The sequence below is a fragment of the uncultured Alcanivorax sp. genome (assembly GCF_947258575.1).
In the GTDB taxonomy this organism is placed as follows: domain Bacteria; phylum Pseudomonadota; class Gammaproteobacteria; order Pseudomonadales; family Alcanivoracaceae; genus Alcanivorax.
In genome coordinates, this window is record NZ_CAMYIV010000010.1 from 1 (window position 1) to 55,178 (window position 55,178).

Annotated in this window: 59 protein-coding genes (1 of these 59 running past the window's edge); 34 read left to right on the forward strand and 25 right to left on the reverse strand. The window is 60.1% G+C overall.

Features of this window, described 5'->3' with window-relative positions; all coding sequences use genetic code 11:
• Positions 1–94: 94 nt before the first annotated feature.
• Positions 95–961: a metal ABC transporter substrate-binding protein gene (locus tag Q0Y02_RS09755; RefSeq protein WP_297767355.1), complete on the reverse strand. Its 867-nt coding sequence runs from the start codon at positions 959–961 to the stop codon at positions 95–97.
• A gap of 262 nt (positions 962–1,223) precedes the next feature.
• Between Q0Y02_RS09755 and znuC the strand changes: the two genes are divergently transcribed.
• The 3 genes from znuC (at position 1,224) to Q0Y02_RS09770 (ending at position 4,261) form a co-directional block, all read left to right on the forward strand.
• Positions 1,224–1,997, forward strand: coding sequence for a zinc ABC transporter ATP-binding protein ZnuC (gene znuC, locus Q0Y02_RS09760; RefSeq protein ID WP_297767357.1), 774 nt, complete (start codon positions 1,224–1,226; stop codon positions 1,995–1,997).
• Positions 1,990–2,772, forward strand: coding sequence for a zinc ABC transporter permease subunit ZnuB (znuB, locus tag Q0Y02_RS09765; protein WP_297768082.1), 783 nt, complete (start codon positions 1,990–1,992; stop codon positions 2,770–2,772). Before znuC ends, znuB begins: the two co-directional genes overlap by 8 nt.
• Before the next feature lie 205 nt (positions 2,773–2,977).
• The gene (locus Q0Y02_RS09770) at positions 2,978–4,261 is read left to right on the forward strand and encodes an MATE family efflux transporter (RefSeq protein WP_297767358.1); all 1,284 of its coding nucleotides are present in this window, start codon (positions 2,978–2,980) and stop codon (positions 4,259–4,261) included.
• 100 nt (positions 4,262–4,361) lie between these two features.
• Here Q0Y02_RS09770 and Q0Y02_RS09775 read toward each other — a convergent pair whose 3' ends face one another.
• From Q0Y02_RS09775 to rd, 6 genes are all read right to left on the reverse strand, one after another.
• The gene (locus Q0Y02_RS09775; RefSeq protein ID WP_297767359.1) at positions 4,362–5,003 is read right to left on the reverse strand and encodes a hypothetical protein; all 642 of its coding nucleotides are present in this window, start codon (positions 5,001–5,003) and stop codon (positions 4,362–4,364) included.
• 109 nt (positions 5,004–5,112) lie between these two features.
• On the reverse strand, positions 5,113–5,349 hold the full coding sequence (locus Q0Y02_RS09780; RefSeq protein ID WP_297767363.1) for a DUF5062 family protein: 237 nt from the start codon (positions 5,347–5,349) through the stop codon (positions 5,113–5,115).
• Positions 5,349–6,428 (reverse strand): GGDEF domain-containing protein, encoded by a 1,080-nt coding sequence (locus Q0Y02_RS09785; protein WP_297767366.1) that lies wholly within the window; start codon positions 6,426–6,428, stop codon positions 5,349–5,351. Before Q0Y02_RS09785 ends, Q0Y02_RS09780 begins: the two co-directional genes overlap by 1 nt.
• A gap of 290 nt (positions 6,429–6,718) precedes the next feature.
• On the reverse strand, positions 6,719–7,099 hold the full coding sequence (locus Q0Y02_RS09790; RefSeq protein WP_297767369.1) for a hypothetical protein: 381 nt from the start codon (positions 7,097–7,099) through the stop codon (positions 6,719–6,721).
• Positions 7,100–7,184: 85 nt separating this feature from the next.
• A complete protein-coding gene (locus tag Q0Y02_RS09795; protein ID WP_297767372.1) occupies positions 7,185–8,333 on the reverse strand; it encodes an FAD-dependent oxidoreductase in 1,149 nt (382 codons plus the stop codon).
• A 61-nt stretch (positions 8,334–8,394) separates the two neighbouring features.
• Positions 8,395–8,559 carry a rubredoxin gene (gene rd, locus Q0Y02_RS09800; RefSeq protein WP_035245853.1) on the reverse strand — a complete coding sequence of 55 codons (165 nt, stop codon included), beginning with the start codon at positions 8,557–8,559 and terminating at the stop codon, positions 8,395–8,397.
• A 257-nt stretch (positions 8,560–8,816) separates the two neighbouring features.
• On the opposite strand from rd, the gene Q0Y02_RS09805 reads away from it, so the two are divergent.
• The 5 genes from Q0Y02_RS09805 (at position 8,817) to Q0Y02_RS09825 (ending at position 13,538) form a co-directional block, all read left to right on the forward strand.
• Positions 8,817–9,374, forward strand: coding sequence for a chorismate lyase (locus tag Q0Y02_RS09805; protein WP_297767377.1), 558 nt, complete (start codon positions 8,817–8,819; stop codon positions 9,372–9,374).
• A 152-nt stretch (positions 9,375–9,526) separates the two neighbouring features.
• On the forward strand, positions 9,527–10,399 hold the full coding sequence (ubiA, locus tag Q0Y02_RS09810) for a 4-hydroxybenzoate octaprenyltransferase (protein ID WP_297767380.1): 873 nt from the start codon (positions 9,527–9,529) through the stop codon (positions 10,397–10,399).
• 208 nt (positions 10,400–10,607) lie between these two features.
• Positions 10,608–11,312 carry a phosphate regulon transcriptional regulator PhoB gene (gene phoB / locus Q0Y02_RS09815; RefSeq protein WP_290511767.1) on the forward strand — a complete coding sequence of 235 codons (705 nt, stop codon included), beginning with the start codon at positions 10,608–10,610 and terminating at the stop codon, positions 11,310–11,312.
• Positions 11,313–11,423: 111 nt separating this feature from the next.
• A complete protein-coding gene (gene phoR, locus Q0Y02_RS09820) occupies positions 11,424–12,734 on the forward strand; it encodes a phosphate regulon sensor histidine kinase PhoR (RefSeq protein ID WP_297767387.1) in 1,311 nt (436 codons plus the stop codon).
• Between the two features lie 219 nt (positions 12,735–12,953).
• A complete protein-coding gene (locus tag Q0Y02_RS09825) occupies positions 12,954–13,538 on the forward strand; it encodes a TIGR00730 family Rossman fold protein (RefSeq protein WP_297767390.1) in 585 nt (194 codons plus the stop codon).
• A gap of 116 nt (positions 13,539–13,654) precedes the next feature.
• Here the strand turns inward: Q0Y02_RS09825 and Q0Y02_RS09830 are convergent, their stop codons facing one another.
• Positions 13,655–14,188: a transposase gene (locus Q0Y02_RS09830; RefSeq protein ID WP_297767392.1), complete on the reverse strand. Its 534-nt coding sequence runs from the start codon at positions 14,186–14,188 to the stop codon at positions 13,655–13,657.
• A gap of 97 nt (positions 14,189–14,285) precedes the next feature.
• Positions 14,286–14,828 carry an NADPH-dependent FMN reductase gene (locus Q0Y02_RS09835; protein WP_297767395.1) on the reverse strand — a complete coding sequence of 181 codons (543 nt, stop codon included), beginning with the start codon at positions 14,826–14,828 and terminating at the stop codon, positions 14,286–14,288.
• 152 nt (positions 14,829–14,980) lie between these two features.
• On the opposite strand from Q0Y02_RS09835, the gene Q0Y02_RS09840 reads away from it, so the two are divergent.
• Entirely contained in the window at positions 14,981–15,139 is a 159-nt protein-coding gene (locus Q0Y02_RS09840) for a YqaE/Pmp3 family membrane protein (RefSeq protein WP_035245841.1), read from the forward strand.
• A 68-nt stretch (positions 15,140–15,207) separates the two neighbouring features.
• Here Q0Y02_RS09840 and Q0Y02_RS09845 read toward each other — a convergent pair whose 3' ends face one another.
• From Q0Y02_RS09845 to Q0Y02_RS09855, 3 genes are all read right to left on the reverse strand, one after another.
• Positions 15,208–16,068 (reverse strand): pirin family protein, encoded by an 861-nt coding sequence (locus Q0Y02_RS09845; protein WP_297767398.1) that lies wholly within the window; start codon positions 16,066–16,068, stop codon positions 15,208–15,210.
• A 95-nt stretch (positions 16,069–16,163) separates the two neighbouring features.
• Positions 16,164–17,165, reverse strand: coding sequence for a glutathione S-transferase family protein (locus tag Q0Y02_RS09850; protein WP_297767401.1), 1,002 nt, complete (start codon positions 17,163–17,165; stop codon positions 16,164–16,166).
• A gap of 90 nt (positions 17,166–17,255) precedes the next feature.
• Entirely contained in the window at positions 17,256–17,843 is a 588-nt protein-coding gene (locus tag Q0Y02_RS09855) for an FMN-dependent NADH-azoreductase (RefSeq protein WP_297767406.1), read from the reverse strand.
• Positions 17,844–17,973: 130 nt separating this feature from the next.
• On the opposite strand from Q0Y02_RS09855, the gene Q0Y02_RS09860 reads away from it, so the two are divergent.
• On the forward strand, positions 17,974–18,876 hold the full coding sequence (locus Q0Y02_RS09860) for a LysR family transcriptional regulator (RefSeq protein ID WP_297767409.1): 903 nt from the start codon (positions 17,974–17,976) through the stop codon (positions 18,874–18,876).
• Positions 18,877–18,946: 70 nt separating this feature from the next.
• Here the strand turns inward: Q0Y02_RS09860 and Q0Y02_RS09865 are convergent, their stop codons facing one another.
• The 5 genes from Q0Y02_RS09865 to Q0Y02_RS09885 form a co-directional block, all read right to left on the reverse strand.
• On the reverse strand, positions 18,947–19,654 hold the full coding sequence (locus Q0Y02_RS09865) for a hypothetical protein (RefSeq protein WP_297767412.1): 708 nt from the start codon (positions 19,652–19,654) through the stop codon (positions 18,947–18,949).
• Positions 19,654–20,415, reverse strand: coding sequence for a hypothetical protein (locus Q0Y02_RS09870; RefSeq protein ID WP_297767415.1), 762 nt, complete (start codon positions 20,413–20,415; stop codon positions 19,654–19,656). Before Q0Y02_RS09870 ends, Q0Y02_RS09865 begins: the two co-directional genes overlap by 1 nt.
• 3 nt (positions 20,416–20,418) lie before the next feature.
• A complete protein-coding gene (locus Q0Y02_RS09875) occupies positions 20,419–20,625 on the reverse strand; it encodes a hypothetical protein (protein ID WP_297767417.1) in 207 nt (68 codons plus the stop codon).
• 19 nt (positions 20,626–20,644) lie between these two features.
• Positions 20,645–21,868, reverse strand: a complete 1,224-nt coding sequence (locus tag Q0Y02_RS09880; protein ID WP_297767419.1) for a DUF445 family protein — start codon at positions 21,866–21,868, stop codon at positions 20,645–20,647.
• 65 nt (positions 21,869–21,933) lie between these two features.
• Complete coding sequence (locus Q0Y02_RS09885; protein WP_297767422.1) at positions 21,934–22,578, reverse strand: Abi-alpha family protein; 645 nt, start codon at positions 22,576–22,578, stop codon at positions 21,934–21,936.
• 342 nt (positions 22,579–22,920) lie between these two features.
• Between Q0Y02_RS09885 and Q0Y02_RS09890 the strand changes: the two genes are divergently transcribed.
• The 5 genes from Q0Y02_RS09890 to dsbG all read left to right on the forward strand — a co-directional run bounded on the left by Q0Y02_RS09890 (position 22,921) and on the right by dsbG (position 26,637).
• The gene (locus Q0Y02_RS09890) at positions 22,921–23,124 is read left to right on the forward strand and encodes a hypothetical protein (protein ID WP_297767426.1); all 204 of its coding nucleotides are present in this window, start codon (positions 22,921–22,923) and stop codon (positions 23,122–23,124) included.
• Positions 23,125–23,146: 22 nt separating this feature from the next.
• Positions 23,147–24,595, forward strand: coding sequence for a hypothetical protein (locus Q0Y02_RS09895; protein ID WP_297767428.1), 1,449 nt, complete (start codon positions 23,147–23,149; stop codon positions 24,593–24,595).
• A 133-nt stretch (positions 24,596–24,728) separates the two neighbouring features.
• The gene (locus Q0Y02_RS09900; protein ID WP_297767430.1) at positions 24,729–25,241 is read left to right on the forward strand and encodes a DUF4136 domain-containing protein; all 513 of its coding nucleotides are present in this window, start codon (positions 24,729–24,731) and stop codon (positions 25,239–25,241) included.
• Positions 25,242–25,279: 38 nt separating this feature from the next.
• A complete protein-coding gene (locus tag Q0Y02_RS09905; RefSeq protein ID WP_297767433.1) occupies positions 25,280–26,089 on the forward strand; it encodes a TlpA disulfide reductase family protein in 810 nt (269 codons plus the stop codon).
• Positions 26,086–26,637 (forward strand): thiol:disulfide interchange protein DsbG, encoded by a 552-nt coding sequence (dsbG, locus tag Q0Y02_RS09910; RefSeq protein ID WP_297767435.1) that lies wholly within the window; start codon positions 26,086–26,088, stop codon positions 26,635–26,637. Before Q0Y02_RS09905 ends, dsbG begins: the two co-directional genes overlap by 4 nt.
• A 150-nt stretch (positions 26,638–26,787) precedes the next feature.
• Here dsbG and Q0Y02_RS09915 read toward each other — a convergent pair whose 3' ends face one another.
• The 3 genes from Q0Y02_RS09915 to pyrR are packed head-to-tail and all read right to left on the reverse strand — an operon-like array spanning position 26,788 to position 29,604.
• The gene (locus Q0Y02_RS09915; RefSeq protein WP_297767439.1) at positions 26,788–28,092 is read right to left on the reverse strand and encodes a dihydroorotase; all 1,305 of its coding nucleotides are present in this window, start codon (positions 28,090–28,092) and stop codon (positions 26,788–26,790) included.
• A complete protein-coding gene (locus tag Q0Y02_RS09920; RefSeq protein ID WP_297767442.1) occupies positions 28,061–29,074 on the reverse strand; it encodes an aspartate carbamoyltransferase catalytic subunit in 1,014 nt (337 codons plus the stop codon). The genes Q0Y02_RS09915 and Q0Y02_RS09920 overlap by 32 nt, the downstream gene beginning before the upstream one ends.
• Before the next feature lie 2 nt (positions 29,075–29,076).
• Entirely contained in the window at positions 29,077–29,604 is a 528-nt protein-coding gene (pyrR, locus tag Q0Y02_RS09925) for a bifunctional pyr operon transcriptional regulator/uracil phosphoribosyltransferase PyrR (RefSeq protein ID WP_297767446.1), read from the reverse strand.
• Positions 29,605–29,862: 258 nt separating this feature from the next.
• Between pyrR and Q0Y02_RS09930 the strand changes: the two genes are divergently transcribed.
• A complete protein-coding gene (locus Q0Y02_RS09930) occupies positions 29,863–30,435 on the forward strand; it encodes a cytochrome b (RefSeq protein ID WP_297767449.1) in 573 nt (190 codons plus the stop codon).
• A 31-nt stretch (positions 30,436–30,466) separates the two neighbouring features.
• Complete coding sequence (locus Q0Y02_RS09935) at positions 30,467–31,057, forward strand: YceI family protein (protein WP_297767452.1); 591 nt, start codon at positions 30,467–30,469, stop codon at positions 31,055–31,057.
• 42 nt (positions 31,058–31,099) lie between these two features.
• Here Q0Y02_RS09935 and ruvX read toward each other — a convergent pair whose 3' ends face one another.
• From ruvX to gshB, 4 genes are all read right to left on the reverse strand, one after another.
• On the reverse strand, positions 31,100–31,504 hold the full coding sequence (gene ruvX, locus Q0Y02_RS09940) for a Holliday junction resolvase RuvX (RefSeq protein WP_366516914.1): 405 nt from the start codon (positions 31,502–31,504) through the stop codon (positions 31,100–31,102).
• Between the two features lie 172 nt (positions 31,505–31,676).
• Positions 31,677–32,237 (reverse strand): YqgE/AlgH family protein, encoded by a 561-nt coding sequence (locus tag Q0Y02_RS09945; protein WP_297767455.1) that lies wholly within the window; start codon positions 32,235–32,237, stop codon positions 31,677–31,679.
• 178 nt (positions 32,238–32,415) lie between these two features.
• Positions 32,416–33,291 (reverse strand): TonB family protein, encoded by an 876-nt coding sequence (locus tag Q0Y02_RS09950; RefSeq protein WP_297767458.1) that lies wholly within the window; start codon positions 33,289–33,291, stop codon positions 32,416–32,418.
• 64 nt (positions 33,292–33,355) lie between these two features.
• Entirely contained in the window at positions 33,356–34,309 is a 954-nt protein-coding gene (gene gshB / locus Q0Y02_RS09955; protein WP_297767461.1) for a glutathione synthase, read from the reverse strand.
• Between the two features lie 244 nt (positions 34,310–34,553).
• Here gshB and pilG point away from each other — a divergent pair, with 244 nt between their 5' ends.
• The 17 genes from pilG (at position 34,554) to Q0Y02_RS10040 (ending at position 54,673) form a co-directional block, all read left to right on the forward strand.
• A complete protein-coding gene (gene pilG, locus Q0Y02_RS09960; RefSeq protein WP_007148837.1) occupies positions 34,554–34,937 on the forward strand; it encodes a twitching motility response regulator PilG in 384 nt (127 codons plus the stop codon).
• 32 nt (positions 34,938–34,969) lie between these two features.
• Positions 34,970–35,338: a twitching motility response regulator PilH gene (gene pilH / locus Q0Y02_RS09965; RefSeq protein ID WP_035245814.1), complete on the forward strand. Its 369-nt coding sequence runs from the start codon at positions 34,970–34,972 to the stop codon at positions 35,336–35,338.
• Positions 35,339–35,353: 15 nt separating this feature from the next.
• The gene (locus Q0Y02_RS09970; RefSeq protein ID WP_290511741.1) at positions 35,354–35,902 is read left to right on the forward strand and encodes a chemotaxis protein CheW; all 549 of its coding nucleotides are present in this window, start codon (positions 35,354–35,356) and stop codon (positions 35,900–35,902) included.
• A gap of 59 nt (positions 35,903–35,961) precedes the next feature.
• The gene (locus Q0Y02_RS09975) at positions 35,962–37,986 is read left to right on the forward strand and encodes a methyl-accepting chemotaxis protein (protein ID WP_297767468.1); all 2,025 of its coding nucleotides are present in this window, start codon (positions 35,962–35,964) and stop codon (positions 37,984–37,986) included.
• A 31-nt stretch (positions 37,987–38,017) separates the two neighbouring features.
• Positions 38,018–38,896 (forward strand): protein-glutamate O-methyltransferase CheR, encoded by an 879-nt coding sequence (locus tag Q0Y02_RS09980; protein ID WP_297767471.1) that lies wholly within the window; start codon positions 38,018–38,020, stop codon positions 38,894–38,896.
• Between the two features lie 63 nt (positions 38,897–38,959).
• Positions 38,960–46,042: an Hpt domain-containing protein gene (locus Q0Y02_RS09985; RefSeq protein ID WP_297767475.1), complete on the forward strand. Its 7,083-nt coding sequence runs from the start codon at positions 38,960–38,962 to the stop codon at positions 46,040–46,042.
• On the forward strand, positions 46,039–47,064 hold the full coding sequence (locus Q0Y02_RS09990) for a chemotaxis protein CheB (protein WP_297767476.1): 1,026 nt from the start codon (positions 46,039–46,041) through the stop codon (positions 47,062–47,064). The genes Q0Y02_RS09985 and Q0Y02_RS09990 overlap by 4 nt, the downstream gene beginning before the upstream one ends.
• A gap of 42 nt (positions 47,065–47,106) precedes the next feature.
• Complete coding sequence (locus Q0Y02_RS09995; RefSeq protein ID WP_297767479.1) at positions 47,107–47,562, forward strand: chemotaxis protein CheW; 456 nt, start codon at positions 47,107–47,109, stop codon at positions 47,560–47,562.
• Entirely contained in the window at positions 47,559–48,554 is a 996-nt protein-coding gene (locus Q0Y02_RS10000; protein ID WP_297767482.1) for an MBL fold metallo-hydrolase, read from the forward strand. The genes Q0Y02_RS09995 and Q0Y02_RS10000 overlap by 4 nt, the downstream gene beginning before the upstream one ends.
• Complete coding sequence (locus tag Q0Y02_RS10005; RefSeq protein ID WP_297767484.1) at positions 48,551–49,549, forward strand: lipid A biosynthesis acyltransferase; 999 nt, start codon at positions 48,551–48,553, stop codon at positions 49,547–49,549. Before Q0Y02_RS10000 ends, Q0Y02_RS10005 begins: the two co-directional genes overlap by 4 nt.
• A 63-nt stretch (positions 49,550–49,612) precedes the next feature.
• Positions 49,613–50,161 (forward strand): cytochrome b, encoded by a 549-nt coding sequence (locus Q0Y02_RS10010; protein ID WP_297767487.1) that lies wholly within the window; start codon positions 49,613–49,615, stop codon positions 50,159–50,161.
• Between the two features lie 71 nt (positions 50,162–50,232).
• Complete coding sequence (locus Q0Y02_RS10015) at positions 50,233–50,721, forward strand: peptidylprolyl isomerase (protein WP_297767490.1); 489 nt, start codon at positions 50,233–50,235, stop codon at positions 50,719–50,721.
• A gap of 241 nt (positions 50,722–50,962) precedes the next feature.
• Entirely contained in the window at positions 50,963–51,433 is a 471-nt protein-coding gene (locus Q0Y02_RS10020; RefSeq protein ID WP_297767492.1) for an NfeD family protein, read from the forward strand.
• Between the two features lie 58 nt (positions 51,434–51,491).
• Positions 51,492–52,451: a slipin family protein gene (locus tag Q0Y02_RS10025; protein ID WP_035245793.1), complete on the forward strand. Its 960-nt coding sequence runs from the start codon at positions 51,492–51,494 to the stop codon at positions 52,449–52,451.
• 330 nt (positions 52,452–52,781) lie between these two features.
• The gene (gloA, locus tag Q0Y02_RS10030; protein ID WP_297767499.1) at positions 52,782–53,330 is read left to right on the forward strand and encodes a lactoylglutathione lyase; all 549 of its coding nucleotides are present in this window, start codon (positions 52,782–52,784) and stop codon (positions 53,328–53,330) included.
• Positions 53,331–53,461: 131 nt separating this feature from the next.
• On the forward strand, positions 53,462–53,947 hold the full coding sequence (locus Q0Y02_RS10035) for a helix-turn-helix domain-containing protein (RefSeq protein ID WP_297768088.1): 486 nt from the start codon (positions 53,462–53,464) through the stop codon (positions 53,945–53,947).
• A gap of 66 nt (positions 53,948–54,013) precedes the next feature.
• Complete coding sequence (locus Q0Y02_RS10040) at positions 54,014–54,673, forward strand: YoaK family protein (RefSeq protein ID WP_297767502.1); 660 nt, start codon at positions 54,014–54,016, stop codon at positions 54,671–54,673.
• 2 nt (positions 54,674–54,675) lie between these two features.
• Here Q0Y02_RS10040 and Q0Y02_RS10045 read toward each other — a convergent pair whose 3' ends face one another.
• Positions 54,676–55,178, reverse strand: partial view of a DJ-1/PfpI family protein gene (locus Q0Y02_RS10045; RefSeq protein ID WP_297767505.1) — the 3' portion only. Its footprint extends 73 nt past the window's final position; 503 of the gene's 576 nt are visible here — the last part of the coding sequence; its start codon lies off the right edge, out of view; the stop codon is at positions 54,676–54,678.

The following is a 55,178-nucleotide window of genomic DNA, read 5'->3' on the forward strand; positions in this document are numbered from 1 at the left end:
GCTCGTAGCTCGTAGCTCGTAGCTCGTAGCTCGTAGCTCGTAGCTCGTAGCTCGTAGCTCGTAGCTCGTAGCTCGTAGCTCGTAGCTCGTAGCTTCAGCCCGCATCCGCCTTTTGCAGACACGCCTTGAACCCTTCCACCAGCCGGTCTCGCCAGGTCAGATAATCCAGTTCCGGATAGTCCCGGCCCAGCGGGTCCAGGGGCTGTATCTGGCAATCCGGGCACAGGCGAGTGATCAGGGTGGCGCGGGCTTCCGGTTCGCGGATGGCACAACGCACCTGCTGGTCGCGGATCTGGCTGGCCAACTGCACAAACCGACGACTGCCCGGCCCCGCGTCCAGTTGCCGGGACACCACCAGCGGCTCCGCCAGCCCCAGTGTCTCGGTGAGATAACCCCAGGGGTGGTGATAGCTGAGCCAGGGAATGTCGCTCAACCCCGCCAGTGCCTGGCGATGATCACCCTGACGGGCGGTGGCGGCCTGCTGCCAGCGGGCCGGCTCACCCTGATTCAGCCCCTGCGGGTAACGCTGTGCCAGCGCCCCGGCCAGCAGCAGCATGTTGTCCAGCGACAGCCACAGGTGCGGGTCCAGGGTGGCGTCGCCGTGGTCCGCATCATGGTGGGCGTGGTCATGATCATGCCCCCCTTCCCGACGATGGACACCTTCCAGCGCCAGCAGGGCGAGGGTGGGGCCCTGCCGACGCGCTACCAGCGGTGCCAGCGGCGCCTCCACCGTCTCGCCCAGCCATACCAGGAGATCCGCCTGCTGCACCAGCATGGCCTGCCGCGGCGACAGCGCCAGCTGATGAGGATTCTGGTTGGCCTGCAACAGGGTCTCCACCTGCACCTGGCCGCCATAAAGCCCGCGTAGCACCTTGGCCAAGGGCTCCACACTGGCGACCAGGGTCTGGCTCCAGGCAGGGGAGGAGAGAAGGAGCAGAATTGTCAGCCAGAGACGGCGCATGGAATTCCTCAAACTCGAATTACGTTGGGGGGGAAGCAAGCTACAAGCTTCAAGCTGCAAGGCGCGGGATTAATCCGGACCAACCGTCCAACTCTTCTGCCGCGCCGCAACACCTTGGGCCTGAAGCGCGGCGATAACCAGGTAGCCGGCACAGTCTTCCTCGCGCCTTGTAGCTTGCAGCTTGAAGCTTGTAGCTAACCCTCAGTGCAGGCGAAAGGCCGGCAGTATATCATTGCGCCTTTGTTCTTCGGGCCCTTTTGCTATGTCGGAACCTCTGGTCAATGTGCAGGCGGTATCAGTCACCCTGGGTGGCAACAGCGTGTTGTCCGAGGTCAGCCTGAATCTGGCCCCCGGGCGCATCACCACGCTGATCGGCCCCAATGGCGCCGGCAAAAGCACCCTGGCGCGGGTGGTGCTGGGTCTGGTCACGCCATCCTGCGGCTCGGTGGACCGCCGCAAGGGGCTGCGCGTGGGCTACATGCCCCAGCACATCAAGATCGACGACAGCCTGCCGCTCACCGTGGACCGGTTTCTGTGGCTTGCCGCGCCCGGCCCCACCTCCGCCCGGCGGGGAGCGCTGGAGCAGGCCGGCGTGGCCCACCTGCGCCGCCGCGCGGTGCAGCAGCTGTCCGGCGGCGAGATGCAACGGGTGCTGCTGGCGCGCGCGCTGCTGCGCAAGCCGGACCTGCTGGTGCTGGACGAACCGGCCCAGGGGGTGGACGTGGCCGGGCAGAATGCCCTGTACGGGTTGCTCAAGTCGGTCCGCGATGATCTGGGCTGCGCCATCCTGCTGATTTCCCACGACCTGCATCTGGTGATGGCGGCCACCGACGAGGTGATCTGCCTGCAGCGTCATGTGTGCTGTTCCGGCAGCCCGGAATCGGTGAGCCGGGACCCGGCCTACCACGAGCTGTTCGGCCCCGGTGCCGGCACCCCCAACCTGGCGCTCTACACCCACGATCATGACCACGACCATGATCTGCACGGCGATGCCCAGCCGGGCCATCAACACGACGGGAATTGCCACCATGATTGAGCTGTTGTTGCCGCCGCTGTTCGCCGGCCTGGCCGTGGCCCTGGTGTCCGGGCCCATGGGTGCCTTTGTGGTCTGGCGGCGCATGGCCTTTTTCGGTGACACCCTGGCCCACGGCGCCTTGCTGGGTGCGGCGCTTGGCCTGGCACTGGATATCAGCCTGTATCTGGCGGTGGTGGCTGTGTGCCTGGGCCTGGCTGGCGCCCTCACCGCGCTGCAACACCAGCAGCAACTGGCCAGCGACACCCTGCTCGGCATCGTCGCCCATACCACCCTGGCGCTCGGGGTGATCGCCATCAGCCTGCAAGAGGGCATTCAGGTGGACCTGTTTGCCTATCTGTTCGGTGACCTGCTTGCGGTGGGCTGGCAGGATGCCCTGGCTCTGTGGGCCGGTGCCATCCTGATTCTGCTGCTGATGCTGTGGCAATGGCGATCACTGCTGAGCATCACCGTCAGCGAGGAGCTGGCCCAGGTGGAAGGGGTGGCGGTGCAGCGCACCCGGCTGCTGCTGATGCTGTTGCTGGCACTGCTGATCGCCGGGGCCATCCGCACCGTGGGGGTGCTGCTGATCACCTCCCTGCTGGTGATCCCCGCTGCCAGTGCCCGCCGGCTGACCCATACCCCGGCGCAGATGGCGGCGGTGGCCAGCGTGCTGGGTACTCTGGCGGTTCTGGCCGGGCTGGCGGTGAGCTGGTTTGCCAATACCCCGGTGGGGCCGTCCATCGTGGTCGCCGCCAGTAGTTTGTTTGTGCTGACGTTGCTGCGGAAACCCGCCTGACGGCTTCTCTCTGTAGGAGCACCTCTTGAGGTGCGAACCGGCCGGCACGAAAGGAACGTGCCGTTAGGCCATTTGCCACTTTTCAGAAACCTGTCGAGTCGTGGGATTCCTGATTGCCCTGCGGGCAATTTCCGCGTTTGTACGCGGTTCGCGCCTCAAGAGGCGCTCCTACAGCGGCTTCGTAGAAAGGTTTTTCGGAGTTTGAATGAGTCTATCCCTCAACCAACGCATCTGGATGCTGGCCTGGCCGTTGCTGCTGTCCAACCTGACCGCGCCGTTGCTGGGGCTGGTGGACACTGCCGTGGTGGGGCATCTGGACCACCCGCGTTATCTGGCGGCGGTGGCGCTGGGTGGCAACTTTTTCATGTTCCTGTATTTCTCGTTCAATTTCCTGCGCATGGGCACCACCGGCTTTGCCTCCCAGGCGCGGGGCGGCGAGAAGGACACCCGGGTGGTATTACTGCGCGGCCTGTTGCTATCCACCGGGCTGGGGCTGGCGCTGATTGCCCTGTCACCACTGCTGCGGGAAACCGGCCTGTGGCTGCTGGGTGGTAGTGACGATGTGCAAGGCCTGGCCGCGGATTACATCAATATCCGTATCCTCGGTGCCCCGGCAGCGCTGGCCAATTTTGCCCTGATCGGTTTTGCCATCGGTACCCACAATACCCGGGTGCCGCTGAAGATGACGGTGCTGATGCACAGCACCAATGCCCTGCTGGACGTGCTGCTGGTACAAGTCTGGCATCTGGATGTGCGTGGGGTGGCCATTGCCAGTGCCACGGCAGAATACGTGGGGCTGGCCGGCGGCCTGTTCTGGCTGCGCGCCGCCCTGCGTCAACCGGCACGGCAGGAACGGCTGTGGCAGCCGCACGCCATCCTGGCATTGATGGCGGTAAACCGGGATATCTTTCTACGCAGCCTGGCCCTGCTAAGCTGCTTCTTTTTCTTCGCCGCCCAGGGCGCCCGGCTGGGTGACGCCGTGCTGGCCGCCAATGCAGTGCTGATCACCTTCCTGTTGCTGCTCAGCAACCTGCTGGACGGCTTTGCCAACGCGGCGGAAGCCCTGGTGGGCGAGGCGCACGGCAGGAACGATCGCCAAGCCCTGGGCCAGGCCATTGGCGCCACCGGGCGCTGGACCGTGGCCTGTGCGGCACTCGGTCTACTAGCCTTCAGTCTCGGCGGTGTGCCGCTGATTCATCTGCTCACCGACCTGCCTGATATCCGCGACACGGCCATTACCTATCTGCCGTGGATGCTGCTGTTACCGCTCACCGCCAGTGCCGGCTTCTGGCTGGACGGCATCTTCGTGGGCGCCACCTGGGGAGCCGCCATGCGTAACACCATGCTGGTGTCGGTGGGAATCTTCTTTGCGCTCTGGGCGCTGACACGAGGATGGGACAACCACGGCCTGTGGCTGGCCATGAACGGCTTTATGGCCGGGCGGGGAATCTTGATGGGCTGGGTGCTGAAACAGCGGCTGGCGGCCTGAAGACCGCCAGCGGGGTACAACGTCTCTTTTCAAAACGGCACAGAACGGGCGATGGCTGCGTAGGCTCTGCGCCTTCTGTGGTTATCAAAACGTCGGCCGGTTAGCGCTTCAGCGCCCCATCCTTGTCCAGCTGCGAGACGATGCTCTTGGCGAAGCCCTGGGCGCCATGCTTCAGGCTGTCCGGGTTCATGCTGCGCGACTGGGCCTGCCACACCGGGCGCTTGCGCTCCACGCTGTAGACCTGGGTCTGCAGGTAATAATCCTTGGCGTTGTGATAGTAACCGGGCTGATAGATCGCGCCGTAGCTGTGGCCCACATAGGGGCCGTAGCCCAGATACATGGGGGCAGAGGGCACGGGCACATAGTCCACCTGGGGCGGCACATACTCGGAGCGCTCTTCCACTTTCAGCAACGACACCACCATGACGCCGTCGGCACCGCTGGCCTTGACCGCAGCCTCGACCTGGGCACGGTACGCCTCTCGTTCGGCCTCTCGCTCACCCAGGGTATCGCTGGCCAGGGTGGCTTCCACAGCGCGATGATTCAGGCTTTTGCGCATCTGATTTTCGGCCGTGGCGGCAACCGCAGGGTCATCCGCCAGCACCAGCACATAAAGGTGCCGGAAGGTGGGATGAGATTCACCGGTTTTGGTCTGCCAGGTGGAATGGGTTTCGGTGGTGGTGGCGCAGGCGGTCAGCAGCAGGAGCATAGTGGCGATAGCCAACAGGGGATTGCGTCGCATGTCAGGTCCTTTTGAAGAGAGGCATTTCCATCGGGCGCACGAGTCCACGCCCACAGGATCAGGTTCAAGGATTTTTATAACAGACCAAAAACCAACAAGCGATACCCGGCTATTTTTGTTTTGACGCCCAGATGGCCAGTTTGTGCTGAATGGACGGCTGGGACACCTGATCCTCCGGCAACGGCTGAATCACCTTGTCGTGCACCAGAAGACGGTAGATGTACTCCAGCTTTTCCGACGCTGAGTCGGTGGCCTCGAACTCCACCACACCCCGCTTTTCGGCGTAGTCCATGCCTAGCGTAATGGCTTTCTTGACCAGTTCTTTTTCGTTTTTCAGTTTTTTCATCAGCTGCACACATCCGTCTTGTCGGGGACCTCGTCAGGGTCGCCATTTTTGTTGCTGTTTTTTTGAGAATACATACAGCTATCTGCATGCCTTAACAGACTATCAGCGTCTTCGTACTCATTGGGCCCTGTCTGCGTTACCCCCATACTGATGGTCACGTCAGGGCAGCACTCCGCCAGCAAGGTCTTCACCCGCATGCAGTAGGTACCTATCGTCTCGTCTTTCGTTGCGTTGGCTAGTACAACACAGAACTCGTCACCACCGAAACGCACACAGGAATCCTCCCCCCGGGCTGTTTCCAGCAGGATTCGGCCCAGCTCCTGCAGCACCTTGTCGCCGTGGGCGTGGCCTTTCCTGTCGTTGATCTCCTTGAAGTTGTCCACATCCACGAACACCATCGATACCGGTTCGTTACGACGCTGGGCTGACTGCAAGGTTCTGTACAGATCTTCATGAAGATAGCGCCGGGAGGTCAGCCCGGTCAGTGAATCCGTGCGTAATTCACCGGTGCGCCTGGCCACGGTATCCTCCAGGCTTCTGGCGTATTCTTCTGTGCGATTTCTGGCTGTCTCGATTTCCGACAACATGCTCTGGATGTAGGTCTCGAACACCAGGGTGACATCGAAATAGATCAGCTTGTCCAGCGCCCGGATCACTTCCGGCGTGGCCCCCTCTTCCTTGCCCTCGCGATCGATACATTCCAGCAGCAGAGAGCGCAGCAAGTGTACTGCGGACAGATACAGCTTGGGCTCCACGCCGATGCGCTTGTGGACCAGGCCGATGCGTAAACGATTGTTGATGTACTCCATGCCATACACCCCGGAAAAGAGATCCAGGATGTAACGCCGCTGGGCACACTGGAGCCGATCCAGGGTATCGGCGTCGCCGATCAGATTGGCGATATCCGGGTTGCTGGTCTGAATCCGGTAAAAATCATCCACGATGCGGTCAATGTGGGCGCAGATCAGCGGCCTGCAATCCACCAGAACCGCCGTATCCCTGCTGGTGAAATCCAGCAGTCGCTTGCGGTCGTCCACTTCCAGCTCGGTGATACGCATCTGCTCAAGCAGCGTTTTCATTGCAGTCTGCATGACTCACTTCCCCCTATCCTTGGCGTAGGGAAAGCGGACAAAACCAGGCCCCGTTAGCATTCAGAGACGTTGAACAACGTCCGCTTTGGACTTCTCCCCTCACTAATGGATATTACGCTCCTGCGCAGGACTCCCCCAGCAAAATGGGCATTACACGGATATATGGTAAAAGTTGGGCACAAGCGGTAGGCAAGAATTGGCAAATTCGCCGTGTTTGAGGGGAACAGACACAACAACGCCCCGACTGGCGGGGCGTTGTGCAATGGAGGCAGGGCCGCTTATTTTTTGGTCTTGCCCGGCATGATGAACTTCATCAAGGTCATGAACCACATCAGCTGGCCCGGGTCGCCTTCGATCTTGATATCGCCGGCCTGCATGCCTTCCATGAAGGCCATCTGGTTCTTGCCGGCCACCTGCAGGGTACGGAACGCGTAGTTGGCGTCCTTGAAATTCAGGGTGACGGTGGGCTGACCATGCAGACCACCCTTGGACACCACCTTGCCCGGCGTGAAGTGAAAGCTGCGCGCCGGCTTGCCGTTAAAGGTACGCCACTGCATCACCACATCGCGGTTTTCCAGCTGTTTGCGAAATCCCGCATCACGCCAGGCCAGCCAGCGCAGACGCCAGCCGAGGACCAGCAAAACCAGTGCAAATTTCATGGGCGTTCCTTTGTTTGGTTGCCGATTGTAGGAGCGCCACCCGGGCGGTTCGCCATGCAGGCATAGCTCCTACGGCGGGCCGCCGTTAGGGCATCAGTGGCGGCAGTTCCTTGTTGAGCTTCATTTTCTCTTTCACCGCATCACCGGTGAGCGCGTAGCCCTGCAGGCTGCCATCCTTGCCACGGAACAGGGCCTGGACGTTGTTGCCGTCTTCCTGGATCTCCCATTCGCCGTTGTCGTGGTCCGCCGGCGGACATACCACCACCGGGCAGGCCGGGGTCTTGATGGTGACCGGCATGACACCGTAGCTCACCGCAGTGGTTTCACCGGCCAGGGTCTTGGCCAGGGCACGGGCGGAGGCCATCAGCGGCAGCACGTAGGGCAGTACGTGGCCCTGCACTTCGGCGCAGTCGCCCAGGGCATAGATGTCGTCAGCGCTGGTCTGCAGGGTCTTGTCGGTGATAATGCCACGGTTGATGGCCAGGCCGGCTTCCTTGGCCAGGGCAATACGCGGACGCAAACCGATGGCGGATAGCACCACGTCGGATTCGATACGGGTACCGTCGGACAGCTCGGTGACCAGCTGGTTGTTATCACCGTGGTTCACCGCCTGGGCCAGAGGACCAAAGTGGAAGGTCACGCCCAGATCCGCCAGACCACGGCCGACCGCCGCAGACGCCGGCTCCGGCAGCAGCAGCGGCAGGCAGCGACCCTGAGGTTCCACCAGGGCCACCTCATAACCACCGTTGGACAGGTCGTTGGCGAATTCACAGCCGATCAGACCACCGCCCAGAATGGTGACTTTCTTGGCCCCCTTCAGGGCGGTGCGGAATTTGCCGTAGTCCATCAGATCGTTGACGGAGAACACATCACCCACGGCATCGCCTTCCAGCGGCGGGGTCCAGGTATCGGCACCCAGCGCCAGCACCAGCTTGCTGTAGTCCAGGTGGTCGTCCGGCAGCAGTACACGCTTGCCGGAGGGGTCGATTTCCGCCACATGCACATCGGTGCGCACTTCCACATTGAACTGCTCGGCAACCTTCTCCGGGGTGGCCATGCACAGGTCATCAGCGGTCTTTTCCTTGGTGAAACCGGCAGACAGCATGGGCTTGGAATAGTTACGGCCGTCGTCGCTGGTGAGCACAACGATGGGCGTTTCCTTGTCCAGCTTGCGGAATTCCTTGACGGTATTAAAGCCGGCAAGGCCGGAACCGATGATGACGATAGGTTGCATGAACAGTCCTTAATTAATCAGTAAACGGGCGGAATGACTGTGTGGATCAGAGCGTAACGGCTCAGATTTCCACCATCTCGAAGTCGTCCTTGCCCACGCCGCAATCCGGGCAGACCCAGTCTTCCGGCACATCATCCCAGGCCGTACCCGGGGCAATACCCTCATCGGGCAGACCTTCGGCTTCGTCATAGATGAAACCGCACACTACGCATTCCCACTTCTTCATCGTGAACCTCGTCGAATTGGAGTAAGTACTCGCTTACTCTGCTACATACAGGGTGTATCTCGGGGGGCGATAACCTATCGGCGCACGCCCGAAAAATCAATGACATTGGGCACTGGCACGCATTGGCGCCGGGGTCCATTGGCCTGGCCCAAGGCCATTCTTGCTTGCCGGCACGCGCTCGCAGACCGGCGCGCCGCTGACTTGCCCTGAGTCACCGCTTGCGCCATAGTCCTGCGGCCTGCGATGTTGAGAGACCCATGCTGCCTGCCGCCCTGCATCCTGACAGCCTTTGGCGCCCGCTGGAACAGCTGGTGCTGCCGCCCCGTATCCGCGACTGGATGGCGGATCCGGCGTCCCTGACCCTGCGCCTGAAGCGCCACGGCCAGTTCCGGGTAGAGCCCGGCTATCACGCCATCAGCTTTCCCCGAGCCGACGAACGGCAACTGCTTAACCTGGCGCCCCGCCGGGCCGCGCTGATCCGCGAGGTCACCCTGCTGCTGGACGACACCCCGGTGGTCGCCGCCCGCAGCGTTCTGCCCCTGGCCAGCCTCACCGGCGCCAATCGCTCCCTGGGCCATATGGGCAGCCGCTCTCTGGGCCTGGAACTTTATAAACGCCCCACCTGCCTGCGCGATCAGGTCTGGGCCCGTCTTGGAAGCCCTGCAGAAGCCATGCCAGTGTGCTGGGGTCGCCAGTCCCGTTTCATCAAACGCGGCGAACCCCTGCTGGTGGCGGAATACTTCCTGCCGGCGCTGTGGGAGAAGGTGCAAGCTTCAAGCTGCAAGCTACAAGGCGCGGGCAAGAGCCTTGGTTAAACGACAAGGTTATCGCCGCGCGTCCATTTTTGGAGCGTTGGAAGCGGCGGCGCGGCTCCGGCGATTTCGGTTGGCTACACGCCTGATTCGCGCCTTGAAACTTGCAGCTTGTAGCTTGAAACTCATCTCCGCCCCTGACAACCGGATGTCCCATGTTTGCCTTCGTTGAACAACGCTACCCCCAAGCCTGGCCCTATATTCAGCTGATGCGGCTGGATCGCCCCATCGGCACGCTGCTGCTGCTGTGGCCCACCCTGTGGGCGGTGTGGATTGCCGGAAATGGCACGCCGAGCCTGAAAACCGTGGTGATCTTCATTCTCGGGGTGATCATCATGCGTGCCGCCGGCTGCGTGATTAACGACTTTGCCGACCGGGATTTCGATGGTGACGTGGAACGCACCAAAGGTCGTCCGCTGGCCACCGGTGCCATCAGCGCCAAAAAAGCCCTGGCGCTGTTCTGCGGGCTCGGGCTGCTGGCCTTTGTGCTGGTGCTGTTCCTCAACGAGCTGACCTTCTGGTTGTCCTTCGGTGGCCTGGGGCTTGCTGTTCTCTATCCCTTCACCAAACGCTTCACCTTCATGCCGCAACTGTTCCTGGGCGCCGCCTTCAGCTGGGCCATCCCCATGGCCTTTGCCGCGGAAACCGGGGCCGTGCCGGAAATTGCCTGGCTGCTGTATGTGGCCAACCTGGTGTGGACCGTGGCCTACGACACCGAATACGCCATGTGCGACCGGGAAGACGACCTGAAACTGGGCATCAAGAGCACCGCCATCCTGTTCGGTGATGCGGACCGGTTGATGATCGCCATCCTCCAGGGCCTGACTCTGCTGGCTCTGATCATGGTGGGGCAGCGACTGGACTTTTCCTGGCCCTGGTACCTGGGCCTGGGCGGCATGACCTTGAGCTTCCTGTTCCAGCACAGCCTGATCCGCTACCGGGAACGCTGGCCCAGCTTCCACGCTTTCCTCAATAATCACTGGGCCGGGGCGTGTGTGTTTGTCGGGTTGTATTTCCAGTACTTCTGAGCGGCGAGCTTCTAGCTGCTAGCTACAACGCGAAGCTCCATATCTAGCCACCGGCACATGCCCTGGATTCGTGTTGCTGCTTGTCGCTTAAAGCTTGTAGCTCGCCCCCTTCTTGCTTTTCCTGCAAAATCCGACCAACTTGTCATACACATGTCACAAAAAAGCAATCTAATAGGGCATCACAACAGACAGGCAAGGAAGGAAAGCCATGTCCCGTAACCGTATTCTGATTGTTGACGACGAGCCCGCCATTCGGGAAATGGTGGCCGTTGCTCTGGAGCTGGCCGATTTTGATGTGCTGGAGGCGGAAAACGCCCAGCGTGGCCACGAAATTATTGTCGATGAACGCCCGGACCTGGTGTTGCTGGACTGGATGCTGCCGTCTGTCACCGGTATCGAGCTGGCCCGCCGCCTCAAGCGTGATGAGACCACCAACGAAATCCCCATCATCATGCTCACCGCCAAGAGCGAAGAGGACAACAAGATCCAGGGGCTGGATGTGGGCGCCGACGACTACATCACCAAGCCGTTTTCCACCCGTGAGCTGATCTCCCGCATCAAGGCGGTGTTGCGCCGGGCGTCCAGCACGGCGGCGGACAAGGCCATCGAGGTGGAAGGCCTGTGCCTGGATCCAGTGAGCCACCGTATCAGCGCCGACGATGAGCCAGTGGACATGGGGCCCACGGAATACCGTCTGCTGGAATTCTTCATGAGCCACCAGGAACGGGCCTACTCACGGACCCAGCTGCTGGATCAGGTGTGGGGCGCCAACGTGTATGTGGAAGATCGCACCATCGATGTGCATATCCGCCGCCTGCGCAAGGCCCTGGCGCCCTTCGGCTACGACCGCTTTATCCAGACGGTACGCGGCACCGGCTACCGGTTTTCGGTAAAATCCGCCAAAGCAGGCTGAAGCGCCCCGTTCTGCATAGCGCATTGCGCGCAATCCGGAGAGGTGGTGCAATGCGGGTCGGTTACGGTTAATGCACCTACGTAGCCGCAACGGAGCGGCGGAAGCGAGATAATGAAAGCCAGTCTGGCCAAGGAAGTAAATCGCATAGTCGGCCTGATCCTGCTGTCCGTTGTGGCAGCGCTGGCGGTGGGCCACATCTGGCCGCTGGTAGTGGGTCTGCTGGGCTATATCATCTGGAGCACCCGGCAACTGTTTGGCCTGTACAGCTGGCTGGTCCGCGATGACCATACCGAGCCCCCGGACAGCATCGGCCTGTGGGGGGAGTTCTACACCCGCCTGGAACACCTTTTTCAGAAAGAACGCCGCGCCCAGGAAAACCTGCAGGGCATCATTCACCGTGCCCAGCAATCGGTAAATGCCCTGGAAGACGTGGTCATCCTCATCGACCAGCACGGCTACCTGGAATACTGGAACCAGGCCGCGGAACGCTACATGGGGTTCAACGCCCGCCAGGATCTGGGCCAGCCGCTGACCAACCTGGTCCGCCATCCGAAATTTACCGAATACCTCAGCCAGGGGGATTTCCGCGACGCCCTGGAGATTCCCTCACCGGTGGACGACAACCGCATCCTGCAATTTCGCGTCACCGAGTTTGGTGTGGGCGAACAGCTGATGATGGCCCGTGACGTGACCCGGCTCCATCACCTGGAGCAGATGCGCAAGGATTTCGTGGCCAACGTGAGCCACGAACTGAAAACCCCGCTGACCGTACTCAAGGGTTACCTGGAAACCCTGCTGGACACGGTACCGGAGGAACAGTCCCGACTGCGCCGCGCTCTCGCCCAGATGGACAACCAGTCCAACCGCATGGAGGCCCTGGTCTCGGATCTGCTGTTGCTGGCCCGGCTGGAAGGTACCGACGCGGACAACCTGAGCCAGGCGGTGCCGGTTCACGGCATGCTCAAACGCATGCGCGAGAATGCCATGGCGATCAGTGCCGACAAGGGCCACAGCATCGAGCTGGAGGTGCCCGAAGCAGCCCGCCTGATCGCCAACCCGGCAGAGCTGGAAAGCGCCTTCGGCAACCTGATCACCAATGCGGTGAAATACACCCCCGCCGGCGGTCAGATCCTGATTCGCTGGTGGCAGGATCAGCGTGGCGCGCACCTGGCGGTAAGCGACAATGGTGTCGGTATCGACCCGGCCCATATCCCCCGCCTCACCGAACGCTTTTATCGCCCGGACAACAGCCGCGTCACCGAAACCGGCGGCACCGGCCTGGGCCTGGCCATCGTCAAGCACGTGATGATCCGCCACAACGGCAAACTGGAAATCCAGAGCGAACTGGGCAAGGGCAGCGTCTTCACCTGTCACTTCCCGGCGGAGCGGTTGGTTAGCAAGCCCACGGCAGTGGCTGGGTGAGCGGTGCTTTTTCATAACCCGCCGTAGGAGCGTCGCTGGCGGCGCGATAGCAGACCTAGCTCAAAAGCATTTTCACCACAGAGGGCACAGAGCACACAGAGAAGAAACCCATCTTTTCCTCGGTGGACTCTGTGCCCTCTGTGGTGAAAATTCAGTCTTCAAGGTTGGTTATCGCGCCGCCAGCGACGCTCCTACGGCGCAGGTATCAGGTGAATATCCATGAAAAGAATCTGCGTCTATTGCGGCTCCAGCCCCGGAGAGGGGAACGACTATATTCAAGCCGCCGAAGGGCTCGCCCAGGAACTCGTCAGCCGTAACCTGGGATTGGTCTATGGCGGTGCCAGCGTCGGTGTCATGGGCGCCATCGCCAATGCGGTCATGCAGCGGGGCGGTGAGGTGATCGGCATTATTCCCGATGCGTTAATGCGCAAGGAAATTGGCAACGACCACCTCACCGAATTGCGTGTGGTGCGCTCCATGCACGAGCGTAAAGCCGCCATGGCCGATTGTTCTGACGGTTTTATCGCCTTGCCCGGCGGCATGGGTACGCTGGAAGAAATTTTCGAAATTCTCACCTGGGCGCAACTGGGTTTTCACCACAAACCCTGCGCCCTGCTGAACATCAACGGCTATTACGACCACCTGATCACTTTCCTCGACCATGCCGTCAGCCAGGGCTTTCTGCGACAAGAACACAGAGGCCTGTTGCAGGTTCACGACACCCCCGCCGCGCTGCTGGACAGCTTCGCGGATTATCAGGCGCCGGATGTCACCAAATGGATTCGTCGCGAAGCGCAGCTTTGAGTTTTCCTGCAAGGCCTGCAATGGTGCAGTTCGCCTTAGGCTCAGTGACACCCTACGTCCGAATCTTGTGTAGGGTGCCACTGAGCCTCGGGCGAACTGCACCATAAACCACACCATCAGTCAGGCACCTTCCCGACCAGCCCCTCCAATCCCCCGGCCCAATCCACGGCATAAACACCACGCCGAACCCAATGATGAAACGTGGAATAGGGCCAATCCTGCACCCGTGAAACCAGGCCATGCTTCACCGGATTGATATGCACATAGTCCATATGCGCCCGATAATCCTGTTCATCGCGAATGCAGTGTTCCCAAAAGCGGCGCTGCCAGATAGCTCTTTCATCACGCCTTATGCGAGATGGATTCCGGCGTTCCACGCGAGGTATTTTTCGGGAGAAGGCGGACTTGATCAGTCGCCAGCGCCGAATGTAATCATCGTCGGCGTCAGGGAGCTGCAAGACGCAGTGGAGATGATCCGGCAGTACCACCCAGCCATGAATACGGAAAGGGTGGTCGCTTTTCACTTTGCGAACAGACTCTCGCAGTACATCCACATGCCGGACAAGCAAATCGTGGCCGCCTCGCTGTTGCAGATTGACGGTAAAGAAATAGCAGCCGCCTGGCTTCCAGACACGGCGGTACATTGGCATCTTTTCACATCCTTGTGACAAGACATTATGGGTATGGGGTTAGGTGCAGTTCGCCCTAGGCTCAGTGGCACCCTACGCCCAAGGCGAACTGCATCATTTACTTCAGGGTGTCGGCCCAGGCCTGTAAGGCCGTCAGCTGCTTGGCGATCATGTCTTTCGTTGCCTGGTCCTGCAGGTCGCCATTGTCATCACATTTTTCATGGGCGGCGGAGACGAACACTTCCGGTTTGTTGAGCGGGTGCACATCCAGGAAGACCAGTACCTGACGCAGGTGGTACTGACTGCGGCTGGTGCCCATGCCCCCCATGGAAGCGCCCATGATGGCGGCGGCCTTGCCGGCGAAGATGCCACCCGGGACCCGGGATAACCAGTCGATGGCATTTTTCAGTACACCGGGAATGGAATAGTTGTATTCCGGGGTGGCAAACAAGAAGGCATCCGCTGCTTTTACCTGTTCTGCCAGGGCGGTCACCGTCGCCGGGCGATTATCGCCGTCGTCATCACCGTTATAGAGCGGGATATCACTGATGTCCGCTTCAATGATTTCCATTCCCGACGGCGCCAACGCCTGGGCCGCGCGGACCAGGCCGCGGTTGTAGGATTTTTCTCGCAAGCTACCTGCTATGGCCAGAACTTTCATGCTGTCTCTCCTTTCCCTGATATTCTGCAACGCCCAGCTTCCCGGAAAATCACGGTGTCAGCAATGCAATCTATGCCGCAATTTGTGTTTTTTTAACAGACGCTATGGCATAAAAAAATTACAGTGAGGTTTTCCGACTCAAGGAGAACCGCATGGACCTGTTACGCATTCTCATCGCCATCCTGCTTCCACCACTGGGGGTATTTCTCCAGGAAGGGATCGGCAAGCATTTCTGGATCAATATCGTGCTGACCATTCTCGGTTACATTCCCGGTATCGTGCATGCGGTCTGGGTGATCGCGTCACGCTAGCGACAAGACTCACCGCCACAAAAAAGCCCCGGCGAGAGCCGGGGCAAGTTGGGGGTTGAACTTAACCGTCACAGGGATGACGGCTCGGCGGTCAGGGTGCCATCGCGATAGTCACTCAGGGCCTGGTTGATCTCGTCCTGGGTGTTCATCACGAAGGGGCCGTACTGGGCAATGGGCTCGCCAATGGGCTTGCCTGCCAGCAGCAACAGCCTGGCACCGTGATCACCGGCCACCAGAGAGACTTTGTCACCGTCAGTGAAGGTGGCCAGGTGGTCGCTCTTTACCGCCTCGCCCGCCACGCTGACCTGACCTTCGAACAGGTACAGGAAGGCGTTATAGCCCTGTGTCAGTGGCACCGTCACGGTTTCACCGGCGCGCAATTTCACGTCCAGGTAAAGCGGATCGGTACTGCCGCCGTTTACCGGTGCCTTGATCACCTGATTGCCGATGGTGACTTCCCCGGCAATGGCCTTGATCTGCCCTCCCGTGGGCAAATCAAGGCGCGGGATCTCGGTATCGGTAATGTCCCGGTATCCAGCGGCTTTCATTTTTTCCGCCGCCGGCAGGTTGATCCACAGCTGGAAACCGCGCAGTAAACCATCCTGTTGCTGCGGCATTTCCTCATGAATGATGCCGCGACCGGCTGTCATCCACTGCACACCGCCCTGCTGCAGGTCCCCTTCGTTACCCAGATGATCGCGATGCTTCATGTGGCCTTCCATCAGGTAGGTCACCGTTTCAAAGCCCCGGTGTGGGTGCGGCGGGAAGCCGGCGATGTAATCATCCGGGTTATCGGAGGAGAACGCGTCCAGCATCAGGAAAGGATCCAGGCGCACCATGGGGTTGTAACCCAGCGCGCGCTTCAGGCGAACGCCGGCACCGTCGGATGTATCCAGTGCGCGAATGGTGTTGAGAATTGTGCGTTCCATGGGAACCTCCTGCCTTGCGGCACTGTGCTGCAGGAGCGGCGCTTGAGACGCGAAGCACGGTATCGATTCGCGGCTCAAGCGCCGCTCCTGCAGAGTTAATCAGTAATCTCTCTTTCCCCCAGCCGTTCTCGACCGTGGGGTGAATCCCAATCCAGCTCTGGCCCGATGGAAATAATCCCGTGGGGATTGATCGTCGGGTGGCTGCGAAAATAGTGGTGGCGGATATGCGCCATATTCACTGTCTCCGCTACGCCGGGCAGCTGGTAAATTTCTTTCAGAAACCCGTTCAGGTTCGGGTAGTCCACGATCCGCTTGCGGTCACACTTGAAGTGGGTGACGTACACCGGATCAAAGCGCACCAGGGTAGTCCACAGCCGCAGATCCGCTTCGGTGAGCGTGTTACCCATCAGATAGCGCTGCTCGCCAAGACGTTGCTCGAGGGCATCCAGCTGCTCAAACAAGGTCACCACCGCTTCATCGTAGGCGTCCTGGCTGGTGGCAAAACCGGTCTTGTAGACGCCATTGTTTACGTCGTTGTAGACACGCTCGTTGATGGCATCAATCTCCGCCTGCAACACCTGCGGATAAAAATTGCCCGGCGCCGCACCCAGCGCATCAAAGCTGGTGTTGAGCATGCGGATAATTTCTGCGGACTCGTTACTGACAATGGTCTCGCGCTGCTTGTCCCACAACACTGGCACGGTGACGCGGCCGGTGTAGTTGTCATCCGCCTTCAGGTACAACTCATAGAGCTTGCTGAAACCATAGAGCGCATCGCCGCTGGCGCCGTCAAAGTCATCGCGCAGTTCCCAGCCGTTTTCCAGCATGTGCGGATGCACCACAGACACGCCAATGTGGTCCTGGAGACCTTTCAATGCCCGCACGATCAAGGTGCGGTGGGCCCAGGGACAGGCGTAGGACACATACAGGTGGTAACGACCGCTTTCTGCCTGAAAGCCACTGTCGCCACTGGGTCCGGCGCTGCCGTCGGCAGTCACCCAGTTGCGGAACTGGCTCTCGGAACGCTTGAAGCGCCCACCGGTGCTCTTGGTGTCGTACCACTTGTCCTGCCATTTGCCATCGACCAGCAGTCCCATGATGTTCTCCCTGTTGCAGAATTAGCGTTTGATCGCAGGAGCCAGGCCTGGGCATGGTTCGCCATGCAAGCATAGCTCCTACAAGCTGGATCACTGCAGCGCTGCCCGCGCTTCGCTCATGGCCTTTTCTTTGCTCTCATCACCCATGTTAAGCCCTTCCGCATACACGAAAGACACATTGGTGATGCCGACAAAACCGAAGAACAGCCTGATGTACGGGGTTACCGTATCGTTTTCGGTACCGGCATACAGTCCACCACGGGCGGCCACTACGGTCACTGGCTTGTCGTTCAGCAACCCCTGGGGACCGTTCTCGGTGTAGCGGAAGGTGATACCGGCCCGGGCCACGTGGTCGATCCAACTCTTCAGCTGGCTGGGAATGCCGAAGTTGTACATGGGCAGGCCCAGCACCACCTGATCCGCATCTTTCAGCTCTGTGATCAACGCCTGGGAAAAGTCTTCTACCGCCTGCTGATCATCCGTGCGCTGGTCTGCCGGCGTAAAGAAGGCACCGACACGTTCGCCGTCCAGATGTGGAATGGGATCGGCTGAGAGATCCCGAACAACCACGGTAGCTCCAGGGTGTTGCGCTTTCAGGCGCTCCACCTGCTCGTTGACCAGGGTGGAGGAATTGCCGTTGTCGCCGAAAACACTGCTCTTGATAACCAGAATATTCATGACCCCAACTCCATATTGTGTCCGTGCCGGCTGGGTGAGCCGATGATTTGTTAACGATGGGGCTATTGTGGATTCAGCAAATACGATATAAAACGGCACAAACTTGTACATTTAGCTCAGGAATTTCGATATGTCAGCCAAAATCAGCCTGGACCAGTGGCAAGCCCTGATTGCCGTAGTGGACGAGGGCGGTTACGCCAGCGCCGCGGAGGCGCTGGACAAGAGCCAGTCCGCCATCAGTTACGCGGTGCAGAAGATCGAGACCGAACTGGGCGTACGTGCCTTTGCCTTGGAAGGCCGGCGGGCCAGGCTCACCGAGACCGGGCAGATGCTCTACCGTCAGGCCAAGGTGCTGGTGGAAGAGGCCAACCGCATCGAGAGCGCCGCCATTCAACTCAGCCAGGGCTGGGAACCTCTGGTACGCGTGGCCGCTGACGCTCTGTTCCCCCAGCATTGCATGCTGTCGGCCCTGGATGCGTTTGCCCAGCACAGCCCGCTGACCCGGGTCGAGTACAGCGAGACCGTGCTGTCCGGCTCCGATGAGGCCCTGCTGCGCAAGGAGGCGGATGTGGTAATCGGCGGACGGGTACCGCCGGGGTTCTTCGGTGATCAGCTGATGCGGGTGCGTTTTGTGGCCGTGGCAGCGGCGGACCATCCGCTCAATCAGGCGGACAGCCTCACCCATGAGGATCTGCGCCAGCATCGGCAAATTGTCATTCGCGATTCCGGCAGCCGGCGCATCGATTCCGGCTGGCTGGGGGCCGAGCAACGCTGGACCGTGTCGCATCCTTCCACACGTATTGCCGCCATTCGCCGCGGACTGGGATTTGCCTGGGTGCCGGAATCAGAGATCGGCGATGGTCTGGAAAGCGGCGCGCTAAAGGTGCTGCCACTGAAGGAGGGCGTTGAACGGTTGGTGGACCTGCATCTGATCTATGCGGACGGCCAATATGCCGGCCAGGCCGCCCGCTACCTGGGCGAACGGATCCGCGAAGCGGCTGCGATTCCCTGCCCGGGGGTGACGGTGTCGTAACACCGGTCACGCCATCATCTTTTGCGGGAGCAGCCGCTCCACTGCTCCCGCAATGTTGCGACCGGCATGGCTACTTATCCGGTTGCACCCGTGATTCCATGGGCCGGACCTTCAGATCCTGCAATGGCAGTGTCAGGCGGGTGTCGGTAAGAATAATGGGCAGCGCCCGGTTATCGGGCACCACCCGGGCCTCGAATATATTGGTGATCGGTGCACTGACTTCCTTGTCAAGATTGATGGCCGTACGCAGAACGGTATCCACCGGCGGGTGGATGGTCTGGTTGAAACCCACCTGCACCGGGCCGTCGTAAACAAAGCGGATCTGGGTATCCACTGGCACTTTCAATGACACCGGCACCTCCAGCTTCAGGGGCAGCTCTCCTTCTATGGGCATGCGCGGCAGCCATTCGGAAATCAGTTTGGTGTCCCCTTGGATCGCCACCGTGGTCTCGATGGGAATGACATCCTCATACTCAATGGTCATGCGCAGGGGCACCATGGTATCCAGGGCCAGGTTAGCCTTGTAAGTGCCTTTCAATGGCAGTGGCAGGGCATCGTGCTTGAAGGGCACATCCACCTCCACACGACCTCGCAGGGTGATGGCCGCCTCTTCCTCGGCGCGCGTTTGCACGATCAGGTTTTCCGGTAGATGCAGCAGCGCATGCTGGTCCTGCAGACCGATACCGATAACAATGCGGGTGTAGAGCACAAACCCCAACACCAGCCCCACCACGATCACAGCCAGGGCCACCCAGCCCCACAGAATCCAGCGCCCCATCAGGGCTGCTCCTCATCCGCTGCCGTTATCTCAGCCTCGTCGCTCGCCGTAGCGTCATCACTGTCGCTGAAAGACAGTCCCACTTCTCGCAGCGGCAACTTCAAATCCATTTCCGCGATCAGTGCATCCGCCGGTTCCAGAATGGTGGCGCTAGCACGTAGCCTGGAGCGTACCGGCACCTGCATGGCGCTCTTCAGGGGAATCGATGTCTTGATATTCGCCTTCAGCGGTACCGACAGGTCTTCGAGAATGTCCACTTTCGCCGGAGCGTTGAATTGCAGTTTGACCAGCTGATCCACCGGCACATTCACATCAATGGGCACATCCGCTTTCACGGGTAACTCGCCCTTGATCGGCACAGTGATCCACTTACCCAGCACTCGGGCACGGACTTCACCGTCCACCGGAATAATCTGGTCCAGCTTGATAGTGTCTTTGAGCGGCACATTCATCTTGATCGGTACCGCATTATCGAAGCCCACCTGCACATCCAGGGTCTCCTTGACGGGTAGAGTCAGGGTCTGGTCGATCGGCACCGTGGTGTCGATGACCGTGTCGATCAAGATGTCCAGGTCATCGAGAATATCGATACCCACAGACATGGGCTTGGGCACGACGACACTGGCTTGCTGATCGCGCAGCAACAATTCTGCCCCCAGATTCTTCCACACCCACCAGGCCAGGTAGGCACCAACAGCAAGGGCAATGATCAACAGTACACCAGCACCGATCACAAATGATTTGCGAATGGTAATCTGCATGGATCAGCGCTCCGCCTGGCTATTATTGGAGGCCGGACCATCCTGCAAATGGCGCAACACTTCCTGTTTGATTTGCTGACGGATTTCCTCATCCACCGCCTGTTCCATACGCACGCGCAAACGACGTCGTGCCCGTCGCCATGACCACACCAGCCCAGCGCCAAAACACAGCGCACACAACAGGACCCAGATCACCATTAACGTAGACATGCACCACTCCCGGACAGCCTCAAGAGAACATCACCAGCAACTGGAACACACCGACCAGGAAACCAAGGAATGCCCCTACGGCAATCAGTATCCATTCATCCTGTTCGAAAGCCGGGCGCAACATGCTTTCAAACTCTTCCGGTTTGAGACTCTGCAAACGGGTGGAAAGCGTGTTCTCCAGATCCAGCGCATCGTTGGCATAGTTTTCAATATGCTTGAGCGTTTCCGGTAATCGGCTTACCAACTCCGACACGGCACATTCCTTCATGTCCCGATAGTTTTGGGTACCCACGGCAAAGGTAACAAACGGCTTGGCAAAACTGGTCTGTTCATCCACCGCTTTCTGCACATGCTTGCCGATCATGGCAAACACCTTGTCGGAGTAAGGCCCCTTGAGAATGCCCTCAATAATATTGGCCGGGGTAAGCACATAGGAAGAGACAAGTCGACCGTAATCTCGGGCGACCTCATCCTGACGCTTCATGAATAGACCCTGCACATTGAACGGGCCAAAACGCATCAACTCCTTGGGATTGAAAATCATCTGCAGGGCAATCCAGTTGGTTGCATAGCCCACCGCCAGGCCGAAAACCGGCAACAACCAGGAGCCCTTGTAGAAAACCCAGGTAATCATCTGAAAGGTACCGAAAATGCCGCCAAAGTAGAGCCCGGAACGACCGATGAACTTGAACTCCGCCGCGCCTACTTCCTGGAAAATACGGTTCAGTAGTGACTTGTCCTTGGTCAGATTGGTGATCACCATGTCCTCAAGATCATACATCTGTGCGATGTTGACCTTGATTTGTTTCATAATGTCAGAGATCAGACTTGGGGCCTCTTTCTTGACACGTTTATAGACTTGCCTCTTCACCATTTCCGGCATGGATTCCCACAGGCCTGGCTCGTGCTGACCCATGATGGAATCCACCACGTCTTCGATCATATTGTTGAGTACCGGCTCCAGCTCACCGGCCACCCTATCCGGATCAAGACGGTCAAAAATCTCTTCCTGGGTAATCAGGTGCGTAGTGATAGTGTCTACAGAGATCGCAGCCATCTTGGCAGCTCGGCGCGGGATGATACCCTGCCAGCCAAGAAGAGGGGGTTTGCCAAAAAACTCTACCGGATAGAACATCATCTTGATCGCAATCACATTGGTGGCATAACCCACCACGGCACTGATCAATGGCATGGATAAATACAGCCAGATGTTATCGGCAAACTCGTTGATATACGCTTCCATGTGGCCTCGCTTTTCGTTCTTTTTGAGGAGTCTCTAAATAACTCCTTACACTTCAGTACAGATTGTTATCCGGAGCAGGCCGCCCAGAATGCCTTGCCGAAAGCTGAAAGGTGTGCGGTTTCGCGAATAAAGACTGGCCGAAGCCGGGATTCTTTGCGCATCCGTTCACAGGCGGAGCGGACCTCTGAACCATTCTCGATGGCTTCGTATTTTGCTGTCTGGGAACTGTCCTCCGGGCCGCCATCGAGCAGCCCGAGAGAAAATAAATGCGCAAGGTAATGGGGCACGGCATCCGCCAACATCACACCACTTTCATTACCCACCCGGCTCAGAAATGCCATCACCCGGTGCTCGCTGTTTTTGAAACGACCGCCGCGTGCCAGCAAATGACTGATGGCAATATCAGAACCGTCCGACATGGCAGTGAGTATCCTCACTTCGTCGGGGAGCAACTGGTTGATGATACGTCCATAAACCCTCGACGTGGCGCTGTCCGGGGTCTGCTCCAGAGACTGATCAGCCAGCGCGGCAAACCGTGACTGCAAGGATTTATCGCGCCCTTCACCCTCACCGGATGATGCCTCCACCGGCCCTGGCAGGTAATGATGGTTGCCCATTCCGCCCAGGCGTAACTGCAGATCCTCGAACAACACATCCTCGACAGCCCGCGCCTGGCTCAACACATAGCGGCCACCTGGAGCACGTGCCACAGCCTGTCGCATTTGCCGGACAAGACGCCCGGCCCAGGGTGTTGTGGCCGACTTTCTTTTCTGTATTTTTTTTTCCGCCAACATCGCCTCCGTGGCAGCCTCGACGTTGCGAAGCTATCGATTCCGTCTTTTACAGGGTCATTAAGTATCACTGTTTAGGGGGGTCAACAATGCTGGCAAGAATGTCGATACAAAAATCCCACAGTCGCTTAATGTTATGTGTACTTTCTGTTTGCGCTCGTTTGATACAGTGCAATGACGGTGTTTTCCGGAATCGATTTTCAGCCGCCATTTTACGATTTCGGCACACCTCATAACGGCACACCCCAAACAGGATCGATCATGAATAACAAGGACGCCATTGAACGTATGCATCAGCGTGTAGGGTTTCTTTCCTACCTGCCGGAACCGGTTACCCGGGATCTTGACCAGGCAGTGGATGACTATCTGGAAAGCGAAAAGGGTCGCCTGGAGAAAGCTATCGATAGCGGCATTCAGGCCTTGCCTTTGTGGCTGCGCAGCATCGCCCGCAGCGCGCTTCGCTAATCCCCGCACCAAGGATGCTCACATGAACGACCTGACTCCGAACCTGGAAATCCAGATTGAGCTGGAAAAGCTCGCCCAGTACCTGACCCTCGACGACACCACCTGGCAAGCCCTCGTCGATGCCAGCGCTGGCAACCTGCGCGAGTTGCGCGAACACATCGAAGAGGAGATGTACAACCAACACCGCAAAGGGTTCCAGCACCTGGCAAGCTGGACTCGCTGGCTCTCCATCAAACAACTGGCGAAACTGGCTTATGCCATCGGCGCCAAAATGGCCGCCCGCCTGGTCGGCGAAATGGATCCCTACTTCGCGGTAAAAGTTGCCCGGCGGCTGACCCCGGATTTTCTCGGCGAAATCGCCGCCCAGGCAGACCCTCGCAAGATTCGTGAAATCATTCGGCGCCTGCCTGCGGAAGTGATCCGCGAAGTGGCACTGAAACAGATTCAGGAAAAACAGTTCCTGCTGCTGGGCCGTTTTGCCGATGCGCTTTCCGCCCCCTCCATTCGCGAAGTGGTCAACGCGGTAAAGGATGATGGCGCCCTGCTGACTATTGCCTTCTACATGGAAAATACCACCCAGCTCAGCAATGTGATCCGCATGATTGATAACAGCCGACTGGCCAGCATCGTGCGGTCCGGTACCGAAAATGTGGATCTGTGGCCCAAGGCCATCTGGGTGATAGACCATGTGGAAGGGGAGCTAAAAAGCCGGTTGGGCAACATCATGGCCGAGCAAGACGAACGCACGCTGGACTCCCTGGTCGATGTGGCCCACCGCCAGCAATTGTGGGGTCCGGTACTGCGCGCGCTGTCCGTGATCAACCCCCGCTACCATCGCAAAATCGTCAACCTGCCTTCCCTGCGTAACAGCACCGTGATCACCGAACTGGTGAATGCCGCAGTCAGCAAGAATCTGCTGGAAGAGACCCTGCCCCTGGTCAAGGCCATGCAACGGGACTATCGGGAAGTGGTTGCCCATACCGCCCTGCGCCAGGGCGAAGAGGTAGCGGAAGCCGTGGTGCAGGCAGCCCATCAAAGCGGACAATGGGATCTGATTCTGGACCTGGCCCAATTCCTCGGTGACGAGGAACGCAACATGCTGGCAAGACTGCCAAGCACCCATAATACCTCTGTGATAGAAGCCCTGATGCGTAACGCGGCCAAGCTTGGCAAAACCGACCTGCTGCTCGACTTTGCCCGCCGCTTTCACCGTGAAGGTCTGCAGACCGTGGTGGAAATCAGCCTGCGCGACGGCGGCGACCTGCTGCAAGCGTTCCTGGATGCCGCCCGTGATAGCCGCGACGGCTGGCACGCCATCGCCACCGCCGTCAGCGTGGTGGACGCACCGGACATGCTCCGCGACATCGGTCGCATCTATCAGCGGCAGAACCCCCAGGACCAGCAGGCCTTCCGCGAGGCCGCCAACGAAACCGGCCTCTGGTCACGACTGGAGCAGGCCCTGCCGGCCTGACCACTGAACCCTTCGCCCGCGAAACGGTCATACCTCATAGCCCCGGCAAATCTCTGCCGGGGCTGATCTTTCACGGTATCGTGCCGTTCCCCTGTGATACTGGGGGACATTCACCGCAACCGGGAGAAGAGCCATGCGCTGGTTTTTCCTTTCACTCTGTCTTTTCCTTGGCGCCTGCGTCAGCCCGGTGGTCATCGATAGCCAGGAAGGCGCCAAACTGGACCAATACCGCAGTTACGCCTTCGTGGAACAAAACGAAGACCAGCCCAGAGAGCTGGACGACCAACGGGCCCGCACTGCCCTGAAAACCGCCCTATCCGAGAAGGGATTGTCCGCCAGCACCTCCGGGCAAGCCGACGTGCACGTCAAACATTTCTTCAAGCGTGAACAACGCTACGACGGCTCCGTGGTGCAGTTCGGTTTCGGCTTCAGCCGCAACAATGTAGGCATAGGCACCACCACCCCGGTGGAAGGCGACATCACTGAAGAATACAAATTGGTGGTACAGATGATCGATCCGGCCACCAATAATGTGGTCTGGCAGGCCACCAGTCGCGACCGCCTCTACGACGACATGCGCAGCGAACGGCGCAGCGAACACATCCAGAAGGCGGTGGATGAAATGTTCCAGCGCTACCCCGGCTGACCGGACGACGCATACCGCAGGTAAAAGGACCACCCCCTTTGGACGCCATTCTGATCGGCCCGCTGGCGCTGCCAGCGGGCACAGTTGTTGCCCTGATTACCTTTTCCGCCGCCGTACTGGCCAGTCTCTGGTGGCAGTGGCGTGGCAAACCCGTTGAAAAGTGGCTGTGGCTGATCACCCTGGCTGCCCTGGCTGGCGCCCGTGCGGCCTTCGTATTGCGTTACCCCGAGCAGTATTCCGGCCTGCTGGCCATGCTGGATATTCGCGATGGCGGCTGGTGGTGGCCCGGGGCCCTGGCAGCTCTGCCAGTGGCAACCCTGTGTCTGTGGCGTCGACCGGCCCTGCGCCTGGCATTGCTCTCCAGCACCGCGGCGGCCTTCATGGCGCTAGCCATTTCCCTGGCCACCCTGCATGCCATGACCCCCGAGCCTGTCCCCATGCCGGACATCACTCTGGAAAACCTGCAGGGCACGCCCATACCCCTCGCGCAAGTGGCACAGGGACCGACCCTGATCAATCTGTGGGCCACCTGGTGCCCACCTTGCCGGCGGGAAATGCCGGTGCTGGCCGACGCCCAGTCGCGCTATCCCAACGTTCGCTTCGTGCTGGCCAATCAGGGGGAAACCGCTCAGGCCGTGCGGGATTACCTGATGCAGGCCGACCTGAATTTTGACCTGCCGCTGCTGGACCCACCGATGGCACTGGGTCACCATGCCGGCAACGGTGGGCTGCCGCTGACCCTGCTATTTGATGGCAAGGGCAACGAACTGGCCCGTCACTTCGGCCCCCTGTCCCGGGCCAGCCTGCATCACTTCCTTACCTCTCACCTGGATGATCCTCGCCCATGAGAATGCTCACCCTGCTGGTCACCATGCTGCTGCCGCTGTCCGCCGTGGGCGAACAAGCCGACATGGACAGCCTGCTGGCCCGCCTGGAAAGCAGCCGTTGGGTGGCCGAAGGGGCAGAAGACCCGCAACGGGTGGCCTATGTGTTCACCGACATGGCCTGCCCCTACTGCGCCGTGCTGTGGGAAAACATGCAGCCGCTGGTCAACCACCCGGATAACACCCTGCAGGTGCGCCATATCATCGTCGGTATGATCCACCCCAAGCGCAGCTTCACCCAGGGCGGCGCCATCCTCGCCGCCGCGGACCCGGCAGCGGCCCTGGCCGAGCACGAAGGCCACTTTGACGACGGCGGCATCCGCCCGCTGGAGCGGGTCCCCGACGCCATCCGCAGCCAGATCCACAACAACACCGCCCTGATGATCGGCCTGGGCCTGCAGGGCACCCCGGCACTGGTGTTTGAAGATACGCAGGGACGCTGGCGGGTGGCGCCAGGGGTCGTTGGGGAGGAGGCGTTGCGGGCGGAGGTGTTTCAAATCAGTGAACAGTGAAGAGTTAACAGTGAACAGCCCGCACCCACCGGCACCAGGGCATTGAAACGCAAGAGGCCGCGCCCAAACTCCGGGCGCGGCCTCTTGCGTGAAGGAACACAGAACCCATCCCGCGAACTGTTAACTCTTCACTGTTAACTGTTCACTGAATCAATCCGTCAGCCAACTCACCTTCCCCTGACACACGGTCAACTTCACATTGCCCTTGAGCACTGCACGTCGCCAGGGGGAGTTGTTGCCGGCGGATAGCCAGTGTTCGGCGTAGTCTTTATCGGCGTCGGCATCCAGCACACAGAGGCTGGCCGGACGCCCGGTTTCCAGCTGGCCGGCCTGCAGCCCCAGGCAGCGGGCCGGGGCGGCGGTGATGGCATCCAGGGCGCGGGGCAATTCCAGCTTGCCGTCGTTTACCAGTTGCAGCACCAAGCCGAGCAGGGTATCCACCCCGGCCATGCCCGGCTTGGTGGCCGGGAAGGGGGCCGCCTTGCTGGAGGAGCCGATGGGGGTGTGCTGGGAGCAGATGGCATCGATAGTGCCGTCGGCCACCGCCTCCAGCAGCGCCTCGCGATCGGCCGCACTGCGCAGGGGCGGAATCACATGACAGTGGCTGTTGAAGCCTTCCAGGGCTGACTCATCCAGCAGCAGGTGCTGGATGCTCACGTCCGCCGTCACCGGCAGACCGCGACGCTTGGCCGCACGCAGCAGGCGCAGGGAGTCGGCGCTGGAAATCTGCTGAAAATGGGCGCGCACGCCGGTGGCTTCCACCAGCAGCAGGTCCCGAGACAGGTCGACACTTTCCGCCACCGCCGGAATGCCCGGCAGCCCCAGGCGGGTGGCCACGGCTCCTTCGTGGGCACAGCCGCCCGCACTCAGGGCCGAATCCTGGGGGCGGAACATCACCGGCAAATCAAAGGTGGAGGCATACTCCAGGGACCGCTTCAGCACCAGGGCACTGGCCACCTTGCGACCCGCATTACCCACCGCAATACAGCCCGCCCTGGCCAGGGTGGACATTTCCGCCAACTGATCCCCTGCCAGACCCTGGGTCATGGCGGCAATCGGCATGATGCGAGCAAACCCGGCCTGGCCGGCCTGCTCACGAATCAGCCGCACCACGGCGGTGGAATCCACCGGGCCGCAATCCGGCTGGGCCACCAGATGGGTAATGCCACCGGCGGCGGCGGCGCGGGTTTCACTGGCGATATCGCCGCTGCGGCCGCTGCCCGGCAAAGACAGGTGCACACAGGCATCCACCAGCCCGGGCAGCACCCAGTGGCCTTCTGCTTCCATGATATCTGCGCCGGGCGCATCCAGGCTGGCGCCGATGCGCACCAGACGACCGTTTTCGATCAACAGGTCGGCAATTTCGTCACGGCCACTGGCCGGATCGATAACCCGGCCCTTGCGAATCAGGATATTGGCTTTCTTACTGGCCACGCTCACCTCCCGTGCGGCCATGGGCGCTGCTTTCCTGGCCGCTGATGGCCATGGACATGACCGCCATGCGCACCGCAATACCGAAGGTCACCTGGTTGAGAATCACCGAACGGGGGCCGTCGGCCACTTCCGAGGCGATTTCCACGCCCCGGTTGATGGGCCCGGGATGCATGACAATGGCATCCGGTTTGGCCAGTTGCAGCTTGTCGTTGTTGAGCCCGTAGAGGCGGAAGAACTCCCCCTCACTGGGCAGCAGGGCGGAATCCATGCGCTCCTTCTGCAGGCGCAGCATGATCACCACATCCACGTCTTTCAGGCCCAGGGCCATGTCGGTGAACACCGTCGCACCCAGCGACTCTGCATCGACCGGCAACAGGGTCTTCGGACCGATCAGGCGCACTTCGTCAGCACCGAGGATATTCAGGGCATGGATCTGGGAGCGCGCCACCCGCGAGTGCAGGATGTCACCGACGATGGCCACTTTCAGGCCCTCGAAGCCGCCCTTGTAGTGGCGGATGGTGTACATGTCGAGCATGGCCTGGGTGGGGTGGGCATGGCGCCCGTCACCGGCATTGATCACCGCCACATTGGGGGTCACTTCGTTGGCGATAAAGAAGGGGGCGCCGGAATCCTGATGACGCACCACGAACATGTCCGCGGCCATGGCCTCCAGGTTCCGCAGGGTATCGAGCAGGGTTTCACCCTTGCTGGTAGCGGATTTGGCGATATCCAGGTTGAGCACGTCGGCGCTCAGTCGCTGGGCAGCCAGCTCGAAGGTACTGCGAGTACGGGTGCTGGATTCGAAGAACAGGTTAACCACTGTCTTGCCACGCAGCAGCGGTACCTTCTTGATCGACCGGCCACCCACGTCCACGAAGCTGGCGGCGGTATCCAGAATGTCTTCCAGTAGAGAGCGGGGCAGGTGCTCGGTAGTCAGAAAATGGCGAAGCTTACCGTCTTCGGTAAGTTGTACGCGGGAGGATGGCGCAAGCGTCGGCGTCATTCTTAAGACCTTGTCTCTGTTTCATCCTCAACCACCAGATTGCGAATCTCGGCAACCAACGGAGAGGGCCCGCGTAATTCTACCCGCTGATGGGGGGGCAATGCCAAAGTTTCACCACAGATATCGGCACGAATTGGCAATTGCCGGTGGCCAATATCGAATAACACCACCAGGGCAATCGACGCCGGACGACCGAAATCGAATAGTTCGTTCATGGCGGCACGGATGGTGCGGCCGGTCATCAGCACATCGTCCACCAGCAGAATATGCTGACCGTCCACCTCCAGGGGAAGCTTTGAGGGAGACACGGTACTTTTCAGCCCCCGGGTATCGAAGTCATCCCGGTAGAACGCCGGGTTCAGGGTGCCCATCGGTAACGGCCTGGCCAGCTTCTCGTTCAATGCCTGGGCCACCCAGGCGCCGCCGGACTCGATTCCCACCAGCAACGGCGCCGACTCACCGTATTGTTCGGTGATGGCTCTGGCCATGGTTTCCAGATGTGTTTGTAGTTGTTGCTCGTCCCAGCTCAAGGGGCTCTCCTGCTTTGTGTATGGCGATATCCGACGTTCGCCCTGCAAGCATGGCGCCTGCCGGGGAAAGAATAAAGGCCAGGGCCCGACAAACCTTCAGGCCAGGCGATCAAACCGTTCAGTTTTTTGGGGTGGCAGTAACATCCCGCCAAAGAGAGGATGGCAAAATCATCGCCAGCGACGGTAAGTTTTGTAAAGGGCGGAACCCGGCTAGTGGCGAACACTCCAATCATCAGGAAGATCGGATAGGGTACAAGGATGCAACTGCGCAACGACTCACAACGGTTCGGCGTCATCACCATCGCCCTGCATTGGCTGGTGGCCATGACGGTGGTGGGCATGTTTGCGCTGGGTCTTTATATGGTCGACCTGACCTACTACCACGACTGGTACCGCAGCGCGCCGCACCTGCATCGCAGCGTGGGCATCCTACTGTTTGTGCTGATGAGCGTGCGACTGCTGTGGCGGCTGGTTTCTCCGCCACCAAAAGCCCTGCCCACCCACCAACCCTGGGAAAGAATCAGCGCCCACCTGACCCACTGGGCCCTGTATCTGTTGCTGTTCACCGCCATGATCAGCGGCTATCTGATCACCAGCGCCGACGGCTCCGCCATCGATGTGTTCAACTGGTTTGCCGTGCCCTCTATAACCGGCGACCAAAAGGGCCTGGAAGATACCGCCGGCAACATCCACGAGATCGCCACCTGGGCGATCATCATCCTCGCCGGCGTGCACGCCCTGGCCGCACTCAAACACCATTTGCTTGATCGGGACGACACCCTGCGCCGCATGCTGGGCATGGCGCCCCGTGACCCTGACAACCTTTCCTGACAACCTTTAACCCAAACGGAGTTCGATGCTTATGTTGACGCTAGCAAAGAAGATCACCATTCCCGCCCTGGCATTGCTGCTCAGCAGCATGGCCTTCGCCGACAAACCCGGCGGCACCTATGCGTTTGATAAAAAGGGCGCCCACCAGTTTGTCATGTTCAAGATTTCCCACCTGGGCTACAGCTGGTTGTACGGCCGCTTCAACGACTTCGACGGCAGCTTCACCGTGGACGCGGACAACCCGGAAAACAGCAGCGTGCAGGCCACCATCCAGGTCGCCAGCCTGGACAGCAATCACGCCGAGCGCGACAAGCACCTGCGCGGTGATGACTTCCTTGAAGTAGACGAGTATCCCACCGCCACCTTCAAGAGCACCAAGATTGAAAAGACCGGCGAAAAAACCGCAAAAATCACCGGCGATTTTACCCTGCACGGCGTCACCAAGCCGGTCACCCTGGACGCCAAACTGCTCGGCTACGGCGATGATCCCTGGGGCGGCTACCGCATGGGTCTGGAAGCCTCCACTACCCTGAAGCTGGCAGACTTCGGCATCACCTATGACCTGGGCCCGGCATCGGAAACCGTGGATATTATTATTTCCGTGGAAGGGGTAAGGCAGTAAGCCCTCAAAAACCAAAAACGCCAGCTTTTACGCTGGCGTTTTTTATGGCAGCGCTTCACCACCCTCACTCAAAAACCCTTCGGCAATGATCACCGCCGCCATGGAATCCACCCGGCTATCCGCCTGACGAATACCCGTACGCTCGCGCGCTTCACGAGTACTCAAGCGCTCATCCACCAGCCACACCTTCATGCCAAACCGGCCTTTCAGTCGGCCCGCAAACTTCTTCGCCCGTGCCGTGGACTCGCTTTCACTACCATCCATGTTCAACGGCAACCCCACCACCAGCGCTTCCGGTTCCCACTCCTTGAGCAAGACCGCGATATCATCCCAGTTGGGCTGGGTATTCTTGCAGGGCAGGGCTTTCAGGGGCGTGGCAGTGCCCAGCAGACTGTTGCCGCTGGCCACGCCGATTTTTTGTGTGCCGTAGTCGAAGGCGAGAATCATGAGGGGCAGTGAACAGTTAATAGTGAATAGTTAACAGTTACGCGATCTTGCGCCCCTGTTCCCGCAAGGCTGACCGCCGCGCACAAGCCATGGCTGCGGCGAACATCATTAAAGCAACCCAAAACCCAACCCGCGTAACTGTTCACTGTTAACTATTCACTATTAACTGGTTTCAACTGTGTCCCGCCTGCGTCGCAATCAGACTCATGTCCACGCCGATACGGGCAGCGGCGGCTTGCCAGGTTTGTTCGAAGGGGGTATCGAGAACCAGCTCACGGCTGGCCGGGGTGCTGAGCCAGGTGTTTTCCACCAGCTCCTGCTCCAGTTGACCGGCATCCCAGCCGGCATAGCCCAGGCAGATTAACGATTGCTCCGGCCCTTCGCCGATGGCAATGGCTTCCAGGATATCGCGGCTGGTGGTCAGCATCAGGCCATCGCTGAGCGGCACGCTGGATTGCCAATGAGTCGACGCCGCATGCAGGACAAACCCCGCCTCTTGCTGAATCGGTCCACCTGCCACCACCCGATGGCGCTCTGACGGAGGGACTTCAATCTCGATGTCCATGTCGCTGAGAATATCGCCCAGACTGATCTGCACCGGGCGATTGAGGGTCAGGCCCATGGCCCCCTCGCTGCTGTACTCGACGATATAGGTGACGGAATGTTCAAAGTTGGGGTCAGCCATCTGCGGCATGGCCACCAGCAACTGGTGTTTGAGGCTTGTGTTGTCCATGGGGACAGTATCCGGGGCAGGAGAGAGAGCTGCAAGCTTCAAGCTGCAACGCGAGATATGCCGATGGCTGCCGTTGATGCCATGCCCGCGTTCACCGGAAATGGTGCGCGGGCACTGGTTTAAGGCCGGCAACACCCCAATCCGCGCCTTGCCGCTTGTAGCTTGAGGCTTGCAGCTATTACTTCGAAGACACCCGCTGGTTCTTGTCGAACTTCCAGGTGCGGATGATTTCCAGCACATCCATGTTCTTGCGCATCTCCGCGGTGAAGGCATCGAAGGGCGCCGCGAGGCGTACGCTCTGGATGGCGGCCTGGTCCAGGAACTTGTGGCCGGAGGATTTCAGCAGGCGTACTTCCTTGAGCTGGCCATTCTTCTGGATCGCCACCACCAGTCGCACCGCACCGAAGGTATTGCTGTTCAGCGCCCGGGACGGGAAGTTGCGGGTGCCCATGGCCTCCACCTCGCGACGGAAATTGTCGATGTACTGGGCTTCGTAATGGGCCTTGGCAGAAACGGAAGTCAGGCGACGGATACGCGGGCGCTTGGCGTAGGCCTGTTTCTGGGCATCCAGACGGGCCTGCAGGCTGGCGATCTCGCGGCTCAGATCCTGCAGGTTCTCCTGCTTGGCGACCTTGAGCGGCTTGGGATCGGTTTTTTCCTGCTCCTCCGCCTTGATTTGGTGATCGCTGGTACGGGCGGTGGTGATAACCAGCAACTGGGACTGGCGGTCACGGCGCTCACGGGTGGTCTTTTCCTTGAGCTGCACCTTGTCCAGCTTGTTGTCGGCGAAATCCACCTGCTCGGTGGTGGTCAGCTCCTGCTTTTCGGCCAGGTCACCGGAACCCTGCTGGTTGCTCTGGGCGATAAAATCCGCCTCATCCGGCTCATCATCGCTGCGATGCTGGGACAGGGTGACTTCCAGAGTATGCGGGGCGGCACGCTGCTTCTCGGGGGCAAAGCTGACCCCGAAGATAAGAATGCCGTGGAACGCCAACGCCAGAAAGACCGTAAAGGTGAGGCGATCTGAAGCGCTGACGGGTGAATTGGCTGCCATGGTTTCTTCTTTTTGTTACTGCCTTAAAACGGCCGGAGAGTGTGCCCCGGACCGTACTCATCGTCTATGACGGCTGCCGCAACTCCAGCAACATGTCGAACAGCTGGCCGGCGATGTTGATGTCGAAGATCGCGTCCAGCTCACGGATGCAGGTGGGGCTGGTCACGTTGATCTCGGTGAGATAATCACCGATCACGTCCAGGCCCACAAAATACAGCCCCTTGCGCTTGAGGGTGGGGCCCACCTGCTCACAGATCCAGCGGTCGCGGTCGCTCAGCTCACGGCCCTGTCCGGTGCCTCCGGCGGCCAGATTGCCGCGCAGCTCGCCTTCCTTGGGGATCCGTGCCAGCGCATAGGGCACCGGCTCGCCGTTGATCATCAGGATGCGCTTGTCACCCTCGGTGATCTCCGGCACGAAGCGCTGGGCCATGATCGGCGTCTTGCCATGCTGGGTCAGCACCTCGATCACCACCGAAATATTCGGGCTGTCCTTGCGCACCCGGAAGATATTGCTGCCGCCCATGCCATCCAGCGGCTTCATCACAGTGTCACCGAACTCCTGTACAAAATCGCGCAGCAGCCCGGACTGGCTGGACACCAGGGTCGGCGCACAGCAGTGCGGGAAGTCGGTGGCGAACAGCTTTTCGTTACTGTCGCGGACACTGCCGGGCCGGTTCACCACCAGCACGCCTTCGCGCTCCACCTTTTCCAACAGGTAGGTGGCGTAGATGTACTCCGCATTGAACGGCGGGTCCTGGCGCATCAGGATAATATCCAGATCGGCCAGATCGTAATTCACGGCGTCGGCCAGACGGTACCAATCGTCGTTATTGTCGGTGACGGACAGTGTCCGGGTGGCCGCAAAGGTGCGACCATCTCGCACGTACAGATCTGCCGGCTCCATGTAGAGCAATGACCAGCCACGTCGTTGCGCTTCCAGCAGCATGGCGAAGGTGCTGTCTTTCCAGGGTTTGATTTTGGCGATGGGGTCCATCACCACACCAATACGCAAGCTCATGGAGTCTCCACAGACATCGGCAACAGGCCGGGCAATGTTAGCAGCGCTGACAGCCCACCGCTATGCAGGGATACGCGGGGCATTTTCTCAAGTTTCATAGGGTCTTATAGATTGATTGTAGAATCTGTGTTAAAAACTTCGCTTGGGCTTGTATCGCTACACACCCCGCCCATCGAATTACTAGAAAGGCCAAAAATTACAATAAGTTGCGGCCAACAACGGTTCACGGTTAAAGGCAGTTTCCATGACTGACAATTTCCAAGACCTCAAGGTAATGGTGATCGACGATTCCAAAACCATCCGTCGCACCGCTGAAACCTTGTTGAAGAAAGCAGGTTGTGAAGTGATCACCGCCACCGATGGCTTCGATGCCTTGGCCAAAATCGCCGACAGCAAACCCAATATCATCTTCGTCGACATCATGATGCCGCGACTTGACGGGTATCAGACCTGCGCCCTGATCAAGAACAACAGTGCCTTCAAGGCCACCCCGGTGATCATGCTGTCGTCCAAGGACGGCCTTTTCGACAAGGCCAAGGGGCGGATAGTGGGGTCCGACGAGTATCTGACCAAGCCGTTTTCCAAGGACGAGCTTCTCGGCGCGATTCGACAGCATATCAACGGTTAAGCGACAGCGTCGCTGAGCCAGAAGAGGATAAGATGGCACGTATTCTGATTGTGGATGACTCTCCCACCGAAACCTACAAGTTGCGGGAGATTCTCGAAAAGCACGGCCACGAGGTACTCGAGGCCGCCAACGGGGCCGATGGCGTCGCCATGGCCCGCTCCGAGCTGCCCGAACTGGTACTGATGGATGTGGTAATGCCTGGCCTTAACGGCTTCCAGGCCACCCGCCAGCTCACCAAGGGCGCCGATACCGCGCACATTCCCATTGTCATCGTAACCACCAAGGATCAGGAAACCGACCGTGTCTGGGGCAAACGCCAGGGCGCCAAGGACTACCTGACCAAACCGGTGGACGAGGATGTGCTCCTGCAAACCGTCGAGCGCATGCTGGCCGACGGCTGATATTCGGAGCCCCTGATGAGCGCAACTGCTTCCGCCGCCTATATCCAACTGGCCGACTACAACCGTCGCTGCCGCGAGCAGGCCAAAGACCTGCCCATGCAGCAGGATGCGGTCAGCTACTGGAGCGGTGTGGGCTTTGTGATGGATGGCAAGAAATACGTGGCACCGCTGGATGAGGTTTCCGAAATCCTCTCGGTGCCGGCCTACACCCGCATTCCCGGCGCACGCAGCTGGATGAAGGGCGTGGCCAATGTCCGGGGCCGGCTGATGACCGTGATGGATCTCAGTGGCTTTCTGGAAAAGAGTTCGCCGGTCCAGGAAAAGCGCCGACGGTTGCTGGTACTGGACCAGGACGACCTCTACACCGGCATGACGGTGGACGAGGTACTGGGGATGCAACATTTCCCCATTGATGAATTTGTGGAATCACTGCCGGTCAGCGATGCCAGCGTCACACCTTTTGTGCGCGGCGCCTACCGGCGGGACGGGGAGTACTGGTCCGTGTTCAGCCTGACCCGGCTGGCAGAGGATCCGCGCTTTATGCAGGTCGCCCGCACCGGCTGAGCTGCATATAAGCATTTGGGGTACATAAGAAGAGCGAACGCCAGGCCAGGAGCCAGACTATGAAGTTCAATTCGGGAGCAATCTTTGACAAATTGCGGGGGGGCGCGGAAGGCAGCACGCTGAATATCGCGCTGTACATCGGCCTTGCCGTCTTTATCGTCCTGGCGGTGGTGAACTTCCTGCTCTCCGCGACCACGGCGAACCAGGCCCAGGAGAATATTACCCTGGCCTCTGAGATGCGGGTTATCTCCCAGCAGATCGCCAAAAACTCCCTGGAAGCCGCCGCCGGTAACGCCGACGCCTTCGAATTGCTGGCCAAATCCCAGCAGGGCTTTCAGTCCGCCTGGGATCAGGTAAAGGATGAACCGGTCGACAACGCCGAGGTGAAAGAACGCCTGGATAGTCTGTGGTCCGAAGTGAACAGCAATGCGGGCATCATCCTGCGCGGGGAAGACACGGTTCTGGATCTGCACGAAGTGGCAGACACCCTGGCCCAGACCATTCCTTCCCTGCAGGCTGAATATGAAGGCGTAGTGGACATTCTGGTTGCCACCGGCGCCGAGCCGGATCAGATCGCCTTTGCCCAACGCCAGTCCCTGCTGGCCGAACGGATCCTCAGCTCCATTTCCAAAGTGCTGGAAGGTGGTGACGGCGCGGTGATCGCGGCGGATGCCTTTGGTCGTGATGCCAGCCTGTTCGGCCGGGTCATGAACGGCATGATTGAAGGCGACGAAGCCATGGGCATTGACCAGGTCAACGACCCGGATGCCCTCGATTACCTGGCCGAGATTGCCGACCTGTTCGACGAATTCGTTAACCAGTCCGTGGATGAAATCCTGGAAACCGCTCCCGAACTGTTCCAGGTACGTAACGCGGCCGACACCATCTTCCGTCGTTCCCAGGATCTGCTGCAGGAATCCAGCAGCCTGAACAACCAGTTTGAAGGCTCCACCAACACCTTCTTCCCGTCGGTGACCCTGGGTGGCCTGTCTGCTGCCATCGCGGTGCTGCTGTTCTTCCTGATCATGGCCCAGCGTAACCGTCAGGCAGCAACGCTGAAGGACGAACTGGAAAGCGAGAACCAGCGTAACCAGGCGGCGATTCTGCGACTGCTCGACGAACTGGGCGACCTGGCGGACGGTGACCTGACCGTACAGGCGACGGTAACCGAGGACTTCACCGGTGCCATCGCTGACTCCATCAACTACTCCATTGACCAGCTGCGCAGCCTGGTACAGACGATCAACAACTCGGCGGTACAGGTGGCCTCCGCGGCCCAGGAAACCCAGTCCACGGCGATGCATCTGGCCGAAGCCTCCGAGCACCAGGCCCAGGAAATTGCCGGCGCTTCCGCCGCTGTGAACGAAATGGCAGTGTCCATTGACCAGGTATCCGCCAACGCCGCCGAATCGGCAGCGGTAGCGGAACGGGCGGTAGCCATCGCCAACAAGGGCGCCGAAGTGGTACAGGCCACCATCCACGGCATGGACACCATTCGCGAACAGATCCAGGAAACCTCCAAGCGGATCAAGCGTCTGGGTGAATCCTCCCAGGAAATTGGCGACATCGTATCCCTGATTAACGACATTGCCGACCAGACCAACATCCTCGCCTTGAACGCCGCCATTCAGGCGTCCATGGCCGGTGAAGCGGGCCGCGGCTTCGCGGTGGTAGCGGATGAAGTACAGCGCCTGGCGGAACGTTCCGCCGCCGCGACCAAACAGATTGAAACCCTGGTTAAGACCATTCAGACCGATACCAACGAAGCGGTAATCTCCATGGAAGCCACCACCGCCGAGGTGGTAAAAGGGGCCCGCCTGGCGCAGGACGCTGGTGTGGCACTGGAAGAAATTGAGAACGTATCGAAAACCCTGGCGGACCTGATCCAGAACATTTCCAACGCGGCGCGCCAGCAGGCAGCGTCTGCGGGTCACATCTCCAACACCATGAACGTGATCCAGGAAATTACCTCGCAGACCTCCGCCGGTACCACCGCCACTGCGCGGTCCATTGGTAACCTGGCCGAGATGGCGCAGGAGATGCGTAACTCTGTTGCCGGCTTCCGCCTGCCGGAGCACTCCTGATCCGGCTCGCGCCGGCTAAAGGAGTGATGCTATGGGTGCTGCAGTGACAGACCGCTGGTCCATCAAAAGCACGCCCGCCATGGATGCGGAGCAGTTCCAGCTATGGCAGGCGTTGCTGGAAGAACGCACCGGCATGACCCTGTCCAACGAGCGCAAGACCTTCCTCGAAACCAGCTTGAGCATTCGCATGCGCGAGCTGGGCATCGAGGATTACGACACCTATTACGAACACCTGATGGTGGGCTCCACCGAATCCCGGGCCATGGAATGGTCGGTACTGGTAGACCGGCTCACCGTGCAGGAAACCAGTTTCTTCCGCCACCCGAGCTCCTATGCCCTGGTGGAGGAATTCGTACAGCGCTTCAAGGCCGAGCAGCCCGACGGCGCCAGCCTGGATGTGTGGAGCGTGGGGTGCTCCACCGGCGAGGAAGCCTATTCCCTCGCCATGATGATCAATGAGCAGCTCAACGGCGGCGACCGCAAACTGTTCTACGGCATCACCGCCACCGACATCAGCCTGCCCACCCTGGCCAAGGCCCGCAAAGGCGAATACCCGGCACGCCGGGTATTGCAGGTGGACCCGCTACTGCGGGAAAAATATTTTCAGCCCAGCGGCAATGAGCAGACCCTGGCCGTAGCGCCGGTATTGCGCGAGCGCATCTGCTTTGCCCGGCTCAACGTGCTGGATCTGAGCACCGCGCCAATGAACGACATGGATCTGATTTTCTGCCAGAACATGCTGATCTACTTCCGCCGCTGGCGGAAACGCCAGATCGTCAACCGGCTGGCGGAACGGCTCGCGCCCGGTGGCATTCTGGTGCTCGGCCCCGGGGAAGTGACCGACTGGCAACATCCGGATCTGGAACGCATACATTTCGCCGATACGCTGGCCTTCCGGCGCTGTCGATAAGCGCTGTAGATAATAAAAAACCTGCCCGCAGTGACGGCAGGTTTAAGTATGACAGGAGACGTCATGAGTGACCGTCACGACTATCTGGCTCTGGACTGGGTTCGCGGGGAGATCCAGGAAACCCTGAACCAGGCGCAGCAGGCACTGGAAGCGTTCGTGGATACCCCGGACGACGCCACCCGCATGCGCTTTTGCCAGGCCCATCTGCACCAGGTGTATGGCACCCTGCAAATGGTGGAGTTCTACGGTGCTGCTCTGCTCGCCGAGGAAATGGAAAAGCTGGCCCAGGCCCTGCTGGAAGGCCGGGTAGGCAATGTGGCCGACGGCCAGGAAACCCTGATGCGGGCCATCCTGCAGCTGCCCCCCTATCTGGACCGGGTGGCCAGCAACCGCCGCGACCTGCCGGTGGTGCTGCTGCCGCTGCTCAACGACCTGCGCGCCGCCCGTGGCGAACCGCTGCTGTCGGAAACCGCCCTGTTCAAACCGGATCTGACCGATGCCACCGGCCATGGCCAGATTCCTGAAGACCTGCTCCACGACCCGCGATTTATTCAGCTGGCCAAAAAAATTCGCCAGATGTTCCAGATTGCCCTGCTCGGCGTGCTGCGCAACGACAACATGGGGGAGAACCTGGGCTACATGGCCAAGGTCTTCACCAAACTGGAACAGATCACAGGCGATGCCCCCCGGGCTCCCCTGTGGAGCATCAGCAACGCTCTGGTGGAAGGGCTGTCGGAAGACGCCATTGTCCTGGGCACCTCGGTGAAGCTGATGCTCGGTCATGTGGACCGCAACCTGCGCGAACTGGTCAGCGATGGCGCCGACAGCCTGAACCGGCCGGCCCCCACCGAACTGATCAAGAACCTGCTTTATTACGTGGCCAAGGCCGAGGTGGACAGCCCGCGCATTCGCGATGTCAAAGCCCGATTCCGCCTGGACGATGCGCTGCCCTCCGATGACCTGGTCAACGCAGAACGGGCCCGCATGAGCGGCCCGGATGCCGAAGCCATGAATTCGGTAGTGAAAGCCCTGTCCGAGGAAATCACTACCGTCAAGGATGCCCTGGAAGCCTTCGTGCACAGTGGCGAAAACGACGCCAGCAAACTGCAGCCGCAGACAGTCACCCTGAAACAGGTGGCCGACACCGTGGCGGTACTGGGCCTCGGACAGCCGCGCACCCTGGTGGAAGAGCAGCTCCACGCGGTGGAAGATATTGTCGCCGGCAAACGCCCCGCCGAACGCGATACCCTGATGGATATCGCCGGCGCCCTGCTCTATGTGGAAGCCACCCTTGCGGGTATCAGCGGCGGTGACCGCCGCAGCAAGTCCTACGCCGGCGACCAGAGCGACATGCCTGGCCACGTGGGCCAGGCCATGGATGCGGTACTGCGCGAATGCCGTGCCGGCCTGGAAGAGGCCAAGGACGGCATCGTCGAGTTCATTGCTTCCCAGTGGAACCCGGAGCACCTGGGCCCAGTGCCAGAACGGCTCAATGCCGTGCGCGGCGGCCTGGAGGTCATCCAGCTCAGCAAGCCTGCCGTCATTCTGCGTCAGTGCGTGCTCTTCATTCAGGAAAAGCTGCTTGACGCCGACCAGCCGAAACCGGACTGGCGCAGCATGGATACCCTGGCCGATGCCATCACCTCGGTGGAATACTATCTGGAACGTCTCAGCGACGATCCGGAAACCACCGACGATATCCTGCAACTGGCCCGTGCCAGTGTGGACGCTCTCGGCTACCCGCTGGATCAGGGCAGTGATTTCGGCGATGACCAGTTCGACGTGGAACGCATAGAGCTGGACGCAGAGGCCCGGACCGACAGCCACACGGTCGACGAGCCCGACTCTTTGCATGCCCAGCCCGATGCCGATGACAGCACCGACGGCGACGATCTGCACGAAGATTTCTCTCTGGAAGAGGCCTTCGACGACAGCACCGATGCCCCACAGGACAACGCAGACGAAGACGATCGCACCCTCGAAATTACCGGCCTGGCCCCCACTGAACAGGAAGCACAGTCCGCTTCGCAGGAACCCGACGCCGAGCCACAACCGGTCGCCGAGAGTCCCTCTGACGATGATGACGATCTGATTGATGACGAAATCATCGAGATCTTCCAGGAAGAAATCGGCGAAGTCCTGGACGCGCTGGATCAATACTTCCCGCGCTGGGCCGCCAACACCAGCGATGAAGAATCCCTGGTGGAATTCCGCCGCGCCTTCCACACACTGAAAGGCTCCGGTCGCATGGTCGGTGCCAGCACCGTGGGCGAGCTGGGCTGGTCCGTGGAAAACATGCTCAACCGGGTCATTGACCGCAGCATTGAACCGACCGCGGTGCTGATTGCACTGGTACAGGAAGTCCGCAATCGGGTTCCCGCCCTGGTGGATGCCTTTACCCTGCGACAGCCGGATCCATTCGATGTGCAACCGCTGGCCGACGCCGCTGACACCCTGGCCGCGGGCGGCCAGATTGATCAGGTGCCGACCATCACTGGCACCGAGAGCAGCAGCGCTGACAACCACAGCGACGTTGCTGCACCGGGCGATGACACACAAAGCGACGACACGCTGGAAATCACCCTGCCCGCCGACAGCGACGCGTTCGCGGAAAGCCGCACTGACAATGACGACAGCCTGTCCGTGGAAGACCTGGCTGCCTTCAACGATGCCTCCGACGACAGCGACGCCCACCTTGCCTGGGAAGACAGCGACGATGTCGATGATGGCGTCATCGAATTCAGTCTGCCTGATGAAGAAGCTCCCGAGCCGGCCAGTGAAACCGCGTCAGCAGACAGCGAGAACGAGAGCGCCGACAACGGTATCGACAGCCTCGCTGACATCCCCGACATGAGCGACGGCGACGACGCGACAGCGGATGCCGACAGCGACGAGGGACCCGACCCGGTGCTGCTGGAGATCTTCGCCAGCGAAGCCCGTCGCAACCTGGCACTGATTGATGAGTGGCTGGACACCGTCGACCCGGATCTCTCCGAACACACCCTGGACGATAGCGTCCACCGCGCCCTGCACACCCTCAAGGGCAGTGCCCGCATGGCGGAAATCGAAGCGGTGGCGGAAGTGGCGGAACCGGCTGAAAAACTGGTCCGCGACCTGATCAGCAGCAACCGCCGGATAACCACACAGCAGGCCGGGCTGCTGCGGCAGGCTCATCGCCTGGTGCTCAACAACCTGGATCAGCTCGCTCAACCCCACCTGCCCGGCGCCGATGCCCTGATCGCCGCGCTACAGCAACACCGCGACGGGCTGGCCGAACAAAATGACGCCGGCCCGGATCCACACATCCTTTCCGTGTTCCTTTCCGAAGGCATGGACCTGATCGTGGACGCGGAGCAACTGCTGGACCAGTGGGCCCAGCATCCAGAACAGACCGAAGAGTTGGTGAAACTGCGCGACGAGCTGCAACTGCTTTCCAGCAGCGCTACCACCGCCGGTCTCAACGAAATTCACGCCCTGGCCGCGGCTCTGGCCGCCTGCTACAGCGCGGTGGAATCCGGCCGCCTGGCCTGCAGCGAGCAGATGCTGTCGCTGGCCGGCGAAGGCCAGGATGCCCTGGTCAACATGATGGACTGCCTGGCCGCCGGCCAGACCGTGCGCCCGGAACTGGGTCTGGTGGATTCCCTCCACGAACTGGCAGAAAACAGCGGTCCAGACGATGATGGCCCCGGCGGCAGTTCACCTCACTGGGACGATGCCTTCTCTGACAGCAGCACAGATTCCCCGGATGCGGATAGCGCCCCGGACACCAATAGCTGGGCCAGCAATGGTGAATATCAGGCCCACATGGATCCGGAACTGGTCAGCCTGTTCCTGGAAGAGGCCGAAGAGATTCTGGAATCCGCCAGCCATACCCTGGACCAGTGGGAACAGGGTGATGCCGGCAACGTGGATGGTCTACAGCGGGATCTTCATACCCTCAAGGGTGGCGCGCGCATGGCCGCCGTTGCACCGGTAGGCGACCTGGCCCACGAACTGGAAAATCTCTACGAAGCCTATAATGCCGGCCAGCAACAAACCGAGCCGGCCCTGTTTGTGCTGCTGCACCGTTGTCATGACCGGCTCGCCGACATGATTGACGCCCTGCGCGGCGGCAGAACCCCGGACGACGCCCCGGAACTGGTCAGCGCCATCCAGGCTTTCCTGCGCGGCGACCGCACGCCGGACACCAGTGCCTCCCTCGACAGTGAACCCCAGGCTCACGAAGCCGCTTCCGACTTTGCCGAAGACACCGGCAGCCCCGCGCCCGTTGCGGTTGAGGACGCGCCCGCCACTCCGGCGCCCCCTCAACCGGAGCGTGACCCGGAGCTGGTAGAAATCTTTCTGGAAGAAGCTGACGAGATTCTGGAATCTGCCGGCAGTAGCCTGGAGCAGTGGATCGGCGAGCAGGACAACCTGATCGAACTGCAATCCCTGCAGCGTGACCTGCACACCCTCAAGGGTGGCGCGCGCATGGCGGAAGTCAGCGAACTGGGCGATCTGGGCCACGAGCTGGAAACGCTTTATGAAGGCCTGGCGCAAAGCCGTCTGGCCATTGAACCGACCCTGTTCGATCTGTTGCATCGTTGCCACGACCAACTGGCCGAAATGGTAGAGGCACTCAAGGCCGGCCGGCCGCTGCCCCAGGGCGACACCCTGATCCAGGCGATCCACGGCTATGTGGCCGACCCGGCAGGATTCAGCCTGCCCGCTGTTGCGTCTGCTGCGCCAGCACCCGCAGAAGCTTCGCCAACGACGCCGACCAACCGGGAAGAACCGACGGCCACCAGCGAACAGCCGGACGAGGATTACAGCGACTGGGAATCGGACAGCGACCCGGAAATTCTGGAAATCTTCCTGGAAGAGTCCGATGAGCTGGCGGAAATCATCGATGCCTGCCTGACTTCCTGGAAAGACCACCCGGAAAGCACCGATTTCACCGATGACCTCAAACGCGCCCTGCATACCCTCAAGGGCGGCGCACGACTGGCCGGCCTGAAGCCGCTGGGCGACATCAGTCACGACTTCGAAACCTATCTGCTACAGCTGGAAAGGCGCCGCGAGGCGCCCACCCAGGAAGATTTCCAGCCCATGATCAACTGGTACGACCAGATTGTCCGGGGCATGGAATCAGTGGCCCGTAGCGCCCGCCGCCAGCCCGTCACCGCCCCGCAAGAGAGCGGCACGGCCATGGCACCGGCGGCCGAGAAGCCACAACCGCAACAGCCAAAACAGGATGACCGCCGCCAGCGTCAAAATCAGGCGCAACCCCAGGAAATGGTGCGGGTCGGGGCCGACGTTCTGGAAGCGCTGGTGAACCTGGCCGGGGAAACCTCCATCAACCGCGGCCGGGTAGAGCAGGGGATTTCCGAGTTCACCTTCAACGTGGAGGAAATGGGCAACACGGTACAGCGCCTCTACGAACAGCTGCGCCGTCTGGATTCAGAAACCGAAGCGCAGATCATGTCCAATTATCAGCAGGGCGTGGAACGGGGTGAAATCGACGAAGACTTCGATCCCCTGGAAATGGATCAATACTCCGAGCTGCATCAGATCACCAAGCAGCTGTCGGAATCCGCCTCGGATTTGCTGGATCTGAAGAACACCCTGCTGGACCGCACCAAGGACACCGAAACCCTGCTGCTGCAGCAATCGCGGATCAACACCGAGCTACAGGAAAAACTGATGCGCACCCGCATGGTGCCCTTCAGCCGCCTGGTACCGCGTCTGCGCCGTATCGTCCGGCAGATTTCCGGTGAAGTGGACAAACGGGTGGAATTCGATGTGCTCAACCCGGAAGGCGAACTGGACCGCTCCCTGATGGAACGGGTGGTCGCCCCGCTGGAGCACATGCTGCGTAACGCCGTGGATCACGGCATCGAAACCCGCGAAGGTCGCCAGAGCGCCGGCAAGAACGACTCCGGCCGCATCAACCTGGAACTGGGCCGCGAGGGCGGCGAGGTAGTGATTACCCTGTCCGACGATGGCAAGGGCATCGACACCGACGCCGTGCGCACGAAAGCCGTGGAGCGCGGCCTGATCGCCCCGGACGCGCAACTCTCCGAGCAGGAAATCCAGCAGTTCATCTTCCACGCCGGCTTCTCCACCGCCGCCGCTGTCACCCAGATTTCCGGCCGTGGCGTGGGCATGGACGTGGTGGCAAGCGAGATCAAGCAGATGGGCGGCTCGGTGACCATCGATTCGCACAAGGGGCAGGGCACCCGTTTCATCATCCGTCTGCCGTTCACCCTGGCCATGAACCGGGCCCTGATGGTGAAGGCGGCGGAAGATACCTACGCCATCCCGCTTAACCAGATCGAAGGTATCGTGCGTATCAGCCCCTTCGAGCTGCAGCACTATTTCGAGGAAGACAACCCGGTCTACACCTATGTGGGCCAGGACTACGAACTGCAATACCTGGGCAATTTCGTCCATGGCACCCGCAGCCCGCACCTGGAAAGCCACACCACTCCCATGCCGGTACTGCTGATCCGCAGCACCGAACACACCGTGGCCATTGTGGTGGACAACCTGGTGGGTTCCCGGGAAGTGGTAGTGAAATCGGTAGGTCCGCAGCTGGCATCGGTGGCCGGCATCAGCGGCGCCACCATCCTCGGGGATGGCTCCGTGGTGATCATTCTCGATATCCACTCGCTGATCCGTGCCGCCCACGTGCAGGTGCCGGCCATGGGTGTCGCAGACATTCCTGTACTGCCCCAGGAACCAGTACCGGAAGACGAAGAGATCGACACCAAGCGCGACACGCCGCTGGTCATGGTCACCGATGACTCGGTCACCGTGCGCAAGGTGACCACCCGCCTGCTGGAGCGCAATGGCTACGAAGTGGTCACCGCCAAGGACGGTATGGACGCCATCGCCAAGCTGGAAGATATCCGCCCGGATGTGATGCTGCTGGATATCGAGATGCCACGTATGGACGGTTTTGAAGTGGCCACCCATGTGCGCCACGACAGCCGCCTGCAGGACGTGCCGATCATCATGATTACCTCGCGCACCGGCGAAAAACACCGCGAACGGGCCTTCGATATCGGCGTGAACTGTTACATGGGCAAGCCGTTCCAGGAGAACGAACTGCTCTCCACCATTCGTGAACTGCTGGGCGAGTTGCAGGAAACGGGTAACGAATGACCGCACCGGGCCGGGTCGGCGTGATCGCCGACAGCACATTGCAGGGCCACCTGCTGTCCAGCGCAGTGAAGAGTCAGGGCTACCAGGTGGTCGTCAACACCGACCCGGAAGCCCTGGAAAAACGCTGGCTGGAAGATGGTGCTCTGGATCTGTGGGTGGTAGACCTGTCCAGCGAGGATCGCTGGCAGGCTTTTCTGGATAACCTGCTGGAAGACGCCGCCGCCCCTATTTTGTTCTGTGATGGTCAGGCCCCGGCGCGTACCGATGCCCGTTACCCGAAATGGGAGCGACGGCTGGTGACCAAGCTGGTGGATTACATCGGCAAGCCGGCCGTAGAAGAGCGGCTGGAAGTGATTCCCCAGCGCCCGCCACAGGTAAAAATCCCCACCCCGCGGGAATTCGAAACCATTCGCCCCGGCGACCGCCCCGAACGGGTCTGGGTACTGGGGGCCAGCCTGGGCGGTCCGGCAGCGGTAAAACTGTTTCTCGACTGCCTGCCGGCCAATCTGCCGGTGGCCTTTGTACTGGCACAGCATATCGATGACAGTTTCCTGGACACCCTGTGCGGCGTGCTGGGTCGTGACAACAACATTCATTGCAGGGTGGGTGTCGACGGTAGCGCCCTGCGTCATGGTGAACTGGCCATCGCGCCGGTGGAATACGCGGTGAAATTTCGCCACGACGGTCGTATCCAGTCCACCGGCCAGCCCTGGGAAGGGCCCTATGCACCGTCCATTGATCAGGTGATACAACATGTGGGCGAGGGCTTCGGCAACGCCTGCGGCGCTATCCTGTTTTCCGGCATGGGCAATGACGGCGCCATCGCCGCCCCCCGGCTGGCGGCCAGTGGCTGCCCCGTGTGGGCACAGAGCGCCGATACCTGCGCCGTCAGCAGCCAGCCCGATTCTACCCGTGAGACGGGCTGCGTCAGTTACAGCGGCTCTCCGGAACAGCTTGCACGACAGCTGGTGGAACGGTTAAGAAGAGAATTAAAAGCAGAAGTAAAGAAGCCGGGTGCCTGACACGGGTTACTGCATACTCCGGCTTACACTTTGAGGTTTACTATGAGCAGCTTGCCATCCGACATCTCCAGCCTGCTGATCCCCATGCAGGGGCGCCCCTGGCTGATCCCCAACATCGTGGTCGCCGAAATCATCCCCCTGCGCCAACCGGACCGACCCGGTCATGGCCCTGAATGGCTGCTGGGCTGGCTGAGCTGGCGGGACCAGAATATTCCGCTGCTGTCCTTTGAGAAGCTCAACGAGTCCGGGCAGATCACCATTGGCCAGGATGCCCGCATCGCGGTACTCAATACCGTGGCTGGAAAAAGCACTTTCTATGCCGTGATCGTGCAGGGGATCCCGCGGATGATGAAAGTGGCCAAGAACGATCCGGTGGAAGAACCGGTGGACACCGGCCCGGCGGAAACCATGTACATCCAGGTGGGTGGCGACCTGGCGGTAATTCCCGATCTGGATGCCATTGAAGGCGCCGTGGCAGGACTACGGGACGGCGCATGATCGACCGGGAACGGCTGGCCGCTCTGGCAGCAGAACACCCTGCCCGCGCCGGGGTGTATCGCAATCGTTTCCCTACCCCCCGTCATGGCCTGGGTGCCTTCCTGCGCTGGCAATGGGACACCCGTGGCCAGTTTCCGCGCCATCAGCCTTTCCCGCTGCAGCAGCCGGACCCGCAGCGCCTGGCTAACCCGGGACCGCAACCGCAATTGACCTGGATCGGCCATTCCACCTTCCTGTTTCAGCACCGCGGCTGGAACCTGATTACCGATCCGGTCTTTTCCGAGCGCTGTTCGCCGCTGTCCTTTGCCGGCCCGAAACGGGCGGTACCGCCCGCTCTTACCGTCGATGACCTGCCGCCGATCAATGCCGTGCTGGTCTCCCACAACCACTACGACCATCTGGATCGAGCGTCGGTGAAACAGCTCCAAGCCCGCTTTGGTCGCGAGATACTCTGGTTCGTTCCCACCGGCGTGGCTTCCTGGCTACGTAATCTGGGCGTGGAGCGCATTATTGAACTGGGCTGGTGGCAAAGCGAATACCACGGCCAGGTGGAAGCCTTCTGCCTGCCCGCCCAGCATTTCAGTGGCCGTGGCCCCGGCGACCATAACCAGACGCTGTGGTGTAGCTGGCGACTGAACTTCCCGGATTTCAGTCTCTATTTCGCCGGCGATACCGGTTATGCCCCGCTTTTTACTGAAATTGGCGACATTTTCGGCCCCGTGGACCTGGCCTTGTTACCCATCGGCGCCTATGAACCCCGCTGGTTTATGTCCCCGGTTCACATAAACCCGGCAGAAGCGGTTACAATTCACCAGGACATTCGCGCCCGCCAGTCGGTCGCCATGCACTGGGGCACCTTTGTGCTCACCGACGAGCCCATGGACGCGCCACCCCGGGCTCTGGCCCAGGCGTTGCAAGAACAACAGATCGATTCCAAGACATTTCGGGTCCCGCAGCATGGCGAGACCCTGACAATTGAATTGCCATCATGAGTAAACCATATCAAGGCCGCCGCCTGTGGTTGGTGGTCCGTCTGCTTGCCTGGCTTCCACTGCCGCTAGTCACCGCCTTCGGGGCGTTTTTTGCCACCCTGATCACGCTGGTGCCACTGCGCTATGCCAGTGCCTACCGGGTGGTGCTGATCAATCTGCTGGCCACCCACCCGGCCATGAGCCTGGCGGACGCCAAACGTATCGGCCGCCAGAGCATGGCCGAACTGGGCCGGACCCTCACCGAATTCAGCCATGTCTGGCATCGCCCGGTGGAACAAACCCTGGCCCGGATCACCCATATCCACGGCGAGCAAGCCTTTCTGGATGCCTGCGCCTGCGAGCGACCGGTACTCATGCTGTCCTTACACCAGGGTAGCTGGGAAATCAGTAACCTCTATGTGGGCGACAAGGGCGACCGCGACAAGACCCTGATCATGTACCAGCCCCATCCGGCCACCCTGATGGATGCCATGGTCAAGGCAGCCCGGGAGCGCACCGGCTCGGTACTGATTCCCACCAACAGCCAGGGGGTCAAAAAGGCGCTGGCGGCCATGAAAGCCGGCGGCACCCTGGGCATTCTTTCCGACCACAACCCGGGTAACCGCAGCAATCCCTGCGTGCCTTTTTTCGGCTACGATGTGCCCACCCCGGCACTGATCGACAAGCTGGTGCAGCGCTACCGCCCCCATGTGTTCATCGTATCCTGCATCCGTGGCCAGGGCGGCGTGAAAGACATCCATCTCCACTTCGATCCAGCCCCGGAGATCGAACAGGCCAGCGACTGCACCGAGATTCTCACCGCCATGAACACCGGCCTGCAGCACTGTATCGACCGCAACCTGGCCCAGTATCAGTGGACCTACAAACGCTTCAAATGGGGCCCCAAGGGGCGGCGGCGCTGGTATCGGCAATCCCGCGACCTGCTGGCGCGGATCGCCCAGGGCGAAGACCGTAAAACCCTGGGCCTGCACCCGGACACTGACCCGGATCAGTGAATACCCGTTAAGCCCTGGTTATTCTTTATCCGGGATACTTCGGTTAATGAGCGGGAGCGCACCATGACTACAAGACCGGCAAGCTGGCACGCATTACACAAAGGGCTTCACTGGCTGGTGGTCTTGTTGCTGGTGATGGTCTGGGGCGCCGTGGAACTCCATGAGTTCTACGAAAAGAGTGACCCCATGCGCGAATGGTGGAAAATGCTGCATTTTTCACTGGGGCTCACCACGCTGGTTATCATCCTGATCCGGCTTTATGGCCGCGCCCTGTACCCACGCCCGACACCCATTGGCGCCGCCTGGCAGCATCAGTTATCCCGTCTTGTTCATGGACTGCTGTATGGGGTGCTTCTCGCCATGCCCCTCAGCGGCTTTGCCATGCGCCAGTTTGCCGGCAAGACCATAGAGATCTTTGGCATTGTCAGCATGCCCCAACTGGCGGCGATCAATACCGACCTGGCCAAGCAAATCGCCTTCATTCACAAGGAGGTGCTGTGGACCACGCTGCTGACCCTGATCGCCATCCATGTGGCAGGCGCCCTGTGGCACCATTTCATCGACAGGGACGCCACCCTGAAACGCATGCTCCCCGGCAAACACAACCACTGAGATAATTGCCCGGCGGCGATGAAGGCGCCACAATTGCCCACCATCCCGATCGCCTGACAACCGGAGCCTGCATGACCATCGAAAACGACAAGGTCGTTACCCTGCATTACAGCCTGTTCAACGCCGACGACGGCAGCGAAATTGAAAACTCCCGGGAAACCGGCGAGCCCATGGCGTACCTGCACGGCTACAACAACATCATCAAGGGCCTGGAAGCCGCCCTTACCGGCAAGGCCGTCGGTGACGAGGTGGACGTGACCGTGAGCCCGGCAGACGCCTACGGCGAATACGACAACACCCTGTTCCAGCGCATCTCCCGCAAGTACCTGAAACACGCCGGCAAGCTGGCCCCCGGCAAGGTCGTCACCGTCTCCACCGACGAAGGCCCGCGCATGCTCACCGTGCTCAAGGTAGGCCTGAAAACCGTGGACGTGGACGCCAACCACCCCCTGGCTGGAAAATCCCTGCGTTTTGTAGTGGAAATTACGGATATTCGTGATGCCAGCGAAGAAGAAAAAGCGCACAAGCACGCCCACGGCGTTGGCGGGCATCAGCACTGATTCAGCGACAAGCCGCAAGCTTCAAGCTGCAACGCGGGATGAACTTTCCCGCTTTGGCACGCTTACGCCCGCGCCTTTACCGTTAATCGCGGGCAAGGCCATGCAAAACCATGGAACTGCAACCGCGTTGTAGCTTGAAGCTTGCAGCTCCCTGATTTTCAGCCTTTTCCTACCGACTAACCTGTCACCAACGTGCTATCTTAGTTGATCAAAATAATGCACACGCTACAGGGGCACAGGAATGGATCTGCCAGAATACAGCTACTGGATTATCGCCGGGCTTGCCTTTGTGATCGCCGAATTTGCCGTCTCCGGACTGGTGGTGATCTTCTTCGGGATCGCCGCTTTGCTGGTAGGCAGCCTCAAGTTTCTCGGACTGCTGGATGACACCGCCTGGGAACTGACCCTGTTCGCTCTTACCAGCCTGTTATTGCTGGTATTTGTCCGTCGCGTGATCAACGACAAGCTGATGGGCAGTGAGCGGCCCCGCGGTGAGGGCGAGGCAGACAGTGCCGGCCTGGTCGGTGGTCGCGCCACCGTGGCAGACGCCTTCAGCAACGGCGTGGGCACCGTTTCCTACCGGGGCGCCCGCTGGCAGGCACAGTGCGCCCAGCCCCTGCATCCCGGCGATATGGTTCGCATCACCCAGCACGACGGCCTCTGGCTCACCGTAGAGCCCTGGATGCCAGGGCCGCAGACGCCGGCGGAATGACGCCTATCGCCACCCCGTTTTCATCTCAACTCACAAGCAATAACAAGGAACTTTATCCATGGCAGGTTTAATTATTTCCGCTCTCATCGCCCTCGGCGTTGTCATTCTGCTCTTCATGGTGATCCGCATCGTGCCGCAGCGGCAGGTGTATGTGGTGGAGCGGCTGGGCAAGTACCAGACATCCCTGGAAGCGGGCCTCCACTTCCTGATGCCCTTTATCGACCGGGTTGCCTACAAGCACTCCCAGAAGGAAATCGTCCGTGACGTGCCGCGCCAGAGCTGTATCACCAAGGACAACATCGAAGTCTCCATCGACGGCGTCATGTACCTGCAGGTAATCGATCCCAAGTCCGCCAGTTATGGTGTGGACGACTACGTGATGGCCGCCCAGCAACTAGCCCAGACCACCCTGCGTTCCGTGATCGGTAAAATCGATCTGGACAAGACCTTCGAGGAACGCGGCGAAATCAATATGGAAGTGGTCAAGGCGGTGGATGAAGCCGCACAGCCCTGGGGCGTGAAAGTGCTGCGCTACGAAGTGGCCGACATCAACCTGCCCGTGTCCATCAAGGACGCCATGGAGAAACAGGTTCGCGCCGAGCGTGAACGTCGCGCCGTGGTTGCCGAGTCCGAGGGTGAGCGCCAGGCCGCCATCAACCGTTCAGAGGGTGATCGCCAGGCCGCCATCAACCGCTCCGAAGGTGAGAAGCAGGAGATGATCAATATCTCCGAAGGTGAAAAAATGAAGCAGATCAACGAGGCGGAAGGTCGCGCCCGTCAGATCGAGCTGATCGCCACCGCCACCGCTGAAGGCCTGCGTCAGGTAGCCGGCGCCGTGAAAGAGGATGGTGGCGAAGAAGCCGTCAGCCTGCGCATCGCCGAGCAGTACGTATCCGCCTTCGAAAAAGTCGCCAAGGAATCCACCACCCTGCTGCTGCCTCAGGGCCTCAGCGACATCGGTGGCGCCGTGGCCGGCCTGCAGAAAGTCCTCAAGACCGTGGAAAAAACCCCGGCCTGATCCATCCATCTCCAGGAGCTTGCCAACCGCAAGCTCCGCCCTCTCTGTAGGAGCACCGCTTGAGGTGCGAACCGGAGCGACCGTTGCGGTAACGCTGCCAGGGCGCCCCCAAGACCAGGATCAAAAGCACTTCCACCACAGAGGGCACAGAGATCACTGAGGAAAAGACGGTTTTTTCTCTGTGTGCTCTGTGCCCTCTGTGGGTAGATCCGTCTTTTCAGGTATTTGGGGGATCGCGCCGCAGCGACGCACCTGCAACAAGGCTTGCATTCCTTTCGCCCCATCCCAATATCCTGAACATCCCCAAGCCTCAAAGATTCAGGAGCCCCTATGTCCCGCCACTTCGAACAGGCCGACGGCCTCTGTGAAACCGAGGACGACGCCACCCGCGATTTCCTGTTCAACCAGACCATGCTCCGTATCAAGGACCCCGCTGTCAGCCTGGATTTCTATACCCGGGTGCTGGGCATGCGCCTGGTGCGCAAACTCGATTTTCCGGCAATGAAGTTCAGCCTCTATTTCCTGGCCTATCTGGGGGAAGAGGAGGCGCGCCAGGTGCCCGAGGACGATGCCAAACGACTCACCTACACCTTTGGTCGTGAAGCCATGCTGGAGCTGACCCACAACTGGGGCAGCGAAGACGATGCGGACTTTGCCTATCACAATGGCAACGACCAGCCCCAGGGGTTTGGTCATATCGGCATCACCGTTCCCGATGTTTACGCCGCCGCCGAACGGTTCGAAAAGCTGGGAGTGGATTTCGTCAAGAAACCGGATGATGGCAAGATGAAAGGTCTCGCTTTCATCAAGGATCCGGATGGATACTGGATTGAAATCCTGCAGGCTGACATGATGGAAACGCAGCAGAAGATCGCCTGAAAGATGTCACTTTTCTGACAGGCAATTTGTTTTTTTGCTTTCCTCTCTGGCTGTCTCGTATTGTGTAAGGCTCGTGTTTTTTGTCCAAGGCCCGGCACCCTCTCCGGGCCCACCTCAGGGGATCACCTATAATGAGTCAGTCTTCTCTTCTTACCAGCGCACAGCGTACCTTTTGCCAGGCTCGATCCGACCAACCGGCCCCGAACGGCCCCCGAGCCAAGGCATTGCTGGCGTTGGACCAGGGCAATACCCAGCAACAGGCCGCTGAACAAAGTGGGCTCAGCCTCGGCCAGGTACGCTACTGTTTACGACGGTTCCGGACCGTGAGCCTGGAAATCTTCGACACCGACAGCCCGGCTCCCACTTCTTCTGCGCAGGCAGACAGCAAGACGCAAAAAGCCGACAAAGAAAAAAAGAAAAGCGGCAAAAAAGTCAAAGCACTGAAACCCGTCAAAGCCAAAAATGAAAAGTCCGAGAAAAAAACGGACAAGAAAAGCACCAAGGGCACCAGCAAAAAGACCAAAAAGAGTGACAAGAAAGACAACAAGAAAAAGTCCGGTAAAAAGGGCGACGACAAAAAAGCCTCAAAAGGCAGCAAGAAGAAGAAAAAGAAATAATCGAAAATCCCCCGCTGACGCGCATGTTACACTCGCCTATCATCACGGCTATGCATGGGGGCTTTCTTGCTGACGCGTCTTCCACCCTGGGTAGAAGTTGGAGCCTTTCTGCTCGCCTTTCTGGCGGGCAGTGTCAATGCGGTGGGGCTGCTGGGCTTTAGCCACCAGTCTGTCTCTCACCTGACCGGCACCTCGTCGCTACTGGGCCTGGCATTGGCGGACCTGGCTCTGGGCAATGCCCTGCACCTGCTGTTTACCCTGCTTAGCTTTCTCGCCGGTGCCGCCCTCAGCGGCATGCTGATCACCAGCACCGCCCTGAAACTGGGCCGCCATTACGGTTTCTCCCTGCTGATCGAAGCCGCGTTGCTGATCATGGCCATGCTGACACTGCAACAGGGCAGTGATCTCGGTATCTATCTGGCCTCCATGGCCTGCGGCCTGCAGAACGCCATGGTCACCACCTACAGCGGCTCCATCATTCGCACCACCCACCTGTCCGGGATCTTCACCGACCTGGGCATCATGCTCGGCAACCGGCTGCGTGGCATTCCCCTCAACGGCCGCCGGCTTTTGCTGTTCGTCTTACTGATTGGCGGTTTCATTTGCGGCGGCGCGCTGGGAACCTTGCTGTTCAGGCTACTGCATTTCACCGCGCTGATGCTTCCTGCCATCTTGGCGGCATCACTGGCAGTGGTGTACTGGCGTTATAGCCGCCGGCATCGGTAAACCTACTCTTGCCAGGCATAGTCCATCTGCCGGGCAGTGTCTTCCGCCAGTTTCCGGCTGTGCAGCTTTTCCACCATATGCAGACTCATGTCGATGCCCGCGGAAATGCCCGCCGACGTGAGGCGATTGCCATCTTCTACCCAGCGGACATTTTCCTGCACATCCAGCGCAGGGAAACGCTGTCGTAAATCAGCACTATCTTCCCAGTGAGTGGTGACCCGTTGATCCGTCAGCAAACCGGCCTCGGCCAGCAGAAAGGCGCCAGTACAGACAGACGTGACCCAGCTGGCGGCATCACCGGCCTCGCGAATGGCTTCAAGCAGGGCCGGGTTTTCCATGCCAGCGCAATGCACACCACCGCTGACCAGCAATACATCCACAGACGGGTGGTCGGCGAGGGTGAAGTGACTTTTCACCGGGAAGCCACCTCTCGCCATCACCTCACGGTTTTCACTGATGAGGGACACCTGCCAGGGCGCACTATCACAGAGCCGGGCGGCAGTAG

Coding starts and splice junctions, on each gene's coding strand:
- Q0Y02_RS09990 (WP_297767476.1), top strand. CDS start 46,039: ATGACCGCACCGGGCCGGGTCGGCGTGATCGCCGACAGCACATTGCAG.
- Q0Y02_RS09945 (WP_297767455.1), bottom strand. CDS start 32,237: ATGGACAACACAAGCCTCAAACACCAGTTGCTGGTGGCCATGCCGCAG.
- Q0Y02_RS09860 (WP_297767409.1), top strand. CDS start 17,974: ATGTCAGCCAAAATCAGCCTGGACCAGTGGCAAGCCCTGATTGCCGTA.
- ubiA (WP_297767380.1), top strand. CDS start 9,527: ATGTTTGCCTTCGTTGAACAACGCTACCCCCAAGCCTGGCCCTATATT.
- Q0Y02_RS09805 (WP_297767377.1), top strand. CDS start 8,817: ATGCTGCCTGCCGCCCTGCATCCTGACAGCCTTTGGCGCCCGCTGGAA.
- Q0Y02_RS09975 (WP_297767468.1), top strand. CDS start 35,962: ATGAAGTTCAATTCGGGAGCAATCTTTGACAAATTGCGGGGGGGCGCG.
- Q0Y02_RS09835 (WP_297767395.1), bottom strand. CDS start 14,828: ATGAAAGTTCTGGCCATAGCAGGTAGCTTGCGAGAAAAATCCTACAAC.
- Q0Y02_RS09935 (WP_297767452.1), top strand. CDS start 30,467: ATGTTGACGCTAGCAAAGAAGATCACCATTCCCGCCCTGGCATTGCTG.
- Q0Y02_RS10010 (WP_297767487.1), top strand. CDS start 49,613: ATGACTACAAGACCGGCAAGCTGGCACGCATTACACAAAGGGCTTCAC.
- Q0Y02_RS09985 (WP_297767475.1), top strand. CDS start 38,960: ATGAGTGACCGTCACGACTATCTGGCTCTGGACTGGGTTCGCGGGGAG.
- Q0Y02_RS09855 (WP_297767406.1), bottom strand. CDS start 17,843: ATGAATATTCTGGTTATCAAGAGCAGTGTTTTCGGCGACAACGGCAAT.
- gloA (WP_297767499.1), top strand. CDS start 52,782: ATGTCCCGCCACTTCGAACAGGCCGACGGCCTCTGTGAAACCGAGGAC.
- Q0Y02_RS09895 (WP_297767428.1), top strand. CDS start 23,147: ATGAACGACCTGACTCCGAACCTGGAAATCCAGATTGAGCTGGAAAAG.
- Q0Y02_RS09980 (WP_297767471.1), top strand. CDS start 38,018: ATGGGTGCTGCAGTGACAGACCGCTGGTCCATCAAAAGCACGCCCGCC.
- Q0Y02_RS09920 (WP_297767442.1), bottom strand. CDS start 29,074: ATGACGCCGACGCTTGCGCCATCCTCCCGCGTACAACTTACCGAAGAC.
- rd (WP_035245853.1), bottom strand. CDS start 8,559: ATGAAGAAGTGGGAATGCGTAGTGTGCGGTTTCATCTATGACGAAGCC.
- ruvX (WP_366516914.1), bottom strand. CDS start 31,504: ATGATTCTCGCCTTCGACTACGGCACACAAAAAATCGGCGTGGCCAGC.
- Q0Y02_RS10005 (WP_297767484.1), top strand. CDS start 48,551: ATGAGTAAACCATATCAAGGCCGCCGCCTGTGGTTGGTGGTCCGTCTG.
- Q0Y02_RS09770 (WP_297767358.1), top strand. CDS start 2,978: ATGAGTCTATCCCTCAACCAACGCATCTGGATGCTGGCCTGGCCGTTG.
- Q0Y02_RS09875 (WP_297767417.1), bottom strand. CDS start 20,625: ATGTCTACGTTAATGGTGATCTGGGTCCTGTTGTGTGCGCTGTGTTTT.
- Q0Y02_RS09780 (WP_297767363.1), bottom strand. CDS start 5,349: ATGAAAAAACTGAAAAACGAAAAAGAACTGGTCAAGAAAGCCATTACG.
- Q0Y02_RS10020 (WP_297767492.1), top strand. CDS start 50,963: ATGGATCTGCCAGAATACAGCTACTGGATTATCGCCGGGCTTGCCTTT.
- Q0Y02_RS09930 (WP_297767449.1), top strand. CDS start 29,863: ATGCAACTGCGCAACGACTCACAACGGTTCGGCGTCATCACCATCGCC.
- gshB (WP_297767461.1), bottom strand. CDS start 34,309: ATGAGCTTGCGTATTGGTGTGGTGATGGACCCCATCGCCAAAATCAAA.
- pilH (WP_035245814.1), top strand. CDS start 34,970: ATGGCACGTATTCTGATTGTGGATGACTCTCCCACCGAAACCTACAAG.
- Q0Y02_RS09825 (WP_297767390.1), top strand. CDS start 12,954: ATGAAAAGAATCTGCGTCTATTGCGGCTCCAGCCCCGGAGAGGGGAAC.
- Q0Y02_RS09880 (WP_297767419.1), bottom strand. CDS start 21,868: ATGGAAGCGTATATCAACGAGTTTGCCGATAACATCTGGCTGTATTTA.
- Q0Y02_RS10000 (WP_297767482.1), top strand. CDS start 47,559: ATGATCGACCGGGAACGGCTGGCCGCTCTGGCAGCAGAACACCCTGCC.
- Q0Y02_RS10035 (WP_297768088.1), top strand. CDS start 53,462: ATGAGTCAGTCTTCTCTTCTTACCAGCGCACAGCGTACCTTTTGCCAG.
- Q0Y02_RS09755 (WP_297767355.1), bottom strand. CDS start 961: ATGCGCCGTCTCTGGCTGACAATTCTGCTCCTTCTCTCCTCCCCTGCC.
- phoB (WP_290511767.1), top strand. CDS start 10,608: ATGTCCCGTAACCGTATTCTGATTGTTGACGACGAGCCCGCCATTCGG.
- Q0Y02_RS09915 (WP_297767439.1), bottom strand. CDS start 28,092: ATGGCCGCACGGGAGGTGAGCGTGGCCAGTAAGAAAGCCAATATCCTG.
- Q0Y02_RS09890 (WP_297767426.1), top strand. CDS start 22,921: ATGAATAACAAGGACGCCATTGAACGTATGCATCAGCGTGTAGGGTTT.
- Q0Y02_RS09795 (WP_297767372.1), bottom strand. CDS start 8,333: ATGCAACCTATCGTCATCATCGGTTCCGGCCTTGCCGGCTTTAATACC.
- Q0Y02_RS09790 (WP_297767369.1), bottom strand. CDS start 7,099: ATGAAATTTGCACTGGTTTTGCTGGTCCTCGGCTGGCGTCTGCGCTGG.
- Q0Y02_RS09970 (WP_290511741.1), top strand. CDS start 35,354: ATGAGCGCAACTGCTTCCGCCGCCTATATCCAACTGGCCGACTACAAC.
- Q0Y02_RS09830 (WP_297767392.1), bottom strand. CDS start 14,188: ATGCCAATGTACCGCCGTGTCTGGAAGCCAGGCGGCTGCTATTTCTTT.
- phoR (WP_297767387.1), top strand. CDS start 11,424: ATGAAAGCCAGTCTGGCCAAGGAAGTAAATCGCATAGTCGGCCTGATC.
- Q0Y02_RS09865 (WP_297767412.1), bottom strand. CDS start 19,654: ATGGGGCGCTGGATTCTGTGGGGCTGGGTGGCCCTGGCTGTGATCGTG.
- znuB (WP_297768082.1), top strand. CDS start 1,990: ATGATTGAGCTGTTGTTGCCGCCGCTGTTCGCCGGCCTGGCCGTGGCC.
- Q0Y02_RS09850 (WP_297767401.1), bottom strand. CDS start 17,165: ATGGGACTGCTGGTCGATGGCAAATGGCAGGACAAGTGGTACGACACC.
- Q0Y02_RS09995 (WP_297767479.1), top strand. CDS start 47,107: ATGAGCAGCTTGCCATCCGACATCTCCAGCCTGCTGATCCCCATGCAG.
- pilG (WP_007148837.1), top strand. CDS start 34,554: ATGACTGACAATTTCCAAGACCTCAAGGTAATGGTGATCGACGATTCC.
- Q0Y02_RS09785 (WP_297767366.1), bottom strand. CDS start 6,428: ATGAAAACGCTGCTTGAGCAGATGCGTATCACCGAGCTGGAAGTGGAC.
- Q0Y02_RS09775 (WP_297767359.1), bottom strand. CDS start 5,003: ATGCGACGCAATCCCCTGTTGGCTATCGCCACTATGCTCCTGCTGCTG.
- znuC (WP_297767357.1), top strand. CDS start 1,224: ATGTCGGAACCTCTGGTCAATGTGCAGGCGGTATCAGTCACCCTGGGT.
- Q0Y02_RS09845 (WP_297767398.1), bottom strand. CDS start 16,068: ATGGAACGCACAATTCTCAACACCATTCGCGCACTGGATACATCCGAC.
- Q0Y02_RS09900 (WP_297767430.1), top strand. CDS start 24,729: ATGCGCTGGTTTTTCCTTTCACTCTGTCTTTTCCTTGGCGCCTGCGTC.
- Q0Y02_RS10015 (WP_297767490.1), top strand. CDS start 50,233: ATGACCATCGAAAACGACAAGGTCGTTACCCTGCATTACAGCCTGTTC.
- dsbG (WP_297767435.1), top strand. CDS start 26,086: ATGAGAATGCTCACCCTGCTGGTCACCATGCTGCTGCCGCTGTCCGCC.
- Q0Y02_RS10025 (WP_035245793.1), top strand. CDS start 51,492: ATGGCAGGTTTAATTATTTCCGCTCTCATCGCCCTCGGCGTTGTCATT.
- Q0Y02_RS09950 (WP_297767458.1), bottom strand. CDS start 33,291: ATGGCAGCCAATTCACCCGTCAGCGCTTCAGATCGCCTCACCTTTACG.
- Q0Y02_RS09870 (WP_297767415.1), bottom strand. CDS start 20,415: ATGCAGATTACCATTCGCAAATCATTTGTGATCGGTGCTGGTGTACTG.
- Q0Y02_RS09840 (WP_035245841.1), top strand. CDS start 14,981: ATGGACCTGTTACGCATTCTCATCGCCATCCTGCTTCCACCACTGGGG.